Genomic DNA, 56,832 nt, shown 5'->3' with positions numbered 1-56,832 from the left:
AGGCACGTCCCACATGCTGGGCATTCACGAAATCTGGCTCTTCGTCCTGTCGGGCGTGCTGCTCAACATCACGCCGGGGCCTGATACGGTCTATGTGATCGGCCGCAGCATGCAGATGGGCTGGCGAGGTGGCGCCGCGGCCGCCCTCGGCATCAGTTGCGGCTGCTTTTTCCATGTCGCGGGCGCGGCGATCGGCCTTTCGGCCCTGCTGATGGCCTCATCGACCGCGTTCTCGATCCTGAAGCTGGTCGGAGCGGCCTATCTCGTCGTGACCGGGCTTCAGATGCTGTGGTCGCGCCCGGTGCTGGCCTCAGCCATCGACGAGCCGGCACGGAGCTCGCTGCGGCGGGTCTTCCTCCAGGGCGTCTTTACCAACGCGCTCAATCCCAAAGTGGCGCTGTTCTTCCTGGCCTTCCTGCCGCAATTCGTCGCAGCCGACTCGGCACACAAGCCGCTCGCCTTCCTGACGCTTGGCCTGATCTTCATCTGCACGGGAACGCTGTGGTGCCTGGTGCTGGCGGCGTTCGCGGCAAAGGCTGCCCACCGATTGCGGACCTCCGAGGGCGCGATCGCCTGGGTCAACCGCGCGCTCGGGGGTCTCTTCGTCTATCTCGGCATCCGCGTCGCCATGCTGGAGACGCGGTAACTTCTCTTACGCGAATTCCTTCAGCAGCGCGCTGCCGGCCAGATAGAGGCCGAGCAGGACCATCGCGATCAGGAACCAGCGGCGAAACGCTTCGGCCGGCATCCGCGCCCGCACCCTTTGGCCGATGAACATGCCGGCAAACGCGCAGGCCATGCCCACGGCGCCCGGCACCGCATTGGCCGGCGTCAGCAATCCACCCGCGGTGAGGTTGAAGGCGAGCGCCAGTGTCGCTGTCGTGAAGAACACGCCGAGCGCCTGCACCAGTTCGTCCTTCTCCATGCCGATCGCCTGCATGAACGGCATCGAGGGAATCACCTGCACGCCGGTCGAGGCCGAGATCACGCCCGTGATCACACCGACCACGCCGCCGACCCATTTCTCGTTCTGCGGCGCGACCCGGAACTGGAATTTGTTCAGGCCGATGATTGCGTAGAGGACCAGGAGTACGCCGAGCACGATGGTGCCGTAGCGCGCATGCGGGCCGGTGAGCGCGCCGGCATTGAGCCAGCACCCGATCACGGTGCCGATCATCAGCGGCCACAGCCGCCTCAGGATGTCGCGCAAATGTGGCCCGACAAAAGTCTGCCAGATGTTGGTGACGATCGCGGGCACGATCACGATGGCGATCGCGCGGCTGGGCGCCATGCTCACCGCGAGCAGGCCCATGGACACTGTCGGCAGGCCGAGCCCGACCACGCCCTTGACGAATCCGGCGATCAGGAAGACGGCGGCGATCAGAATGAGAAGCGGGTCCATCATATCCGCACATTGACCGAAGCCGCGCGCCGGCACAATCTGCAGGTTCCGGAGACAGCCTTCGCTCAAAACGAAGGCTGAGGAGAACCCGCCATGCGTTTCGACCTTGTCGACCTCCAGCTGTTCATCGCGGTCGCCGACCAGCGCAGCATCACCCGTGGCGCCGAGCGCTCGCATCTGGCGCTGGCCTCGGCCAGCGCGCGCATCAAGGGGCTCGAGGACGCCCTCGGCGTCGCGCTGCTCAAGCGCGGGCGCCGCGGGGTCGAGTTGACCGCGGCCGGCGAGAGCCTGCTCGATCATGCCAGGGTCGTCATCCACCAGATCGACGCCATGCGCGGCGATCTCGCCGGCTTTGCCAGCGGCGTGCGCGCCAGCGTGCACTTCCTTGCCAACACCTCCGGGCTCTCGGAGCATCTGCCGAAGGCGCTGGCCGGCTTCCTGCGCGAGCATCGCGACGTCGCCATCGACATAGAAGAGCGTGAGAGCACCGACATCGCGGCCGCGATCACCGCGGGTGCGGCCGATCTCGGCTTCGCCGCCGAGCACGCGCTGCCCGACCATATCGAGCGCTTCGTCTTCAGCGAGGACCGCTTGACGCTGGTGACTTCCAAACGTGGCCCGTTCGCCGGCCGCCGCCAGATCGATTTTCACGAGGCGGGGGCTTGCGAGTTCGTCGGCCTGACCAGCGCCACCGCGCTTCAGGTGCATATTTCGAAGCATGCGGCGCGGCTCGGCATGCGCCCGCATTTCCGCGCGCGCCTGCGCGATTTCGATGCGATCTGCCAGATGGTCGCCGCCGATGTCGGCGTCGCGCTGGTGCCCGAAGCCGCCGCCCGCCGCTGCGCCAAACTGATGCCGCTCGCCATGGTCCGCCTGCGCGACGCCTTCGCCAACCGCAGGCTCGTGATCTGCGCGCGCAGCTTCAAGACATTGTCACGGCCGGCGAAGATGCTGGTGGAGCATTTGCGGGCAGAGGCGGTGTGAGGAGGATGTGATCTGCTTCCACGCCGGCACTCGGCTCCCTCTCCCGCAAGCGGGAGAGGTGTAGAACCACCTACTTCGCCGTCTCCACGCCGGCGTCCTTGATCACCTTCGCCCATTTCTTCGTCTCGTCCGCGATGAAACTGCGAAAATGCTCCGGCTCATCGCCAACAAGCGTCGCGCCTTGCGCGGCGAGCTTTTCCTTCACCGCGGGATCCGCCATCGCCTTGGTGGCGAGGCCATGCAGCGCCGCAACGATCTCCTTCGGCGTGCCCTTCGGCGCGACCATGCCGTACCAGTTCTCGATACGCAAATCCGCAAAGCCCGCTTCCGCGGTGGTCGGCACGTCAGGCGCCGTCGGGGCGCGCTCGGCCGAGCCGACCGCGATCGGCCGCAGGGCGCCGGCCTTGACCTGCGGCAGCAGCACGGGGAGATCCAGGAACGTCATCTGCACTTGCTGGCCCAGCAGATCGTTCACGGCCGGCGCCGCGCCGCGATAGGGCACGTGCACGATGTCGATCCTGGCCGTCAGCTTGAACAATTCACCGGCGAGATGCGGCAGGCTGCCGGGGCCGGAGGACGCGAAGTTGAGCTTTCCCGGCTGCGCCTTGGCGAGCGCGATCAATTCGCCGATGTCTTTCGCGGGCAAATTAGTGGCGACCACCAACATTTCCGGCACGGTTGCGACCAGCGTCACCGGCGTGAGGTCGTTGAGCGTATCGTAGGCGACCCTCTCCATGCTCGGGCTGATCGCCAGCGCGCCGGCGCTGGAGATCGCGATGGTGTAGCCATCAGGCGCAGCCTTGGCGACGGCGTCGGTGCCGAGCACGCCGCCCTGGCCGCCGCGATTGTCGATCAGCACCGGCTGTCCCGACAGCTCCGACATGCGCTGGCCGATCACCCGCGCGATGATGTCGTTGGGACCGCCGGCCGGGAACGGCACGATCAGCTTGATCGGCTTGGCCGGGAAATTCTGGGCGGAGGCGAGCGTCGGAAACAGGAACAGGGCGGCGATGACGAGCTTGCGCCAGTTCTTCATTCAGACTTCCTCTGTCGCTTATCCGTTGAGCAGTTTCAGTGCTTCTTCGTGAACGCGCTCGTCGCCGGCCGCGATAATGCGGCCGCCGCCCTGCGCCGGCTTGCCTTCCCAGGTGGTGACGACGCCGCCGGCGCCGGTCACGATCGGGATCAGGGCTGCGATGTCGTAAGGCTTCAGCTCGGTCTCGACCACGAGATCGACGTGACCCGCCGCCAGCATGCAATAGGAGTAGCAGTCGCCGCCATAGCGCGACAGCCGCGCGCCCTTCTCGATGCGGCCGAAGATGGCGCGGTCGCGCTCGTTCATCAGCAGCGGGCTGGTGGTGTAGGTCGTCGCCTCCGACAGCGAAGCACAGCGGCGGACCTGGAGCCGGCGCTCGCCGGAGGGGCCTTTATAACGGGCGGAGCCGCTGTCGCCGGAAAAGCGTTCGCCGATGAAGGGCTGGTGCATCATGCCGTACACCGGCGTGCCCTTGTGCAGGAGCGCGATCAGCGTGCCCCAGATCGGAAACCCGCCGATGAAGGATTTGGTGCCGTCGATGGGGTCGAGCACCCAGACATAGTCCGAATCCTCGCGCTCGTTGCCGAATTCCTCGCCCACGATGCCGTGCTGGGGAAAATTGGCCTTGATCAGACGCCGCATCACCGCCTCCGCGGCGCGGTCGGCCTCGGTCACGGGGTCGAACTCCTTGGTCCTGCTCTTGTCCTCGATCGACAGCGAGGTGCGGAAGAACGGCAGGATGGTTTCGCCGGAGGCGGTGGCGAGCCGTCCGATGAAGGCGGAGAAATCGATCACCGTCACGGCGTGTCCTCAGAAACGAAAGTCGGGTGAAGCTCACTCCTGCCTAGCTCAAATCGGAAGGATCGTGCAGCGCTGTCTTGCTTTGCACCCTGGTATTTTGGATGCAGGAGGTGTCGCCTCATCAAAGTCATTCGCTGGCCAAACATCGACCATTGAGTTGAAACCTTAGTTCCAAATCTGCCTCGTTCGTATGCAAATGACTATCAACCCATTGAATTTCCTTATCAAAGGAACTGAATCTGGGTTTCTCTGGAAGCAACCGAGCTATGTCCTCATTGCATGGGAAACGGCTCAAAAGCCCTTGCACTTTGTGCGTCGCGGCCGCATATTGTTGCGGTGCGGTAGCGCTCTGCGTTACCGCTGCCCTCCTTGGGCGTTTCCTCCCTAGACTTGGGCCGCTTCTTCATAAGAAGCGGCCCTTTTTTCTTTCAGCCTTTTTTCTTTCAGCCTTTATTCTTTCAGGCATTTTTCTTCAGCCTTTTGCTGTCAGCCTTTTGCTTTCAGCCTTTTGCTTTCAGCCTTGGCTTTCATTTCAATGCGCGCGGCGAAACGCGTTCGCGCTGATCGCACACGACACATCGTTCGGGAAAATATCGCGCCTATTCCGCCGCGGCCTGGAACGGGCCGAGATCGCCGAACGGGACCGTCGTCGCCAGCACGTCCGCGAGCACGCCGAAGTCGGACGCCACTCGCGCGAAACGCGGACTGCGCTCGCGCCGCCGCTCGTCCATGTAGATCGCGCGGTTGAGCTCGAGCTGCACGGCGTGCAGGCCACTGGCCGGGTTGCCGTAATGCTCGGTGATGAAGCCGCCGGCATAGGGCTTGTTACGGCCGATCGAATAGCCGAGCCCGGTCATGGTCTCCTCGACCCGATCGGGCAATAGCGGCGTGCAGCTCGTGCCGTAGCGGTCGCCGATCACGATGTCCGGTCGGCGAGGCTCGTCGCGGGAGACGCCGACCGAGGGCATCGAGTGGCAATCCACCAGCACCACGGTGCCGAACATCTGGTGCACCTTGTTGATCAGCCGGCGCAGCGCGCGATGGTAGGGCTTGTACAGCGTCTCGATCCGCCCCAGCGCGTCATCGACCAGGATGCGGTCGCGATAGATCTCCTGGCCATCGCCGACCACGCGCGGAATGGTACCGAGCCCGCCGGCGACCCGCATCGAGCGGGTATTGGCAAAGCTCGGCAGGCGCCCGGTGAACATCCGGGGATCGAGCTCATAGGGCTCGCGATTGACGTCGACATAGGAGCGAGGAAAGTTGACCCGCACTGTCGGAAAGCCGCGCTCGCTGAGATGGCCGATCAGCTCGTCCATGAAGGAATCTTCGGAACGCCGCAGCGTCGGCAGGTCGATCCTGGAGGCGCTGAGAAATTCGTCCGGATAGGTCGAGCCGGAATGGGGCGAGTTGAAGATGACCGGCGCGCGCCATTGCGCGGGCTCAATGATCTCGAAGGCTGGCGACTTGTCGCCGTCAAACCGGGTCATCTTCTCAGGCTTCGTCCCTTGGTGTCAGGCTTCGCCCCTTGGCGCCGCACGATCCGGCAAGCCCGGCACGGGCTCAACGCATTGATTCGGCCGATCGAGCGGCTCTTATGTGTCGTTATTGTCTGGAATCGCAACCATCCTGCCAAGCGAAAAGATGTGATCTGCGCTGGAACATGTCTTAACCCTGCGGGCAGCGAGGTGGGGACCGGCAGGTGCGGCTCGATTGCTTCGAACTGCGTTCAGGTTCACAAGGGGCCGGCAAGCACAGCCGGCTCAGGGTAAAGATTTTCACCCCAAATTTACCCTCCGTCGGGCTTAGTGGCCTTTGCTGATATCCTCTGGGGATTCGACATTTCCGCCATGCCAAAGATCCTGCTCGCCGAAGACGACAACGACATGCGCCGTTTCCTGGTCAAGGCGCTGGAAAACGCCGGTTTTCAGGTTTCATCCCACGACAACGGCATGGCCGCCTATCAGCGGCTGCGGGAAGAGCCGTTCGAGATGCTGCTCACCGACATCGTGATGCCCGAGATGGACGGTATCGAGCTCGCCCGCCGGGCTTCGGAACTCGATCCCGACATCAAGATCATGTTCATCACCGGCTTCGCCGCCGTCGCCCTGAACTCGGATTCGGACGCCCCCAAGAACGCCAAGGTGCTGTCCAAGCCCGTGCATCTGCGCGAATTGGTCAGCGAAGTGAACAAGATGCTGGCAGCCTGAATCGGCCTCCTTCCGTCCTTGCACCGGCTCCCCTGAGCCGTTATAGGGTCCCGACCCGATCTAGACGACATCTAGGGCGCGTAGCTCAGCGGGAGAGCACTACCTTGACATGGTAGGGGTCACAGGTTCGATCCCTGTCGCGCCCACCATCCTTCGCTCGCGAAGCGAGAGAAGGATGCCACGCCGGAGCCCAAAGGGCGCAGGCGGGCCTGCATCCGCGAGCTGCGGCTGGGCAAGCCATCTCCTTCGCTCGCGATAGCCGAGAGAAGGATGCCAAGCCGAAGCCAAACGGGCGCATGCGGTTTTTTGCCGCCGCGAGCCACGGCTCGGCAAGCCACGATCTTACCTCGCAACAGCGGCATGCTACGGTCGTACCACAGACGCGGGGCTGCCCATGAGCATATCCGTCATCGAACAGGCGAAGATCCAGGCGCAGGTGCTCGTGCCTCTGGTCAAGGCATTGCAGGCCGAGCTCGGCGAGGCGCGTGCGAATGCGCTGGTGCGCAAGGCACTCGGCGATCTCTATCGCGGCTTCGGCGAGAAATTCTGGAAGGCCAAGAACAATGCCAAGAACAATGCCAAGCACGAGACCGATCTCGGCAACGCCGTATCGTCGGCGTTCAGGACCTATGCCCGCGACGACGCGCTTGCCTATGACGTCATCGCGCAGACCGAGGACGTCTTCGCGTTCGACGTGACGCGGTGCGCCTATGCCGAGTTCTACAAGGCGCTCGGCGAGCCCGAGCTCGGCTTTCTCCTGGTCTGCACTGCCGATTTTGCGACTGCGGAAGGTTTCGGCCCCGACGTCACGCTGGAGCGGACGCAGACCATCATGCAAGGGGCCGATCATTGCGATTTCCGCTACCGGCGCGATCCGGCCGAATCACGGTGAAAGGACAAGGGGCCATGCGAGCGAGCTGTCTTGCCGTGCCGGCACTGGCGCTGATTGCGTCGCGCGCAGACGCCGCGATGATCGACTGGCAGGCCGAGCTCCAGCGCTGCCGTGCGTTGCGCCAAAACGTGGCGCCCTTGCTTCAAGCCGGTGAGGGGATATTGCTGTCGGACGCTCCAGCGCCCGGGTCCGCCGCTGCATCTGGATCCAGCGCCGCGCTGTGAGGAAGAATATCCCCGGCGCGGAGGCGTGGTAGCCTCGCGGCCACATCCTCCATCGCGACGCTCGCAAAGACGATGATGAAGCAGCTGCCCGCGGCGGTGGGCATCGTCAATTCACGAGGTACTTCCTCACCGCGTCCTCATTCCACGCGATCCCGTTGCCGGGTTCCTCGCTCGGCAGCGCAAAGCCGTCCTTGATCGCAAGCCGCGTCGCCAGCACCGCGTCGGCCCAGTCGACATATTCGAGCCAATGCGCGGTCGGCGTCACGCAAAGCAAATGCGCGCTGACTTCCGAGAACAGATGCGTCGACATCTCGATGCCGGCGGCATGCGCCAGCGCCGCGGCGCGCAGCCACCCGCTGACGCCGCCGATGCGCTGCACGTCGGCCATCACGTAGTCGCAGGCTTCCGCCGACAGCGCGGATTGCATCGCGAACGCGCTGTCGAAATTCTCGCCGATCTGGACCGGGGTACGCAGCGCATCCGCGATCCGGGCGCAGCCGTCGTAGTCATCGTGGCGGATCGGCTCCTCGATCCAGGTCAGGCCCTCGTCGTCGAGCATTTCGCCGCGGCGGATGGCCTCGCTCACCGTCAGCGCCTGGTTGTAGTCGCACATCAGCGTCACGTCGTCGCCGACGGCCTTGCGCACCGCGCGCACCACCTTGAGGTCTTCCCGCGCATCGGGGCGGCCAACGCGGATCTTTGCGGCCTGAAAGCCCTCGGCCAGCAGCTTGCGGGCTTCCTCCACCGCGGCACCCGCCGGCATGATGCCGAGCCCCTTCGAATTGTAGGCCCTGACCGGTTTCGGCGCCCCGCCGAGCAGCCGCGCCAGCGGCAGGCCTCTGCCGCGTGCGAGCGCATCCCATGCCGCCATGTCGATGCCGGATTGCGCCAGCCGCTGCAGCCCGGCGAGCCCCAGCAGCGTGAAGCGCTGGGTCAGCTTGCGCTCGATCTCGAACGGCAGCAGCTCGTCGCCGGCTAGCATCTCCGACATCTCCGTGACCATTGCCGTGAGTGGCTTCAAGGCCGAGGGCGTGATCGAGAACAGATAGGCGTGCCCCGTTGCGCCCTGATCGGTCTCGCAGTCGATCAGCACCAGCGGCGCCTTTGCGACAGCCCCGGTCGAGGTTTTAAGCGGCAGGTTCATCGGCACGATCACGGGGCGCGCATTGAAGCGCTTGATACGGATGGTCTCGGTCATATGGAGGATCTCCCGGCGGAGTGAATGCAGCTTAATGCCGATCTTAAACATTCGTCACGAAACGAAAAGGCGCTTGCCACGACCGCCATAAACTGGCGTTGCGCCTGCCGCGCCGCGCCCTCCGTGTGGCACCGCAAGCATCTTGGCGAACTTGGGCTCGCACTCGGCGGGTTTGGTTTGGCAATCGTCTAGTGAAAGATGGATCGATCTGTGAAAGACCACGTTTGGGATAGCCGACTTTAATTTGGCTGGTGGCTAAAATTGACCAGCGGGAGCAGACCTCGCAGATCCATGATGGTCCCATCACCGCCCCCATTGGCATCCATCGGTGACTGAGAGCATCGAGCTCCCGCCGGATACAGGCGAGCCTCATGACCATTCAGCGACCACCCTGTCCCAAATGCCAGACAACGACGGTGCTGGCGCACATCACGCCCGGCCCCGCCGGTTCTGACATTCGGACCTTCGAATGTCCCGCTTGCGATTTCATCCATCAGATCGCGGTCGAGTTGGTTGACCCGATGAAATCAGCCGATGCTTTGGCTTGGTTGCAGGGCGAATTGCGGGCGCCTGCGTAGGACGCGCGCTTTAGAGGCGCAGGCCGCTGCTACGGTTCAGCCCATGCGTTCACGACGTGCAGCTTGGCCACGGGTGAAGCGGGCGGCATTGCCTTCTCAAAGTCCGCGAGGATGCTGGCGCCGAGCTCCGAGGCGGGGATCGGCCGGCCGAAGAAGAAGCCCTGGACCTGATCACCGTCGGCTGCGTCGAGAAAAGCTGCCTGGCTGGCGGTTTCGACGCCTTCGACCGTCACTCGCATGCGCAACTCCCGCCCGAGCGCGATGATCGCTTTCACGACTGTCCCGACCTGACAATGCGAGCCATCGAGGCCTTGCATGAAGCTTCGATCGATCTTGATCTTGTCGAACGGAAAGCGCCACAAATAGCTGAAGCTCGAATAGCCAGCCCCGAAGTCATCCATCACGATGGCCACGCCCATCGCCTTGAGCGTCAGGAGCTGCGTCATGATCGTTTCGGTGTTGCCGAGCAGCAGGCTTTCGGTGATCTCCAATTCGAGCCGGTGCGGCGCGAGTCCCGCCTCTTTCAGTGCGGCCGCAACGATGTCGCTGATGGTGCCCGCCACGAACTGCTGGGGTGACAGGTTCACTGCAATGGTCAGGTGCTCCGGCCAGGTCGCGGCGGTGCGGCATGCCTCCCGCAACACCCATTCCCCGATTTTGTCGATAAGCCGCAAGTCCTCGGCGACCGGGATGAAGGCCAATGGCGGAATCAGGGTTCCGTCCGCCGCGGGCATCCGGATCAGCGCTTCGAAGCCGGCAAGGCGGCGCTGAGATATTTCGAAGAGCGGCTGGTAATGCAATTCGAAGCGATCATTCAATACCGCCTCGCGAATCGTCCTCTCGAGCCCAATGCGCGCTTGGAGCTCAGTATCCATCTCTGGCACGAAAAACCGGATACAGTTGCGGCCGGCCGCCTTGGCCGCGTAGAGCGCGAGGTCGGCGCTCTTGAGCAACCGGTCCGGGGTGATGTCCTCCTCCATCGCCAGCGCCACGCCGATGCTAACGGTTGCGAGGATCTCGTGCTGCTTGAATGTCACCGAAGCACTTGAGGCGGCGGCAAGATGGCGCGCAAACGACTCGGCCTGAGCTTTGCCGGCGATGCCGCTCTGCACGACGACGAATTCGTCGCCGCCGAGCCGGGCCACCACGTCGTCGATCCGGACCGCAGCGCGCAGACGCTCCGCGAGGGACTTGAGCAGAAAGTCGCCGCCGTCATGACCAAGCGTGTCGTTGATCTCCTTGAAGCGATCGACGTCGATGAAGTGCACGGCAAGGCTGCCGCCCCGCATCGGCAAGTGAGCGAGGGCTTCCTCCAGTTTTTCGATCAGATGGGGGCGATTGGCCAGCCCGGTCAACGCGTCATGGTGGGCGAGGAAGCGGATGCGTCGATCAGCCTGTTTCACCTTTGTTTCGCGATACCACGCGACTGCGGGAATGGAGAAGGCGAGACCCGACAGCAGGCAAAGGAATGCGGCCGCGGTCAGGAACGTATTGTGAAAATTCCTGCGTTGCTCCGTTTCATCCACGTAGGCCGCAACGACCGCAATGTGACGACCGCCGGCCTGGACCGGGACATAGGCGCGCGCGAAAAATGCGGGTCGGTCGACCGAATTACCCTCCCTGACATCGACGATTGGTCGGCCGTCAGCGACTGATCGCGCCGCATCGGCGCTGTATTCGGACAAATCGACGAGCGCGATCTTTTCGCGGCTCGACACGAGCTGCGAATAACCATTGCGGTTGAATATCTCGTAGTGAAAGACCTCACCGGAATTTCGCGCCGACAGGAAGAACGCTATGCTGGCGGCGGACGGCTGCTCGCCGCCGGCGATCTGCTCGAGATCGGTGACACTGGCCGCAAGGAACAGCGCCCAGCTGCGAGCGGTCGATGTCGCATCTTGACGGAGAAGATGATCGGTCGTGATCTTCAGGGTCATCCCGGCGCCCAGCAACAGAATGGCAAGCGCAGCGACGATGGTGACGATGTTTCGCTGAGGCCAGATGCTGGCGGATGATGGCATCCGCGGCTACCGGGTCGATCGCATTTTTGTGAGCTCGGCCCGGACCGCTTTCAGCAGCTCGGTATTGTGCTCACTTTTCGAAGCCCAATCATCGGCAATGGCCGCGAACACGGCATTGGCCGTCTCCAGGTCCGACGGCGAGGGTATGATCACGTGACGCTTGGGATCGGACGTTAGCTCCCCCATAATGCTGCTTTCCACAGCTTCGTAGGTATCCATGAAACGTCCGGCAGACCACGCACCACTGTATTTGAGGATGATCGCCTGCGCCGATTTCGGTAGCCGGTCGAATGTTTTCCGGTTCATTAAAACCATCAGCGGCGCGCCGCTGATGCCAAGAAGGTAATGATAGGTCGCAACGCGTTTGATGCCATAATCGACCAATGGAGATGGTGGCACGAGGGCACCATCGATGCTGCCGTTGCCGATAGCTTCGGAGATCTTGGTGACCTGCAGAAACACGGGCCGGGCTCCGAGCTTTTCGAGCGCTGCGGCTTCGCCGGGATTGTTGACGCGAAGTCTCTTGTCCTTCAGATCATTCAGCGACGTGATCGGGACATTGCTGTGGATCGTCTCGGGCTCGGTGACGTAAGCGCCGATCACGATGTAGGCATCGAATCCTCGCAGCGCGTTGGCGGCCATCAGCCGGGTGAACACTGCGACAGACTCCCGCATGTTCGCATACAGGCCGGGCATTTCGATGATCGCATTGTCTGCGAAGCGGTTGCGCGTCAGTCCCGTCACGACATAGGCAATGTCGGCCGTACCATCGAGTACGAGCTGGGGCTGCTCGGCCGGATCCTTGCCAAGCGCGCCGCTGAAATAGGTTTCGATTTCGACCAGTCCTCTTGCCTCGGCGTTGACGGCGTCGACGAATGGCTTGACCGCGGCGAGATAACTCGTCGAGCGGTCGGAGCTGGGGAAGGCCAATTTGAGTTTGACCGGTTCGGCGGCGGACGCCGAAGTCAACACAAGAGCGATCACGGCGCATCGTGCCAGCAACTTCAGCATCGATTTTCCGATCGTGGCGGCAGCGCGTCACACAATTGTGCCAGACGCCGATTTCCCTGGTCTCTAACCTATAGATAGAAATGCTTAAGATAACTCTCCTAAATAGCACAAGGCGGTGCGGGCGGCGACCAAATCGGCGCATCGTGGTTTGAGGCGTGCTAACGCCAGCGAGACAATTGTCTGAGAGACGGCAATGCGGCTTGGGTCACTCACGCCCAAATCGGACGTCTCGAAGGATGGGCCACAACGAAACCGCCGACCGGGTTCTTCTTCATATGCGATTACCCTGCCCTTGCGGGAAGGCCGGGGAGGCAGCAGCCCAGCAAGAGGTGGACGTTATCGGCGCTCTGCCCGCTACACGCCGTTACGGCAGTCCGCGCGCCTCGAGCTGATGCACCAGCAGCAGCGTCGGCTCGGCGAGGCTGTCGCCGGACCCGTCGAGGCCGAAGGCGCTCGCGATGCTGTCGCGGCTGCGCAGCAGCGTGGCGCGCGGACAATGGCCGGCGCCGCAAAGCGTCTTCTTCAGGGTCTCGCCTTGTGCCGTGATGCCAGCGGAATCGTCCGCGGCCCAGGCCAGCACGATCGGGACGTCGACATTGAGGATGCCGGGGAAGACCGAGCGGTTGTTGTATTGCTTGGCGTCGCTGCCGAGATAGGCCTTTTCGCTGTCACTGGCGTCCTTGCCCGCGCGGTAGATCCCGGACACCAGCACGACCGCCGCGACATCGGCGCCGTCGGTCTGGAGCTCGGGATGGGCCAGCAGCGTGGCGACATGGAAAGCGCCGGCGCCGTAGCCGACCGCGACGATCTCGCGGGCATCGCCGTTGAACAGGTCGATATTGCCGTGGACCCAGGACAGCGCCGCCGCCACGTCGGTTGCGCCGGCCGGCCAGGTCGCCGAGGGCGCCAGCCGGTAGTTGACGCGCACGCCGATCATGTCGTTACGCGCGGCAAAGCACATCGCCTGGTCCTGGATCTGGCGCGACAGCTCCGGCGCGGCGCGGTCGCCGGTGAAGGTGTCGCCGGCCACGAACAGCAGCACCGGCCGCGGCGTACCCGCCTTGGTCGTGCTGGTGGCGACATCGAGCACATTGGCTTCGCTCTCGCCATAACGCAGGCCGCGCGAGAAGGTGACCTGCTCGCACAGCCGCGCGGTGCCGCCCGCGGTGGTGTCATTGTCGGTGAGGCCGACCCGGACAAGATCGGACGGCGGCGCCGGCAACATCGGCAATGGACCGTGGGCGGAGGCTGCCGTTACGCCCAGAACGAGACAAAATGCGAGGAAATTCTTCATGTCGGTGTCGGCCCTGCGTGCCCGATATGGCCTCGCGCGTTTGGCCTGTCTTTTCAATTCGCCTTACTATTAGTTGGTTGGTCTGAGGCGATTTCACGGCAGCCGTGATTCTGTCCCGGCTCTTCCTCCGCGCGTGCCTCAATTCCCCGGCTGGAATGTGCAATCCGCTCCGCTGCCGTCCTTCCGGCGGATGGCATTGGGGTCGATCGTGCAGCTCAGGTTGGTCAGGCTCTCGAAAATTGAACCCGCGGCGCCGTCGGACGGAATGCCGGCCAGTGCTTCGGTGGCAAAGACCTCGTTCGCCGTGGAGCCGTTCACCGTCCTGGTCTTCTTACCGAACGTGACCTCGCAGTTCCGCACGGTGATGTCGACATTGCCGGTGCGGCAGACGATTCTGTCGGCGGTCACCACGATCGGCTTCTTGTAGGGAATGTCGCTGTTGGCGGCAAACAGCATCGCCATTGCCTTCTTCTCGGCGCCGGACAGGACCGGCGACAGCGGCGCGATCACCCCCGCGAGCGCCAGCGCCGTCGAGCCCGAAACTTTTGCGGGCGTCGCGCCGGAAGCGGCGGCGACATGATGGACGCTGGCGAGGAGGAGAGCGCAGGTGAGAATCGATCGGCCGGCTTTCATCCTTGCCTCCCTGGACCTGCAACCTCGGCGTCCGGGATGCATGGAACCAATCTAGCACGCAACGGGAATTGGAAGGCAAGTTCGCAAACCGCGCGGCTGTTGCCCGCGTGGCCATTTGTCCCGGTGAGTCAAGCTGTTGCGCGGGTGAGCCAGCCTCGAGCCGGCAACGGCTTTCTACTGTGCATGGGGTTGTTTTCGCGCTTTTTTGTTTTGGCCGGCCCGTCAGGCCTGCTTCATCGTCCGGAAGGTGATGGAATAGCGGCGCGCCTCGACCGGCGGAATGCTGTGCTCCCATTGCGAGCGCGCCTCGCCGCCCATCATGTAAAGCGAGCGCGGCTGGGCTTCGAGCGTGTGGCGCTCCCATTTATCGCCGCTACGGCGGCGGAAGCGGAATTTGCACGACGAGCCAAGCGACAGGCCGAGAATTTTGTCGAAGTGCGGCTTGTCGCGATGCCAGCCGATGCCGACACCGGCGTCGTATTCGGTGCAGAGCACCTGCCGCACGCTGCCGCCGACCAGGCCCGCCCAAGCTTCGACCCGATGCGCGAGGGGCAGCACCCAGTCCGGGATCGGCTCGGCCTCGGCCAGCCGCTGCAGCGAGTAGTCATAGCGATAGCCAAAGGACGCCACCCGGCGGTTGCCTTCGAAGGCCCCGAACTGGAAGCGCTGGAGCGGCAATGCTGCGATGCGGCCGATCAGGTCCCCCTCGGCGGCGGCTTCGACGAAATCATCGATGTAGCGAAGGCCAGCGGGCCCTGCTTGCGGTCCAGCGAACAAACCAAGCTGCGTCATTCCTCGCACTTCCGTGATGGAACCTAATGGCGGCTGATGCGACTTACATATGACGCGGAGAGAAACGTGCGAGGCTGTCATGGCACATAAGCATACCGCCGATCGGGCAGAGATCATGCGGGCGACCGGTCATCCTGAGCTGGAATACGCCGCCGGCTGGACCATCGCCGGTCTTGTCACCATCGGCACCATCGTCGCCGCCTGGGTGTTCGCGATCTAGCCTACTGGAAACTGGAGCTCGAATGCCGCGCCCTGATGGGTCGGCGTCAGCCTGATCGGGCCGCCATGGCTCGCCACCACCGCGCGTGATCGTGGTCAGCCCTTCGCGAACTGACGGTAGTCAGGCTCGCGATGAAACCAGAACTCGTAGCCGGTGATAGCCTTCTGCATGGCGACATCGTGGATGGGTTGGTTGAGCGGGACGACGGGGACGTCGCGCATGCAGAGCGCGATGAAATCCTTCACCGCCTTTCCGTATTCAGCTGGATCCGCAGTGAACCGCGCCTTGTCGATCAGGGCGTCCATCTCCTTGTTCTGGTAGGAGGAGATGTTGAAAATCGAATTGTTGCCGTGGAAATTCCAGTAGAAGTAATATTCGGGATAGTCGAGCCAGCCGCTGAAGCGGTTGAGCGCGAGCGGGAGCTCCTTCTTGTTCAGCGTCGTGCGCCAGTTCGCGCCCGGGATCTTTTCGATCGACGCCTTGATACCGACCTTGGCGAGGCTCTCCTGGATCAGGATCGCGGTCGGCTCGCCGACCGTCGCAGTGCCGGTGTCGAGCGACAAGGTCGTATCGAGGCCGGACTCGAAGCCCGCCTCCTTCATCAATGCCTTGGCTTTGTCGAGATCGGTGACGTAGGGAAAGGGCTGCGGCCACACTGGCTTCGAGACCTCAGCGGCGCCGCCATACATGGGCACGGCGCGTCCGAAGAACGCGCTGTTCTGGATCTGCTCATAGGGCATCGCCCAGGCGACGGCCTGGCGCAGCTTCATGTTATCGAACGGCGGCTTTGCCGTGTTCAGCGCGACGTACCAGAGCGCGTTCGGGATCGGCACGCCTGAGACCTTGACCTTGCCCTCCCGAATGATCTGCTCGAAATCACGCGGCGCAAAGCCGCTGGAGATATCCGCATCGCCCCGCTCCAGCATGGCGCGGCGGGTGCCGGCGGAGGGAACGTCGCGTGCAATGACGCGCCTGACCTTCGGCAGCGGTCCGCTCTTCCAGTCATCGAAGCGCGCCAGCACGGTCTCGCTGCCGGGTTTCCAGCTCTCGATTTTGTAGGCGCCGCCGCCGGCCTCGTTGTTCCTGAGCCAAGTCAGCGCCCACGGGTCTTCCGGCGTCGCGTTCTTCTTCGCAAGCTCGGAGTTGATGATGAAGGGGACGACCACCGCGACGTTGAACAGCAGCATCTTGTCCTTGCGCACATAGTCGATGCGGAAGGTGTGGTCGTCGACCACGACGAACTGCTCGGGCTTTTCCAGCGATCCCGCCGACATCTGGAAGGTCGGAAAGCCGCCGACCTTCACGGCGCGGTCGAATGACCATTTGACGTCCTTTGCGGTGACGGGTGTGCCGTCGTGAAATTTTGCGTCCTTGCGCAGCTTGAAAGTGCAGGACATGCCGTCGGCGGCGACCTCAAAACTCTCGGCGAGTTCAGGGGTGAGCTTCTCGCGATCATAGGATAGCGTTCCGTCGGGGAGCGTCTTGGAGGCGTAGCTCAGCAGGCGGTCGTAGCAATTCCAGGACAGCCCGTTCACGGTCTGGTTGGAGCCGACGCCGTGCATGTCGAGCGAGTTCGGGCCCAGCTCCTGCACCATCAGCAGGGTCTCGCTGCGCCCCTGCGCAGAGGCGAAGCGCGGCGCAACGGCCGTCATTCCGGCGAGACCGAGGCCGCCGAGCACGCTGCGGCGGCTCATTTCGAAGGATGATGCGCTCATGGGTGCCTCACTCTTGAGAGATTTGCACCATTAAGAGGCAAGGCGCATGCCATCGGCCGCGCTTCACGGCGTCGCATTCTGCGCGGCTCTCAGTCCTAAGGCGTCACCGCGCCGCGGCTCACGGCGCGCGGGGCGGTCAGCTCTTTCCAGGTGGAGTTGGCGACATGCACCGGCGAGTACGCCGGGCGCTCGACATAATGGCCGTCGCCGGCCTCGGCGCGCAGATCGCCGTCCCTCCAGACGACGCGGCCGCGCGACAGCGTCGCCGCCGGTCCGCCGGTGCAGGAAAAGCCTTCGAACACGTTGTAATCGATCCGGCTCATCTGCCGCTTCGCGCTGATGGTCTTGCTCGCCTTGGGATCCCACACCACGACATCTGCATCCGAGCCGACGGCGACCGCGCCCTTGCGCGGATAGATGTTGAGGATGCGGGCGATGTTCGCAGAGGTCACGGCGACGAATTCCTCCTTCGTCAGCCGCCCCGTAGCGACGCCGGCGGTCCATAGCAGCGCAAGGCGATCTTCGAGGCCGCCGGTGCCGTTCGGGATCTTTCTGAAATCGCCGCGCCCGAACCGCTTCTGCTCGGTGGTGAAGGCGCAGTGGTCGGTCGCGACCACCTGGAGCGAGCCGGATTGCAGGCCGGCCCAAAGACTATCCTGATGCGACCTGTCACGGAACGGCGGCGACATCACGCGTTGCGCGGAATGATCCCAGTCCTTGTTCTGGTATTCACCGGCGTCGAGCAGCAAGTGCTGGATCAGCGGCTCGCCATAGACACGCTTTCCCGCCGCACGTGCGCGCGCGATCGCCTCATGTGCTTCGCGGCAGCTCGTGTGCACGATGTAGACCGGTGTCCCGGTCATGTCGGCGATCATGATGGCGCGGTTGGTGGCTTCGCCCTCGACGTCCGGCGGCCGTGAGTAAGCGTGTCCCTCGGGCCCGGTGATGCCGCGCGCGATCAGCGCCTCCTGCATCAGGGCGACGACGTCGCCGTTCTCCGCATGCACCACCGGCATGGCGCCGAGATGGGCGCAGCGGGCGAACGAGTTGTAGAGCTCGTCGTCGTTCACCATCAGCGCGCCCTTGTAGGCCATGAAGTGCTTGAAGGTGTTGATGCCGTAGGTTTTGACCACGGTCTCCATCTCGTCATGGATCTGCTTCGACCACGACGTTACCGCCATGTGGAAGCCGTAGTCGGAGGCCGCCTTCTCGGATTTGTGCCGCCACTCCTGGTAGGCCGCGAGCATCGACTGGCCGGGATCGGGCAGGCAGAAATCCACCACCATGGTGGTGCCGCCGGCCAGCGCGGCCTTGGTTCCCGATTCGAAATCGTCGGCGGTGACGGTGCCCATGAACGGCATTTCGAGATGGGTGTGCGGGTCGATGCCGCCCGGGATGACGTAAGCGCCGCCGGCGTCGATGATCTCGCTGCCGGTGGGCGCATCGAGCGATGCTCCGACCGCGACGACCGTCTCGCCGTCGATCAGCACGTCCGCGCGGCGTGAATGATCATGATTGACGACGGTGCCGCCGCGGATGAGGAGGGGCATGGGAGGCTCCGAAAGAGAGAAGTGGACCTCGCGAAGCTAAGCGCGCTGCATGCGATGCGACAGGCGAAATTTTAGTCAGACGCCGCCGACAGTTTAGCGGTGCTCTCTCGGGCTTTACACCGCCCGCGCGATCAGCCCGTCAATCATCGCGCGCACCAGGACCGTGATTTCCTTCCGTAGCGCCGGCAGCGGCACGGCGACCAGCTTCTGCTCCAGTCCCAGCGCCACCATGCCATGCACCGCCGAGAACAGGCTGCGCGCGGTGATGCCGAGCTCTTCCCGACTGCGTTTTGGAAACAGCGCGGCCAGCGGCTGGTAGATGTGGCGAAACAATTGCATCTGGTCCTCGATGGACCACTCGGGCAGAGTCTTGTCAGCTTCCATGCGGTGCTCGAACAGCGCGCGCCACAGTTCGAGATTTTCCGCGGCGAAATCGCAATAGGCGATGGCGATGCGGACCAGCGTCTCCTGCGGCGACAGGTCGCCCGCGCTTTGCGCTGCGCTCAGCGCCTCGTCGAGCCGATGCAAAGTGCGCGAGCCGACGCGCAGGATCAGCTCATCCAGATCAGTGACGAGATTGTAGACCGCGCCATTGGCGCAGCCGATCTCGCGGGCGAGATCGCGGGTTTTCAGGCCGGCCAATCCGCGGCTGGCGACCATCCGCTCCGCCGCAAGGATCAGGTCGATCCGCAGTTTCTCTCGACGTTCCAAGGCCTTGGACATTACCAACCAAAAATTTTGAGCGTTGCTCAAATTTTCCTTGAACGATGTTCAAGGTTCCTGCTACAAACCATCTGTGAGCGACGCTCATAACAGGGAGTCAGCAATGTTCAAGACCGTAGTGACACTTTTCCGCGGCAGCGTGGCGGCCGCGGGCGAAGAACTGGAAGACCGGACGGCCCTTCTGATCCTCGATCAACAGATGCGCGATGCGGCAGCTGCCCTCGAGCGCGGCAAGCGGACGCTGGCCCTGGCGATCGCGCAGGACCTGCAGGAAGGTCGGAAGCTCGAGGCGACCGTCGCCCGCATCGCCGATCTCGAGACTCGCGCGGTTGCGGCGCTCGACGGCGGCCGCGATGATCTCGCTAAGGATGCCGCCGAAGCCATCGCAGGCCTGGAGGCTGATCGTGATGCGGCGCTGACGGCACGCGCACTATTCGCAAGCGAGATCGCCCGGCTCAAGCGGCATGTCGCAAGCGCGCAGGCCCGCATCACCGAGCTCGACCGCGGCCGCCGCGTCGCCCGCGCCTCGGAAGCGGTGCGCTCGCTTCGCCGCAGCGGCATCGAGGCAGCACGCCCTTACGAATCCACGCTGCCGGAGGCGGAGAGCACCTTGAGGCGTCTTCGTGAGCGGCAGATGGAAGCCCAGGCCGCTGACGATGCGCTGGTCGAGCTCGACGCGGCCACCGGTCCGCTCGCCACCGCCGAGAAACTCGCCGAGCAGGGTTTCGGGCCCCGGCTCAAGACCACCGCGGACGACGTGCTGGCGCGGTTGAAGTCCAAGCGTATGCCGACTGCCTGATTCCAAACCCCATCATCATTCGAACCAACAGGAGACCATCATGAACCAGAATGGCCAGCCCCACAGCGGCGCCTGGGTGACCTTCACTTACGCGTCCTTCGCAGCCTCCGCCTTCCTCATCGCCATCGGCATCTTCTTCCTGCCGATCGACCTCTGGATGAAGGGTTATCTCACCATGGGCATCGTCATGCTGATCCAGACCTGCATCACCCTGACCAAGACGGTCCGCGATAATCACGAGAGCAGCCGGATGGTGAACCGCATCGAGGATGCCAAGGCGGAGCGTCTGCTGATGGAAGTCTCCAAGGCAGCCTGAGTGAGCGCATAGGAGAACAAAGCAGAGAATGACGCGGAGCGGCGGATGCAGGATCATCCGCTGTTCCCTTCCTTCTGTTCATTTGCCGGAACGCTGCAACATATCGCGCCTGCGAAATGCAACCGAGCCATGACGGATCGCGCGGGCGTGCGCCCTTGCGGAGCAGCGGCAGCCGGAGCACTCTGCGCAGGCGGCGCACAAAGAACGCCGCCAATAATAAGATGTGCTTACAATATCTCGGCGAGGAAGCTCATGGCGGTGACGCGGATCGACTGCGACATCCACCCGGCGGTTGGTGGCACGCGCACGACGCTGCTGCCCTATCTTAGCGATCACTGGAAAGAGCAGGTGGTGAGTCGCGCCATCGACGGGCTCGATCTCACCTCCTATCCGCCGGGGATGCCGCTTACCGGCCGCGCCGACTGGCGTCCGGCGAATGGCGCCAAGCCCGGCTCCGACCTTGCCATGGCGCAGAAGGGCGCGTTCGAGCAACTCGGTGCCAGTCACGCGATCCTCAACGTCCTGTATGGGGCGCAGGCTGTATTCGACCCCTACATGGCGGCCGATTTCTGCAAGGCTATCAACGACTGGATTGCTACTGAATGGCTGTCGCGCGATCCGCGCCTGCGTGCCTCGATCGTGGTGCCGATGCAGGACCCGGATCTGGCGGTCGAGGAAATCGAGCGCCGCGCCGGCGACAACCGCTTCGTCTCGATCCTCGTGCTGGCGCAGGGCGAGACGCTGCTGGGACGGCGGCATTTCTGGCCGGTCTATCGGCTCGCCGAGAAATACAAGCTGCCGCTCGCGATCCATGCCGGCACGCAATACCGGCAGGCGCCGAGCTCGGCCGGCTGGCCGTCGCACCGCTACGAATATTACTTCGTCGAGGCACAGGCGTTTCAGGCGCAGATCTTGAGCCTGATCTATGAGGGTGTGTTCGGCAAGTTTCCGGACCTGAAGGTCGTGCTGATGGAGTCAGGCGTGAGCTGGTTGCCGGCTTTCATGTGGCGCGCCAACAAGACGTGGCGCGGGGTACGCGTCGAGGTGCCCTGGGTCGAGCGCGAGCCGGCTGCGATCATCCGCGACAATTTTCGCGTCACCATGCAGCCGTTCGATGCGCCGGGTGACGCCAGAAGCGCCGAGGAGATCATCGACCAGATCGGCTCTGACAAGATGTTCCTGTTCGCGTCCGACTATCCGCATTGGCAGTTCGACGGCGACGATCCGATCCCGCCGAACCTACCGAACAGCATCATCTCGAAGATGTGCGTCGACAACCCGCTGGAGACGTTTCCGCGGTTGTCGCTCGCCAATTGATCCGGAGGTTTCGCATGAGTGACGTCATCGACCGCCCGCTGCGAGAAGACGAAAAGCCCGCCGCGACCCGGCTGCGCATCGTCGATTGCGACGTCCATCCGAGCCTGCATTCGTCCGACGATCTCAAGGAATTTCTGCCAAAACGCTGGCAACAGCATCTGAAGGAATACGGCAGCCATTTGCGCACACCCTACCTTTTCACCACGCCCTATCCGCGCTCCTCGCCGTTGATCGCGCGCCGCGATGCCTGGCCGCCGACGGGTGGGCCGCCCGGCTCGGATCTCGCCTTCATGCAGAAGCAGCACCTCGATCCGCTCGATGTCGAGTTCGGGATCTTGCAGGTGCTCGATCTCTTCATCTTCTCGCAGCAGAACCTGGAATTCGGCGCCGCGATCCAGCGTGCCATCAACGACTGGCAACTGGCATTCTGGTCGCATCGCGACCCGCGCCTGAAGGCCTCGATCCTGGTCGGCCAGGATGGCGTTGATCTCGCCATCGCCGAGATCGAACGCTGCGCGAAAATCGGCGAATACATTCAGATCAACGTCTCGCCGCGTGCCAACGAGCCGCTCGGCCGCCGCCGCTATTGGCCGATCTACGAGCGTGCCCAAGAACTAGGTCTGCCGCTCGGCATCCACGTCGGCGGCTATGGCGGGCATGCGCCGACCGGTGGCGGCTGGCCGTCCTATTATGTCGAGGAGCACCAGTCTAACGCGCACACCATTGCGGCGCAGCTTGCCAGCCTCGTCATCGAGGGCGTGCCGGAGCGCTTTCCAAAATTGAAGTTCGTCTTCATCGAGGGCGGCTTCGGCTGGATCCCGTCCGCGGTGTGGCGGATGGACCAGCATTTTGAGCGCTTCCGCAGCGAGGTGCCGCATCTCAAGCGCAAGCCGTCGGAATATGTGCGCGAGCATTTCTGGTTCACGACGCAACCGATCGACGAGCCTGACGAAGCCCGGCACCTGCGCTCGCTGATCGAATGGGTCGGCATCGATCGTCTCTTGTTCTCGTCGGATTATCCGCACTGGGATTTCGACGATCCGCGCTTCGCCTTCAAGACACCGCTGACCGAAGCCGAGCGCAAAAAGATCTTCAGCACCAATGCACGCGCGGTCTACAAGTTCTGAGAGGGGTCTGAACGGTATGGCCCGTCACATCGTCGCGTCCACCTCGGAGATCCCACCCGGCGGCAACAAGGTCGTCGATGTCGCCGGCCGCGACATCGTCGTGTTCCACGTCAACGGCGAGTTCTTCGCGTTGCTGAACCGTTGCCCGCACGAGGGTGCGCCGCTGGAGAAAGCGGCCTGTGTGGCGCGGCTGACCTCTCCCGAGCCCGGCATCTATCAGCGCTCGCGCGTCGGCGAGATGCTGCGCTGCCCCTGGCACGGCTGGGAGTTCGACATGCGCAACGGCCAGTCCTGGTTCGACCCGAAGCGCATCAAGATAAGGTCATATCCCGTCGCGGTGGAGCGCGGCGAGGAACTCCAGAAAGGCCCGTATGTCGCCGAGACGTTTCCCGTGCACGTCGAGGACAGCTATGTGATCGTCGAGGTCTGAACCGGCATTGCCAATTGTGATTCCGACACAAGTGCGATATGGCTCTCGCGCTTTCAGAGGCGGAGACGAGCTTTGTCGAAACAATCCCTGCGTGAGGAGGCCGAGCGCCTGATCCGCGAATCCATGGAAAAGAAGACGATCGTCGTCAAGCAGGGCGAAACCCGCATCGAGGCTGTCTGCGGCAAATGCGGCGCCCCGAACCGGGTGCAGGCGCCAAAGGGACAGAGCCGCGTCAAGTTCGCCTGCAAAAATTGCGGGCATCAGCAAGAAACGCTGTAGGCCGCCTTCACCTCTCCCCGTAAGGATGAGGCGAGGAAGTGAGAGCGAGGCGCAAGCCTACTTCCCCTTCACAAACTTCGCGAATGCATCCGCATGGTCCGGATGCCAGCGTGACAGCGGCGGTCGGTTCTCCACGATGTCACCGGCAGCCCACAGCATGCGCTTCTCGTCGAGTGCGCGCGGGACGTCGTTGTCCGGGCACAGGATGTAGAAATCGCCGGCCTCCAGCCGCGCCAGCATGAAATCCACGGTCTGCTCAGCCGTCCAGGCGCCCGCTGGTTTCTCCGTGCGGCCCTTCGCGGTAAGGCCCGTAAAGACGAAGCCGGGAATCAGCAGATGCGCGGTGATGCGGCAATCCCTGGTGTTGCGCAGTTCGTGCTGGAGCGCTTCCGTGAATGCCTTCACGCCGGCCTTGGAGACGTTGTAAGCGGGGTCGCCGGCGGGGTGGTGATGCCCTGCTTCGAGCCGGTGTTGATGATGAGGCCGGCCCTGCCGCGCGCGATCATGCTGGGCGCGAAGATGCGCGAGCCGTTGATGATGCCCCACATGTTGACAGCGATGATGCGCTGCCAATTGTCGGGTTCGCCGAACAGCGTGCTGCCCGGCTGGATACCCGCATTGTTCATGAGGATGTCGGTGCCGCCGAAGCGCTCGCGCACGGCGCGCTCCAGTTCCGCTACGCTCTCGACCTTGCTGACATCAACCGCGAAGCTCATCACATGTGTGGCGGACGTGACGGATGAGAGCCTTGCTGCGGCTTCCGCCAGCCGCGCCTGATCCACGTCGGCGATGCACACCTTCATGCCGGCGCGCGCGAAGGCCGCGGCGGCGGCAAATCCGATGCCGGACGCGCCGCCGGTGATCACGGCAACATTGTCTTTAACGATGGTGGGGTGCTGCATGGATCGTCTCCGGGAGGGGTGCAGTCGAGCTATAACATGGCACTCGCGCGACCCTGCACAAGTCGGCATGGGAGGTCTTCGTTCCGCGCCGACTTTACGCCTCTCCTTTACGCCTCTCCGGCATCGCAGTATTCTATCGACCTGACGATCCGCGCAGATCGAACCAATCATCCATTTGACAGGGAGTGCAGCCATGGCTGTGTCGCAGGCTATTCCGATCACGCGCCATCCGTTCGCGAACGGGTCCTACAAGCAGATGCTGATCGACGGGAAGTGGGTCGATGCTGCCTCCGGCAAGCGCTTCGAGACCCACAACCCCGCGATCGGCGAGCTGCTCGCAACCGTTGCCGAGGGGGACAAGGAAGACATCGACCGCGCAGTCGCTGCCGCCCGCCGCGCCTTCGAAGGGCCGTGGAGCAAGGTCAAGCCGTTCGAGCGGCAGAACCTGCTGCTCAAGCTCGCCGACCTCGTCGAGAAGAATTTCGACGAATTGTCGCAGCTCGACACGCTCGACATGGGCGCGCCGCTCAGCCGCACCCGCGCCTATCGCCTACGCGCCGTCGGCATGCTGCGCTATTATGCCGGCCAGACCACCGCGATCCACGGCGAGACGATCGAGAACTCGCTGCCCGGCGAGATCTTCTCCTACACGCTGAAGGAACCGATCGGCGTCGTCGGCGCCATCATTCCCTGGAATGGTCCGCTGACTGCGACGATCTGGAAGATCGGTCCGGCGATCGCGACGGGTTGCACCGTGGTGCTCAAGCCGGCCGAAGAAGCGCCGCTGACCTCGCTGCGCATCGCCGAGCTCGCGCTGGAAGCGGGCGTGCCGCCCGGCGTCATTAACGTGGTGCCCGGCTATGGCGAGACCGCGGGCGCCGCGCTTGCCTCGCACCACGACGTCGACAAGGTTGCCTTCACCGGCTCGCATGTCACGGGCCAGTCGATCATCCGTGCCTCGGCCGGCAACCTCAAGCGTGTCTCGCTCGAGCTCGGCGGCAAGTCGCCGGACATCGTGTTCGCGGATGCCGATCTCGATGCTGCCGTGCCGGGCGCCGCGATGGCGGTGTTCGCCAATTCGGGGCAGATCTGCAGCGCCGGCACGCGGCTGTTCGTCGAGCAGTCGATCTACGAGGAATTCGTCGGCCGCGTCGCCGAGTTCGGCAAGAAGCTGCAGGTCGGCAATGGTCTCGATCCCAACACCCAGATCGGACCGCTGGTGTCCGAGCAGCAGCTCGAGCGCGTCACCAGCTATCTCGACATCGGCCAGAAGGAAGGCGCCAAGGCGCTCGCCGGCGGTGGCCGCGTCACGGAAGGCGCGCTGTCAAAGGGCTTCTTCGTCTCGCCGACGGTGTTCGCGGGCGTCCAGGACGACATGCGCATCGCGCAGGAGGAGATCTTTGGTCCGGTCATTTCGGCGATCGCGTTCAAGGACATGGACGAACTGGTCAAGCGCGCCAACGCCACCACGTTCGGTCTGGGCTCGGGCCTGTGGACGCGCGACGTCAGCAAGGCGCATGCGGTTGCAAAGAGTCTGCGTGCCGGTTCGGTGTGGGTGAATTGCTACCAGGCGATGGACCCGGCCGTGCCCTTCGGCGGCTACAAGATGAGTGGCTACGGCCGCGAATCCGGCAAGCAGCACGTCGAGGAATATCTCAACGTGAAGGCGGTGTGGATCAAGACGGCCTAGCACTGCTCTTGCCCGCGTTCCGCGGCAGGGAATATCTGCTTTTGCAGGGGTGGCGCCTTTTTCGGTAGCCGCCCCTCGCTATATGATACGCATCCTTCCTTAGCCATTCGGGGCCCCCATGAAATTCGAGGCGCTGTTTCAACCGTTGCAGGTCGGTCCGTACAAGCTCGCGCATCGCGTCGCGATGGCGCCGTTGACGCGCATGCGGGCCGAGCGCGAGAGCTTTTCGCCGCGGCCGCTCAACGCCGAATATTACGGTCAGCGCGCCACCGAAGGCGGCCTGATCATCGCCGAGGCCTCGCCCGTGCTCTCGCACGGCCGCGGCAATCCGGCGACGCCCGGCATCTATTCGGAGACGCAGATCGCGGGCTGGCGCAAGGTGGTCGATGCCGTGCATGCCAGGGGCGGGATCATCTTTCTCCAGCTCTGGCATGTCGGTCGCGTCTCGCATTCCTCCTTCCACGGCGGTGAGCTGCCGGTCTCCGCCTCGGCGATCCCGATCAGGGCCGAAGGCATCAAGGCAATGACCGCCGACGGCAATATCTCCGACTATGAGACGCCGCGCGCGCTGGAGACCGAAGAGGTCAAGGGCATCGTCGAGGCCTTCAGGCAGGGCGCGAAGAACGCGCTGGCTGCCGGCTTCGACGGCGTCGAGATCCACGGCGCCAACGGCTATCTGCTCGAGCAATTCCTGCAATCACGCAGCAACCAGCGCACCGATCGATATGGCGGTTCGATCGAGAAGCGCGCGCGGCTTCTGCTCGAAGTGACGCAGGCCGCGATCGACGTCTGGGGCGCGGGCCGGGTCGGCGTGCGGCTGTCGCCCCACGGCATCGCCAACGATTCCGGCGAGCCCGATCCGATGCCGCTCTACACGCATGTGGTGAAGGCGCTCGACAAGTTCGGTCTTGCCTATCTGCATTTCATCGAGCCGCGCTCCAGCGGCTCGGGGCGCGCCGAAGTCAATTGGCAGAACGTGCCGTCGGCAATGCTGCTGTTCCGCCCGCTCTACAGCGGCGTGCTGATGACCGCGGGCGGGTTTGCGGGCGAGACGGCGAACGCCGCGATCGCGGAGGGGCACGCCGACATCATCGCCTTCGGCCGCATCTTCATCTCCAACCCCGATCTACCCCGCCGCCTGCAGCACGATTACCCTCTCACGCCGTATAACCGTGCGACGTTCTACGGCGGCGAGGAGAGGGGGTATACGGACTATCCGATGTATGACGAGCTGACGCCGGCCTAAGCTTTTCCGTCGCCCATTTCCGTCATTGCGAGCGAAGCGAAGCAACCCAGAATCTTTTTCCGCAGAGACAGTCTGGGTTGCTTCGCTGCGCTCGCAATGACGATGTGGTCCCGGGCTTGCCCCAAGCCCGCTCGCCGTGCGCGGCCGACACCCGCAAGGCGTCGGGCAAAACACCCGGTCAAGCCCTCCGCGCAAAAATATTTCACTTTTCCGAATTTCGGATTTGTGGCATACAGCGCTCATCCTGGCCCTGCCAAAGGGGCGTTCGCGATCGTCACGACTGCGGGCCGGGTGGCGGTGGACGCGGCAGCGTCGGCGCGGGCGGCGTGACGACAGGGCGGGCAACCGTGAGTCCTCACGCGACGCGGTACGACACGGCGCTGGAGAGCGGGCCTGTCGGTCATCAGGGGTGAGCACACGCAAGCCCTTGACGATTGGGGTGGGACTGTCCGCGGACGGAGAAGTCGTGTGGTCCTGACGCCCGGGGTCTGTGCGTCAAGCGTCGCGGTGATGTGGCGGCCCGACCGGGCACGCGCATCAGTCATCGGCGGGGCGACGGGGGCAATAGTGCATCGCTCCCCGAGGAGAGCACGAAGGACACCGTTAAAACCATCCGCGCAGGGAAGGCCGGGCGATCGGCCACCCATCGGTCCACCCCGTGTGCACTCTTGTGGCGCACGGACCAACGGGTGCCGCCCGCGCCCGGCCTTCCCTGCGCCCTTGGCTTCAGAGAGCGCGAACCAAACCGTAAAGCTCGGGCGAAACCCGCCGCGAGAACGCGAAGGCGTGTCTGCGATCTGGACGGCCCATTGAAACAGCGATGCAGTTGCCCCAATCTCGTCATTGCGAGCGCCGTGACGCAATCCAGGATATTTCCGCAGGGACGGTCTGGATGGCTTCGCTGCGCTCGCAATGACGAGGGAGAGAGTCCCATGGCCAAAGCCGCAGCCGCCGCAGGAATTGCCACCGGCCAATGCCTGTGCGGCAAGGTCACCTTCGAGATCGACGTCCCGGCACGCTGGGCCTGGCACGATCACTCCGCCGCCAGCCGCCGCGCCCACGGTGCTGCCTATGCGACCTACGTCGGGAGCTGGAAGAAGCGGTTTCGCATCACCGCAGGCAAGACGGCGCTGACCCGCTACGAGGACAAGGCAACGAAGACCGCGCGCAGCTTCTGCGCGCATTGCGGCACGCCGATCACGTACGAGCGCCCGCGCGGGCCGCACATGGTCAACATTCCCCGCGCGCTGTTCAAGGAACGCACCGGCCGCCAGCCACTCTATCACATCGCGATCGAAGAGCTGCAGGAATGGGCCTATACCGGCGAGCCGCTGGTGCCGCTGAAAGGCTTTCCCGGTGTGGTCTGGCAGCGCTCGAAAAAGAAGAAGCGTGCCGGTGGCGAGGACCCGTTCGAGCTGGGGCGAGAGGAGATGTGAAGCGCGCCCGCGCAACGCAGCCATGACCGCGCTTCCTTGCGCGCCTCCTCCGATTTCGGCCATCATGCGGCTCACCTCGCGGCAACGCCTGCGAGGCCTGGAGGAAATATGAAGAACAAGATCACCGGCCGCTCCGCCTTTCTCGCGCTGCTCAAGGACGAGGGCATCACGCACCTGTTCGGCAATCCCGGCACCACCGAGTTGCCGATCATGCATGCGTTGAAGGATCACCCCGACCTCACCTATGTGATGGCGATGCAGGAGAGCCTGGTGGTGGCGATCGCGGATGGCTATAGCCGCGCCTCCGGAAAGCTTGTCGCCTGCAACGTCCATGTCGCGCCCGGCCTCGGCAACGCGATGGGCTCGCTGTACAACGCCCAGTTCACGGGCACGCCGATGATCCTCACCGCGGGCCAGCAGGAGCAGGGCCACGGCCTGATGGAGCCGGTGCTCTATGGCCCGCTGGTGCGCATGGCCGAGCCGCTGGTGAAATGGGCGGTCGAGGTAACGCGGCTCGAGGATCTGCCGCGCATCGTGCGCCGCGCCGCAAAAGTCGCGACCACGCCGCCGACCGGGCCGGTGTTCATTTCGTTGCCCGGCGACATCCTCAACAGCGAAGCCGGGATCGATCTCGGCCGTTCCACCCGCATCGACGCCCGCACGAAACCGTCCGATGAGGCGCTGAAGGCCTTTGCCGCGCGTCTGCTGAAGGCCGAGCGCCCAGTGATCGTTACCATGGACGAGGTCGTCAAGAGCGACGCACTTACGGAAGCCGCCGAGCTCGCCGAGCTACTGGGCGCGGCTGCCTACCAATCCTCGACGCCCTACGGCTCGCACTTCCTGTCGGAGAGCCCGAGCTTCGTCGGCACGCTGGCGCGCGTGCAGAAGGTGGCACGCGATACGCTGGCACCCCACGATCTGCTGATCGCGCTCGGCGGCGATCCCCTGCGGATGTCGGTCTATAGCGAGATCGACGCGCTGCCCGATGGTCTCGGCATCGTGCAGATCGGCCTGGTCGATTGGGAGATCGCCAAGAACTATGGTGCCGAGATCGCGCTGAAGGCGGACTTGAAAGAAACGCTGCGCGCGCTGATCCCGGTGTTGAAGGAGATGGGTGGCGCTGCCCTGGCGCAACGTGCGCAGCAACGTCTTGCCGAATTCGCGCCGAAGAACTGGACCGCGCGGCGCACCGCACTGGTCGAGCAGATCGGCAAGGCCGCAGACCGCAGCCCCATCGATCCGGACTGGCTAGTGCTGCAAATGGTCCAGGCCATGCCCGAAAATGCGATCCTGGTCGACGAAGGCCTCACCTCCAGCCGCCAGATCACGGCGTTGCGTGCGCACCGCGACCGCTTCGGCTATCACGGCCTTGCCTCCGGCGGCATTGGCTGGGGCCTGCCGGCCTCCGTGGGCGCCAGCATCGCCAATCCCGATCGCCCCGTGATCTGCTTCTCCGGCGACGGCAGCGCGATGTACTCGATCCAGTCGCTGTGGACGGCGGCGCATCACAAGCTGCCGCTCAACGTGGTCATCGCCAATAACGGCGGTTACCGCATCATCAAGCAGCGTCTGCTCGCCTTCCATGGCGACGACAATTACGTCGGCATGGATTTTGTCGATCCGCCCGTGGATTTCGCAGGGATCGCGAAGGCGCTGGGCTGCGAGGCGATCAAGGTCAGCGATCCCCGCGAGCTGAAGACGACACTGCCGTCGGCGTTCAACCGTCCGGGGACGAAGCTGATCGAGGTGATGGTGGACGGGAAGGTGTAGGCGCATCAACCGCCGTCATTGCGAGGAGCGAAGTGACGAAGCAATCCAGGCTGTTTTTCGCGGAGGGATTCTGGATTGCTTCGCTGCGCTCGCAATGACGAGAACAAGGCGGCGGGCTTACCCCTTCCTCCCCACCCTGAACCCGGCTGCCGGATGCGGCGCACCTAGCCGCGCACGCCCGTCACCGAACAGCTTTTCCCGCAGCGTGCCCTGCGCGTACTCCGCCTTGTATCGCCCACGCCGCGTCAGCTCCGGCACCAGCATGTCGGCGATGTCCTCGAAATCGCCGGGTGAGATCGCGAAGGCGACGTTGAGGCCGTCGACATCGGTCGCCTCGAACCACGCCTCGATCTTGTCCGCGACTATCTCCGGCGTGCCGACCACGACGGGACCGGCACCGCCGACGCCGACATGCTCGATGACGTCGCGCACGGTCCAGACGCGGTCGGGGTCGGCGCGGGTGACGTTATCGAGTGCGCTGCGGCCGGCATCGTTCTGGACATGACGCACCTGCTGGTCGAGCTCGTAGCCGGAGAAGTCGATGCCGGTCCATCCCGACATCAGCGCCAGCGCGCCTTCGGCGCTGATGTGGCGGCGATAGTCGGCATATTTTTCGTTCGCCTCGGCCTCCGTCCGCCCGAGGATGATCGTCATCATCGAGAACATCAGGATTTCCGCCGGATTGCGGCCGAACGCGGCGGCCTCCCGACGGATCGCTGACACGCGCGGCGCGATCACCTTGGCCGACGGCCCCGACATGAACACGCATTCGGCGTGCTGTGCCGCGAACTGCCGTCCGCGCGGCGAGGTGCCGGCCTGGTACAGCACGGGCGTCCGCTGCGGCGACGGCTCGCTCAGGTGGATGGTGTTGTTGATGCGGTAATTCGCGCCCTCGTGGTTGACGCGATGAACTTTTGAAGGATCGGTGAAGATGCCGCGCTTGCGGTCGCGCAGCACGGCGTCATCTTCCCAGCTCCCCTCCCAGAGCTTGTAGACGACCTCCATATATTCGTCCGCGATCTCGTAGCGGTCGTCGTGCCCGACCTGCTTGTCCTTGCCGGCGCCGCGCGCAGCGCTGTCGAGATAGCCGGTGACGACGTTCCAGCCGATCCGTCCCTCGGTGAGATGATCGAGCGTCGACATCCGCCGCGCGAACGGATAGGGCGGCTCGAACGAGAGATTGCTGGTAACGCCGAAGCCGAGATTCTTCGTCACCGCCGCCATTGCCGACAGCAGCAGCAGCGGATCGTTCGAGGGCGACTGGGCTGCATTGCGCAAGGCTGCGTCAGGACTGTTGCCGTAGACGTCGTAGACGCCGAGCACGTCGGCCAGGAACAGCCCGTCGAAACGGCCGCGCTCCAGCGTCTTGGCAAGATCGATCCAGTAGGGCAGGCGGTTATAGTCGGCCGTGCGGTCGCGCGGATGGGTCCACAGGCCCGGTGATTGGTGCGCGACGCAATTCATCGCAAATGCGTTGAGCCTGATCTGCTTGGCCATGCTGGTCCCCTGGCGCCCTGTACCCGGCGCTCTTCGAATGATAAATGTGCGCCCAATTTGGCGAAGTTCTTGCATATATCGCGACCTTGGCAAGGCCAAAATCAGCGGCGCTGTCGCACTTGGCAAGCCAATCTCAAGAGAGCAAGAACGAAATCCCAAGACTATCGATGTCCCCGCCACTTTCGGAGGCCTGCCCGTCTCGGGTATGCTCCTTCGTCTCGCAACGTCAAAAAGAAAATAATGACCAGAGCCGATGCCATCGACCGCGCCCGTGACGATTTCAAATCCGGCGCTTTCCTCGCCGAACTCAACCGCCGCGTCGCCTACCGGACCGAGAGCCAGAACCCGAACCGGAGCGTCGAGCTGCGCGCCTATCTGGAACAGGAGATGGTGCCCGCTTTCGTCGCGCTGGATTTCGAAAGCCGCATGGTCGAATCTCCCAGCGGCAAGGCGCCGTTCCTGCTCGCCGAACACCACGAGAGCGAGACGGCGCCGACGGTGCTGATCTACGGCCATGGCGACGTCGTCGACGGCATGGAGGGTGAGTGGCGCGAGGGCCGCGATCCCTGGCGCACCACCGTTGCGGGCGCGCGCCTCTACGGCCGCGGCACCGCCGACAACAAGGGCCAGCACAGCATCAACATGGCGGCTCTGCGCGCGGTGCGCGAGGCCCGCGGCGGCAAGCTCGGCTTCAACGCCAAATTCATCGTCGAGATGGGCGAGGAGATCGGCTCGCCTGATCTCGGCAAGGTCTGCGATCTCAATCGCGACGCGCTCAAGGCCGATCTGTTCATGGCCTCGGACGGGCCACGCCTGTCCGCCGACCGGCCGACGCTGTTCCTCGGCTGCCGCGGCGGCATCCGCATTCATCTCGATGTGAACTTGCGCGACGGCGGCCATCACTCCGGCAATTGGGGCGGCGTGCTCGCCAACCCCGCAACAGTTCTGGTCAACGCGATCTCGACGCTGGTCGACGGCCACGGCCGCCTTCAGCTGGATGCGCTGAAGCCGCCCCGGCTCACCAACCAGATCCGCAGTTATCTTGCCGACGTGCAGGTGGCGCCGACCGAGGACGAGCCGGCGCTCGCGGAGAACTGGGGCGAGGAGGGTCTTTCGGCGGCCGAGCGGCTCTATGCCTGGAACACGCTCGAAGTGCTGGCGATGTCGTCGGGCAATATCGAGAAGCCGGCCAACGCCATTCCTGGCCACGCCAATGCTGTGCTGCAACTGCGTTTCGTGGTCGGCACCAAGATCGATGGCCTGATCGAGGCGATCCGCGCGCATCTGGCGCAGAAGGGCTTTCCGATGGTCGAGGTGCGGGCGGCGCAGAGCTTTGCCGCCTCGCGCACGGATTTCGACAGCCCCTGGATCAAATGGGCGGCGGATTCGGTGCGCCAGACCACCGGCAAGGTGCCGGCGGTGCTGCCCAATTTCGGCGGCTCGTTGCCCAACGACGTGTTCTCCGAGATCCTGGGCCTGCCGACGATCTGGGTGCCGCACTCCTATCCCGGCTGCTCCCAGCATGCGCCCAATGAGCACATCCTGCTGCCATTGACCGAAGAGGCCTTGACGGTGATGGCCGGGCTGTTCTGGGATCTCGGGGAATTGCCAGGACCACTAGACGAGCCGGCTACCAAGCCTGCTTAACCTGAGCCGTTAACCTGAGCCGCGATCCAGTCGAAAGTCACATTCTATTCCGGCTTGTTTTGTGCTTGCATCCCGCCGGCATCATCCTGAAAGGGGACTAAAAGTGAAACATTTCCGTAGCATCGGCCTCGCGCTCGCCGCGACCTTCGCTGTCAGCCAGGCTGGGGCCCAGGAGCTGACCGGTACGCTGAAGAACATCAAGGACACTGGCGCCATCACGCTGGGCTTCCGCGACTCCTCGATCCCGTTCTCCTATCTCGACGACAACCAGAAGCCCATCGGCTACGCGATGGACATCTGCTACAAGGTCGTCGACGCCGTGAAGAAGGAGCTCAAGCTCGACAAGCTCGAGGTCAAGCTCAATCCGGTAACCTCGGCGACCCGGATCCCGCTGATGGCGAACGGCACCATCGACCTCGAATGCGGCTCGACCACCAACAATGCCGAGCGCCAGAAACAGGTTGCCTTCACCAACACCCATTATTTGACCGCCAGCCGCTACGTTTTCAAGAAGTCGAGCGGCCTGAAGGCGATTGACGACCTCAAGGGAAAATCGGTGGTCTCGACCTCCGGCACCACCAACATCAAGCAGCTCACCGAAGCCAACGTTGCAAAAAGCCTCGGCGCCAACATCATCCCGGCCAAGGACCACGCCGAAGCCTTCCTCATGGTCGAGACCGACCGCGCCGTGGCCTTCGTGATGGACGACATCCTTCTGGCGAGCCTCGTTGCCGGCTCGAAGTCGCCCGACGACTACGTCATCTCCAAGGACGCGTTCTCCAAGCCCGAGCCCTACGGGATCATGCTGCGCAAGGACGACGCGGCGTTCAAGAAGGTGGTCGATGCGGCGACCGCCGCGCTCTACACCTCCGGCGAAGGCGAAAAGATCTACGCCAAGTGGTTCACCCAGAAGATTCCGCCGAAGGGTCTGAACCTCAACACTCCGATCTCGGCCGAACTGAAGAACGAGTTTGCCAAGCCGACCGACTCGCCAAACCCGGACGACTACAAGTAAGATAGAAGCTCGATCCCTCCGGATCGGGACCATGTCCGGCCATTCTTGGAATGAGAGTGGCCGGACATTTGCATAGGCGTTTGCAGCATCTGTAATTGGCGCGTTCGCGTGGGGGACTCGTGAACTACCACTGGAACTGGGGAATTTTCTTCGAACCCAACCCGATGGGGACCGGCACCTATCTCGACATGCTGTTGTCGGGCCTGGTGCTGACCCTCAAGACGGGCGCGCTCGCCTGGATCATCGCGCTGATCACCGGCTCGATGGTCGGCGTGATGCGCACGCTTCCGTCGAAGCGCGCGAACTGGTTCGGCTTTGCCTATGTCGAATTCTTCCGCAACATGCCGCTGCTGGTGCAGCTGTTCCTGTGGTTTTTCGTGCTGCCGGAAATATTGCCAAGGTCCGCGGGATTGTGGCTGAAACAACTGCCGAACGCGCCGTTCTGGACGGCCGCGATCGGCATCGGGTTCTTCATGTCGGCGCGCGTTGCCGTGCAGTTGCAGGCCGGCATCGGATCGCTCCCGCGCGGGCAGAAGATGGCGGCGACCGCGCTCGGCCTGACGACCTTGCAGGCTTATCGCTACATCTTGCTGCCGATGGCGTTCCGCATCATCCTGCCGCCGCTGACGTCCGAGTTTCTCAACACCATCAAGAACACGGCTGTGGCCATCACCATCGGCTTGCTTGAGCTGACTGGACAGGCGCGCTCGATGCAGGAATTTTCGTTCCAGGTGTTCGAGGCCTTCACCGCAGCGACCCTTCTCTATCTCCTCGTCAACGCCGTCGTCGTGACCGCAATGCGCTTCCTCGAGCGCTACGTCGCGATCCCCGGCTACATCACGGGGAAATAGCACCATGTTCTCCAACCTCGATTTCGATGTCATCCGCCGCGCGCTGCCCTATCTGTTCTACGAGGGCATGACGTTCACGGTGACGTTGACGGCGCTTTCCGCACTCGGCGGCCTGATCTTCGGCACGGCGATCGCGCTGATGCGGCTCTCGGGCTTCAAGATCCTGGGTCGCATCGCCGGCGTTTACGTCGACTTCATGCGCTCGCTGCCGCTGGTGCTGGTGATCTTCTGGTTCTACTTCCTGGTGCCCTATATCGGGCAGTGGGTGACCGGCGCGTCGCGCCCGATCAGCGTCGGCGCGTTCGCGTCCTCGCTCATCACCTTCATCATGTTCGAGGCAGCGTATTTTTCCGAGATCATGCGTGCCGGCATCCAGTCGATCTCGCGCGGCCAGCCGGCCGCGGCCAACGCGCTCGGCCTGACCTACGCCCAGACCATGCGCTATGTCGTGCTGCCGCAGGCCTTCCGTAACATGCTGCCGGTCCTGATCACGCAGACCATCGTGCTGTTCCAGGACACCTCGCTGGTCTACGTGCTGTCGATCACCGATTTCCTCGGTGCGGCGAGCAAGGTCGCGCAGCGCGACGGCCGTCTGGTCGAAATGTATCTCTTCGCAGCAATCGTCTATTTCACAATCTCCTGTGTCGCGTCCTTCGGCGTTCGCCGCCTCCAGGCGCGCATCGCCATCATTCGATAGAGTCTGTCATGATCGAGATCAGCCACGTCGACAAATGGTACAGCCCGACCTTCCAGGTGCTGACCGACTGCACCACCAGCGTCACCAAGGGCGAGGTGGTCGTGGTTTGCGGTCCGTCAGGATCAGGCAAGTCGACGCTGATCAAGTGCGTCAACGCGCTGGAGCCGTTCCAGAAAGGCGACATCAGCGTCGATGGGACCAAGGTCAACGATCCCAAGACCAATCTGCCGAAGCTGCGCTCGCGCGTCGGCATGGTGTTTCAGCACTTCGAGCTGTTTCCGCATCTGAAGATCATCGACAACCTCTGCCTCGCGCAGCAGAAGGTGCTCGACCGATCGCGCGACAAGGCGGTCGCGAAAGGCATGCAGCTGCTGGAGCGCGTTGGCCTGAAGGAACAGGCGCAGAAGTTTCCCGCGCAGCTGTCCGGCGGCCAGCAGCAACGCGTGGCGATCGCTCGCGCGCTGGCGATGGACCCCATTGTCATGCTGTTCGACGAACCGACCTCGGCGCTCGACCCGGAAATGGTGAGCGAAGTGCTCGACGTGATGGTGGACCTCGCCCATGAGGGCATGACCATGATGGTCGTCACCCACGAGATGGGCTTTGCCCGCAAGGTCGCCAACCGCGTGATCTTCATGGATCGCGGCGAGATCGTCGAGGACGCCCCGAAGGACGATTTCTTCGGCAAGCCCCGCAGCGACCGCGCGCAGAAGTTCTTGTCGAAGATCCTGTCGCATTAATTCTGGGTCCATTGGACGGCAGTACATGAGCTTAAATGGGTTCTATGATGCGCGATTGCGCATCATAGCTCGCCGCTTCGCGCCGCCCCGGAATGACGGTTGAGGGTTTCAGGGCGTCGCCAAATCCCGTATAACCGCGCCAATTCCCTCGTCCCGCCAGGAGACCTGCCTTGGACTCGATCGCCTTTGTCAACGGCTCATTCGTCCCGCTCTCGGACGCCAAAATCTCGGTCCTCGATCGCGGTTTCCTGTTCGCCGACGGCATCTATGAGGTCTCGGCCGTGCTCGACGGCAAGCTGATCGATAATGCCTCGCATCTGACGCGGCTGGAGCGCTCTGTCGGCGAGATCAAGCTGAAGCTGCCCGAGACGGTCGAGCGCATCACCGAGATCCAGAAGGAGCTGATCGCGCGCAACAAGGTCGAGAACGGCCTCGTCTATCTCCAGGTCACGCGTGGCGCCGACAAGGGCCGCGACTTCGCCTTCCCCAAGGGCGACGTCAAGTCGAGCCTGGTGATGTTCACGTCGGAGAAGGACATCATTGGCGCGTCGTCGGCCAAGACCGGCATCAACGTGATCACCGTGCCTGACATCCGCTGGGAGCGGCGCGACATCAAGAGCGTTGCACTGCTCGCGCAAGTGCTGGCCAAACAGGCCGCGGCCGAGGCCGGTGCGGGCGAAGCCTGGATGCTGGAGGACGGCTACGTCACCGAGGGCGGTTCGTCCTCGGCGTTCATCCTGACCCAGGACGACGTGATTGTAACTCGGAAGAACTCCAACGCGATCCTGCCGGGCTGCACGCGCAAGGCGGTGGTGGCGCTGGCGGAAGAGCGCCAGCTCCGCGTCGAGGAGCGTTCGTTCACAGTCGCCGAGGCGCTCGCCGCCAAGGAAGCCTTTGCCACCTCGGCGTCGCTGTTCGTCCAGCCGGTGGTTGCGATCGACGGCAAGAAGGTCGGCGATGGCAAGCCCGGCCCGATGGCGACGCGGCTGCGCGAGATCTACGTGGAGTTCGCCAAGGCGACGGCGATTTAAGCCACACACTCGGTGTCATCGCCCGCGAAGGCGAGCGATCCAGTACGCCGCGACTCCAGTGATCGAACCGAGACGCCGCGGCGTACTGGATGCCCCGCCTTCGCGGGGCACGACAGTTGAGAATGCCTCACGCCACCGACGCCTTCACCTTCACCGGGTGAACCGCACGGAACGCGATCGCGATCCTGTTCCAGGCATTGATGGCGCCGATCAGCATGGTCAGGTTCACCGTCTCCGTATCGGAGAATTGCGCGCGGACCTGCTCGTAGACGTCATCAGGCGCGTACGTCTCGGCGATCAGCGTCACTGATTCGGTCCAGGCCAGCGCGGCGCGCTCGCGGTCGGTGTAGAGCGGGGATTCGCGCCAGGCGTTGAGCAGATAGATGCGCTGCTCGGTCTCGCCGCGCTTGCGGGCGTCCTCGGTGTGCATGTTGATGCAGAAGGCACAGCCGTTGATCTGCGACGCGCGGATCTTGACGAGCTCGATCAGCGATTTCTCCAGTCCCGTCGACTGGATCTGCTCTTCCAGCGACATCAGCGCCTTCATCGTGTCGGGTGCGGCCTGGTAGAAATTCATGCGGGGTTTCATGGTCGTTCTCCTTTCTTGCTGGGTTGGAGTTAGTGGGCGCCGCCGGCCGAGGCATGGCCGGCCTTCTTCAGGAAGAGGGTAGCGATCAGCGCGACGATCAGTGCCACGCCGAGCAGATAGAAAGTGTCGCTGAAGGCGAGGATATAGGCCTGCTTCTGCACGATATGGCCGATCGCAACGTAGGCGCGATGCGATGCGTCCGCACGGTCGAGGATGCCGTGATTGACGAAGTATTGGGTGAGCTGTTCCAGCCGCGTCCGCGTCGCCTGCTCGAACAGCGAGACTGACTGCATCAGCACGTTGGAGTGGTACTGCTCGCGCTTGGTCAGCAGGGTCTGCAACAGCGCGATGCCGACGGCGCCGCCGAGATTGCGCATCATGTTGAACAGGCCGGAGGCCGAGCCTGCGTTCTCCGGTTCGATGCCCGACGTCGCCACCGCCGACAGCGGCGCCATCACCAGTGCCTGGCCGATCGCACGAACCACATTGGGCCAGAGCAATTGATCGGCGGCATAGTTGCCGGTCATGTAAATGTTCATGAAGTTGGAGGCCGCGAACAGGACGAAGCCGACGCCGATGACGAGCCGCGCATCGAACTTCTGCATCAGGCGTGGCACCAGCGGGATCAGCAGCAGCTGCGGCAGGCCGGTCCAGGCCAGCACCATGCCGATCTGTTCGGCATTGTAGCCCTGGATCCGGGCCAGATATTGCGGCAGGATGAACACCGAGCCGTAGAGCGCGATTCCCAGCAGGAAGTTCGCGAGCATGCCGAAGCCGAAATTGCGGCGAACCAGCAGACGCAGGTTCAGGAGCGGCTTCTTCACCGTGAGCTCGATGATCAGGAAGGTGGCCAGCGCAACGGCCGCGATGACGGACAGCTTGACAATGAATGGCGACCCGAACCAGTCGTCCTTGTTGCCTTCCTCCAGCACGGTCTGCAGCGCCGACAGTCCGATCGCCATGGTCATGATGCCAGCCCAGTCGCCGTCGCGCAGCAACGCAAGCTTCATCGGCTTTGCATCGAGCGCGTACCAGAGCATGCCTACCATGATCCCGCCCGGGACAACGTTGACGTAGAAGATGTACTGCCAGCCAAAGTTCTCGGTGAGATAGCCGCCGATGGTTGGGCCGATCGCGGGTGCGAACGTCGCAGACAGCGCGAACAGCGCAAGGCCGACTGGCTGCTTTCCCCGCGGCAGCAATGTGATGATGAGCGTGAACGCCATCGGAATAAGCACGCCGCCGGTAAAACCCTGCACCGCCCGCAGCACGATCATCCGTGGCAGGTCCTGCGCCAACGCACAGGCGGCCGACAGGACCAGGAACAGGACCGCGTTGGTGAGGAGATAGATGCGGATCGAGAACACCTGCGCCAGCCAGCCCGAGAGCGGGATCACCACGATTTCCGCGATCAGATAGGACGTTGAGATCCAGCCGCCGTCGTCGATGCCGGCGCCGATCGCGCCCTGGATGTCGGCGAGCGAGGCATTGACGATCTGGATGTTCAGCACCGCCATGAAGGCGCCGAGCGTTGCGCCGATCACGGCAATCCAGGTCTTGGTGGAAACCGCCGGCGTGTCGGATGCGGCGGGAGCAGGAACGCTGGTTACGGAAGCGGCGTTCAGGGCCGGTTGGAGCGTGCTCATGAAAGGCCTCGTCTCGGATATGGAGACAGCATGCATCAGGCGGATGGTTTCGATAATCGAGGAAGCGCGGGAAGGATCGTCCGGCAGGACTTAATAATGCTGCCGAAGCTGGCCTTTAGCCGCCGTTGCGCCGCGTCGCATTGTCGGCGAGGCGCTTGGCAGCCTCGCGCTCGGCCATGACGGCCTGTTTGGTGTCGACGGTCGGCGCCGCGGACATGCCGGGGCGCAGCAGTCCGGTCAGGCTGTGGTCGTCGAGCACGATCTTCACCGGCACGCGCTGCACGATCTTGGTGAAATTGCCGGTGGCGTTGTCGGGCGGCAGCAGTGCGAATTCAAGACCGCTCGCCGGCGACAGGCTGTCGACATGGCCGCGCAGGGTCTGGTTGCGGAAACTGTCGATGTGCAGCTCGACCGGTTGACCGGCGCGGACATGGGTCAGCTGCGTCTCCTTGAAATTCGCCACCACATAGACCGCATCGAGCGGCACCACCGCCATCAATTGCGTGCCGGCCTGGACGAACTGTCCCACGCGCAGTGAGCGGGCGCCGACCGTGCCGTCGACCGGCGCGGTAATCTCGGTGTAGGAGAGATTCAGCGTCGCCTGCTCCGCGACCGCGCGCGCGTGTTCGAGCTGGGCTGTGGCCTGCGCCCGCTGGGTGGTGAGAACGTCGATCTTGCGTTGCGCGGCCACGAGGCCCGACCTGGCATGTTGCAGCTGCGCGTTGCTGGCGCGCAATGCAGCGTCAGTCTGTTGCGCGCGTTGAATCGTGCCGGAGCCCGACTTCATCAAATCGTCGTAGCGGGCGCGCTCCTCCTGCGCGAATTTCAGATTCGCGTCCGCAGCGCTGACATCGGCCTTGCTCTGCTCGATGATCGGCTGCTGGAGTTCGAGCTGAGCGTCGAGGTTGCGCACCGACGCTTCCGCCCCAGCGACATCGGCACGGGCCTGATCGAGCGCCGCCTTGAAATCGCGGTCGTCGATCTTCGCCAGCAGCTGCCCGGCTTTGACCTTTTCGTTGTCGCTGACCAGCACTTTGGCGATGTAGCCCGAGACCTTTGGCGCGATGATCGTGGAGTCGGCCTTCACATAGGCGTCGTCGGTTGTCTCGAGGTAGCGGCCGTTGACCCAGTAGTCGTGTCCCCAATAGACAATCGTCGCCGTGCCCGCGAGGAGCGCGAGCACCAACGCCGCGCGCCGGACCATATTCCGGGCCGGGCCACGCGCCGGCGCCGTAGGAAAATCGTGAGATATTTCAGTTGCTTCGCGGAAATTTTCGGTGCGGGGCAGTTGGGACATGGCAGTCTCCTATCGGCTGGCCGAGACTATCGGCCTTCCTCATTCGATCGATAATCGGCGAAATGCCGGAAGGATTATCCGTTGAGAGCGGATAGTCCGGGAATCTCGGCCAAGCCCGGGTGGTCTATCGAACCAGAGGTGCACCTGCCCCAGAGCGATTGCCACGTCTGTCGAGAGATTGCGCCTAATGCATGCGTGAGATGATCTGATGGATAATCCGAGGGAATTCCTTGCGATTATCGATCAGGGACGGATAATCAGTCGGCATGGACCGATTGACCAGCCTCGAAGTCTTCAGCCGGGTGGCCGAGACCGGCGGCTTTTCTGCAGCAGCCCGCAAGCTCAACATGTCGACCACCATGGTGAGCAATCACGTTCAGGCGCTGGAAGACCGGCTCGGGGTGAGGCTGCTTCAACGCACCACGCGCAAGGTCAACCTCACCGAGATCGGCAAGGCCTATTACGACCGCTGCATCCAGATCCTCGCCGATATCGAACAGGCCGACGATATCGCGAGTGAATTGCAGTCGGTACCCCGCGGCACGCTACGGATCCACGTCGCCACGCATATGGTGCCGTTCGTCGCGCCCGTGGTGGCGAAACTCCTGTCGACCTATCCAGAGCTCAAGATCGATCTGCGCATGGGCGAAGCGGAGGTCGACCTCATCGAAGAAGGCTATGACGTTGCCCTGCGCATGACCGCGCCGCCGGATTCGAGCCTGATCGTCCGCAGCCTCGCCACCTGGCGCCACGTGCTATGCTGCTCGCACGACTATCTCGAAAGGCATGGTCGCGTGCAGAAGCTTGATCAGCTCACCGCGCACAATTGCGCCCGTCACTTGAATTATCCGTTCGGCGACGATTGGCGCTTCTTCGACCGCAAGGGCGCGCCGGCATCGGTGCGGATCTCGGGCAGCTTCATCACCAACAGCGGTGAGGCCTTGCGAAAAGTGGCGCTGGAAGGCGCTGCCGTTTGCCTGATGGCCGGGTTTCTTATTCGGGACGATCTCGAGGCCGGGCACCTCGTTCGCCTCTTGCCGGAATATCGTCCCGTCGAGATGTCGATGAACGCGGTGTATCCGCACCGGCATCATCTGTCGGCGAAGGTCAGGACCTTTATCGACATGCTCGTGCATCACAGCGCCGAGCAGCAGAAGCTGATCAATCCCTATTCATGAACGGGGCGGCGCCGGCAACCGCCCGAACACTTTTTCAACCGCCATCCCGACGCCAAGCAGGCGGCGATCGCTGCCGGCGGGACCATCCAGCTCCAGTCCGATCGGCAGTTTGCTGACCGCGCCGAGCGCAATCGGGATCTGGATTCCGGGAATTCCGGCATTGCTGCCGGGATCGGTGTTCTGGATGAACAGGCCGAAATTTTCGAGGCTGCTGGCGTCGGGATTGGAAGCAATCGCCACGCGCGGCGTGGTCGGGAAGGCAATGGCGTCGAGCCGGTTGTCCGCAAAGGTCCTGCCGTAGAGTGCCTGCAGGGCGGGACGCGCTGACTTGATGGCAGCGTCATAGATCGGCCCGGCATCGACCAGGGTATTGTCGGGACCGGGCAATTTGCGCGGGATCACGAGGCCGTCATAGGTGCCCTTGACATCGGGGCTTGCGATCTCCCGCGCCAGTGCGTCCATGGTGATGCCGGTGCCGGTGTGCGCGAGATAGGCCACCATGTCGTCATAGGCTTCGTACAGCGCGACGGGAAAGCCGACCTGGCCGTTGAGCTCGGCGAGCCCAGGCATCTCGATCTCCACCACCGCGACGCCCTGCGCCTTCAGTTTCGCGATCGCCGCCTGGAAGGCCGCGTCGGTGTCGGTATCGAGATTGATCAGCATCGATCTCACGATGCCGATTCGTATCTGCTTCAGATCAACTGGCTGAACCTCGTCGCCACCTGCGATGACGCGGTCAAGCAGTTCGACATCCGCCATGGTCGCGGCCATCGGGCCGGCGGTGTCGCGGGTGTGCGAGATCGGCGCGATGCCAGCTTGCGGATAGCGTCCGATGGTCGGGCGCAATGAGGCACACCCATTCAGCGCTGCCGGGACCCTGACCGATCCGCCAGTGTCGGTGCCGAGCCCGCCCGCGACGATCCGCGCACCGATCGCGGCGCCCGTTCCGGAGGAGGAGCCGCCGGCGATCAGGGCGCCGTCGTAGGCGTTGCGCACGCCGAACTCCGCGCCGGTCTTGAACGCGGTGTTGTAGCCGGAGATGCCGAAGGCGAGCTCGTGCATGCTGGTCTTGCCGATAATGACCGCGCCCGCCGCGCGCAATCTTGCGACCACCGACGCGTCGGCCTTCGGAACGTAATGCTTCAGCGCTGGCGTTCCTGCGCTACAGGGAAGCCCGGCAACCTCGATATTATCCTTGATCACGATAGGAACGCCGCCGAGCAGCCTGTCTTTGTTGTCGTTCGCGTCGAATGCGGCCGCAGCCTCCAGGGCGCCGGCCTCGTCCAGGGTGACGAAAGCATTCAGATCGGCGTTGGCCTTGGCGCGGGCAAGAGCTTCGGTCGTGAGCGCGGTGCTCGTGGTCTTTCCGGCGCGGAGGTCGGCTGCGGCCTGGGTCAGGGTTAACTGATCGAAATCCATGATGCGTCACCCGATTGCGGGAGCGCCATCAGGGCGCCCCTCGGCTCCAGAGGCTGAAGCCTCATCGGCGGCCCGTCAAACCGTAGGCGTGCATCTTTGCAGGTGACGGCGCGTCGAGCTCGGCTAACAGCCGTTCGACCTCGGCCTTCACCTTCCCGATCGCGGCGTCCTTGACCGGCCCGTAGCCGCGGATATCCATCGGCGCTTTGGCGATGGCGACGAGACGGGACAGGTGCGCCGCGTCGAGCCTGCCGAGCAGCCGTTCGATGACGCCACCGTACCAGGTAATCAGCCGCTGCTCGGCGCGCCGTTCCGCGGTGTAGCCGAACGGGTCGAACGGCGTCCCGCGCAATCCCTTCATCCGCGCCAGCATGGTAAGCGGCATCTGGATCCACTGCCCGAAGGCGCGCTTGCGCGGACGGCCGCGGGCGTCGCGTCTTGACGGCAGGAAGGACGGGGCGAGGTGATATTGGATGCTGAAGTCGCCTTCGAATTCGCCTTTCAATTCGTCCAGGAACCCACCCTGCATGTGCAGCCGCGCCACCTCGTACTCGTCCTTGTAGGCCATCAGCTTGAACAGGGTGCGCGCGACCGCCTCGGTCAACGCCTCGCTATTCAAATTGGCTTCGGCATTGCGAACGTTTGCAACGCGTGCTCGATAGCGCGCTGCATAGGCATCGTTCTGATAGGCACTGAGGAAATCGGCGCGGCGGTCGATCAGCTGATCGATCGTCTCGACCTGGGGCGCTTCGTTCGCGTTCGGCAAGAAGTCCGGATCGGCGGCTGCAATCCGGCCCCAGGCGAAAGCCTGCTTGTTGCTATCGACCGCGACACCGTTGAGCTCGATCGCGCGCAACAGCGCCGACAGCGAGACCGGTAACAGCCCGCACTGCCAGGCAAAGCCCAGCATGACGATGTTGGCATAGACGGCGTCGCCGAGCAGGCGTTCGGCCAGCGCGTCGGCGTTGATGGTGCGGAGATTGTTATCGCCGATCACTTGGCCGATCGCGCGCAGGCGGGCGGGTGAGGCGAGATCGGCGTCGCGGAAACGGACGACGTCGCCGGTCGGCATCTCCGCGGTGTTGACGGCGGCGCGCGTGCCTTTCCGATAGGTGCCCGACGCCTTCGGCGAGGAGCTGACGACGAGGTCGCAGCCGATCAGCGCATCGGCCGCGCCTTGGTCGATACGCACCTGATGCAGCGCCTCGGGACCTGACGCCAGGCGGAGGTAGCTCAGCACGGGCCCAAACTTCTGCGCAAAGCCGGTAAAATCCAGCACCGAGACGCCGCGGCACTCCAGATGCGCGGCCATGCCGATCAGCGCGCCGACCGTGATTACGCCGGTGCCGCCGACGCCGGTGACGAGCAGATCATATGGACGGTCGAGCGTTGCGGGCGCGGGGAGGGGAAGCGTGGCCGCGTGGCCGACCGCGTCGATCCGGCTCGCGCCCTTCTTCCGGCGCGTAGCGCCCTCAACGGTGACGAAGCTCGGGCAGAACCCGTTGAGGCAGGAAAAGTCCTTGTTGCAGGACGAGAGATTAATCTGCCGCTTCCTGCCGAACAACGTCTCCTTGGGCTCGACGCTGAGACAGTTGGATTCGACAGAGCAGTCGCCGCAGCCCTCGCAGACGAGATCGTTGATATAGGCAAAGCGTTTGGGGTCGGCCATCTGTCCACGCTTGCGGCGACGTCGTTTTTCTGTCGCGCAGGTCTGCTGATAGATCAGCACCGAGACGCCGGAGATTTCCCGCAGCTCGCGCTGCACGCTATCCATCTCTTCGCGCGGATGGATGGACACGCCGACCGGCAGGTCGCCTGGCGAAAATTGCGCTGGATCGTCCGACACCAGCGCGATGCGCGCAACGCCCTCGGCGCGGACGCTGTGCGCGATGGCGTGGACGCTGATCGGGCCGTCGACCGGTTGGCCGCCGGTCATCGCAACGGCATCGTTGAACAGGATCTTGTAGGTTATGTTGGTTTTGGCCGCGATCGCCTGCCGGATCGCCATCGAGCCCGAATGATAATAGGTGCCTTCGCCGAGATTCTGGAAAATGTGCTTGTTGCCAGTGAAGCGTGACGAGGCCGCCCAGTTCACGCCTTCGCCGCCCATCTGGATCAGTGACGAAGTCTCGCGGTCCATCCAGCTCGCCATGAAATGACAGCCGATGCCCGCCAGCGCCTTCGATCCCTCCGGCACTTTCGTCGATGTGTTGTGCGGGCATCCCGAGCAGAAATAGGGCGTGCGTGTCGCGCCCGCGACGTTGATCGTCCGTTCGGCCTCCGGCAGCAGCGCGGCTGCGCGCGCGGCGAGATTGAGACCTGGAAACATCGGATCGAGCCGTCGCGCCAGCACGGACGCCAGCGCGCGCGGTGACAATTCGCCGATCCAGGAGATCAGCCGCGCCCCTCGCTCGTCATGCTTTCCAACCATGCGCTCGGGCTTTGTGCCGGGGTAGTCGTAGAAATATTCCTTGAACTGGCTCTCGATGATGCCGCGCTTCTCCTCGACCACGAGGATCTCGCGCTTGCCCTTCACGAATGCCATCGCGTCATGCAGCGCCAGCGGCCAGACCATGCCGACCTTGTAGACGTCGATGCCGATGCTGCGGCAGGCCGCTTCGTCGAGACCCATCAGCCGCAGCGCTTCCATCAAATCGAGATGCGCCTTGCCTGTCGTGACGATGCCGTAGGTGGCGCCCGGGATGTCGTAGATGTGACGATCGATCGGATTGGCCTTTGCGAAGGCGTAGACCGCGTGTTTCTTCGCCTCCAGCCGCTCCTCGATCTGCGGCCCCGGCAGATCCGGCCAGCGATAGTGCAGGCCGCCTGGCGGCGGCGTGAAGTCAGGCGCGCGGAAGGCGCGCCGTGGGCGTAGCGCGACGGACGCCCCGGATTCCACGATCTCCGAGATCGCCTTGAAGCCGACCCACATGCCGGAGAAGCGGCTCAGAGCGTAGCCATATTCGCCGAACTCGAGATACTCGCCGACGGTTGCGGGGTGGAGCGTCGGCATGAACCAGCTCATGAAAGCGACATCGGACTGATGCGGCATCGAGGACGAGACGCAGCCATGGTCGTCGCCGGCGACCACCAGAACGCCGCCATGCGGTGAGGAGCCGTAGGCGTTGCCGTGTTTCAGCGCATCGCCTGAGCGGTCGACGCCGGGGCCCTTGCCATACCAGAGCCCGAACACGCCATCGACCTCGCGGTCGGCTTGCGTCTCGACCTGTTGCGAGCCGAGCACCGCAGTCGCGGCAAGATCTTCGTTCACTGCGGGGAGGAATTCGATGCGGTCGCGCTTCAGCCGCTCCTGGGTGCGCCACAGTTCGAGATCGATGCCGCCGAGCGGCGAGCCGCGATATCCTGAGATGAAGCCGGCCGTGTTCAGCCCCGCGGCGCGGTCGCGCCTGATCTGGTCGAGCGCGATGCGGACGATGGCCTGCGTGCCCGTGAGGAAGACGCGGCCCTCCTCGCGATCGTAGCGGTCGGAAAGCTCATAGGCGTCGAGTGACGAAATGGCGTCCATGCGGGCCTCCCGCGGCATCCTGCCGGATGGGAGAAGGGTAGGCCTGGGCGGCTGGTAGGTCTTACCAATTTTTCCTAACAGCGCACTTATTCTGGTAGAATTATCCGATATAGCCTGCAAGAAGGTGGAGTAATCCCTTTCAGTGGTTTCCATGATCGAAGACCAGGACGCGCGGATTCTCGCCTACCTTCAGAAGGACGGCCGCGCCACCAACCAGCAGCTCGCCGACGCGGTCGGCATGTCGACCTCGGCATGCTGGCGCCGGGTGCGCGCGCTCGAGGAGAGTGGCGTTATCCAGGGCTATGCGGCCCTGGTCGCGCGCGAGCAGGCCGGCTTTGCGATGTCCGCGATCCTCCACGTCTCACTGGAACGGCACGACGCAAAATTCGTCGACGAGTTCGTCGCGCGGGTGACCACGCGGCGTGAGGTGCTGGAGTGCTTTGCGACCACGGGCGATGCCGATTACCATTTGCGTGTCGTTGTGCAGGACATGGCGGCCTACAACAGATTTCTCGACGAGTTCATGTTCCGCATTCCCGGCATTCGCTATGTGAGAAGCAATGTGGTGTTGAAGGAGATCAAGACGGTCGTGGCACTGCCGTTTTGAGGAAGTCTCGTAGGGTGGGCAAAGCGAAGCGTGCCCACCACTTCTTTTGCGGTCGCGGAAAGCTGGTGGGCACGGCGCAAGCGCGCCTTTGCCCACCCTACGACATCTCTGTTACCGCCGCTCCCGCACGAACCTGTTTCGCAGCGTTCCGATGCCGGTGATGTCGATCTCCACGACATCGCCATGCGCAATGTCGGGCGAGGCGCCGTCCGTTCCCATCCAGATCACGTCGCCGGGCCACAACGTAAAGTATTTGGTCAGCTCCACCAGGAATGCGACCACGCCAAAGATCATGTCGTTGGTCTGGAAGCGGTTGGTCTCCCTGCCGTTGACCCGGACGACGGTTTCCATTTTCGCGAGGTTGGCCTCGGTCTCGATCCACGGGCCCATCGGCTTGAACGTGTCGGCGTTCTTCGATCGCCACAGGCTGCGGTCGGCCTTCTGCCAGCTCCGCTCGCTGACGTCGTTGCCGATGGTGTAGCCGAACACGCAATCCATCGCATTCTGTTTGGTCAGATGCTTGACCTTCTTGCCGATGACGACGACGAGCTCGCCTTCATAGTGGATCTTGTCCGTCGCAAACGACGGGATCACGACCTCCTCGTCATGGGCGATCAGCGCATTCTGGGCGCGATAGCCGATCTCGGGTCTGTCCGGCACGGCCGGCACCTCGCCGCGCTTGTCGGCGGCCTCTTTCAGATGCTTCAGATAGTTCAGGCCGACGCAGTAGAAGGTGCGCGGAATCAGCGGCAGTTCGATCTTGACCTGCGACAGCGGATGCGCGTGCGAGGTGCGTTGCCATTCGCCGAAGGGATCGCCAGCAACCGCGATCACCTGGTCACCCTCGACGATTCCCCAGGACGTCTTGTGCGAGGCGGTGAATTTCAGCCAGCGCATGCCGTGTCTCCGTCGTTATTCCGCGGCATCGCGCGGCTGCACTTTCCAGGCGCCGGCAGCCGGCCGTTTGAGCCCGAGATTTTCCCGCAGCGTCTTGCCGCGATACTCCTTCTGGAACAATCCGCGCCGCTGCAATTCCGGTACGATATGTTGCACGAAATCGGCATAAGAGCCCGGCACATAGGTCGCGGCGATGATAAAGCCATCGCAGCCGCGCTCGACGAACATCTCTTCGAGTTTGTCCGCGATTTCCTTGGGGCCGCCTACCATCGCATCCTGGACCTGACCGCGGCCGGAGAAGGTGACGAAGTCGCGCGCGCTCGGATTGCTCTTTCCAGAGTTCTTGAGCACGCCGTCGCGGATGCCCAGAATGCCCTGCATGCTCTTCAGCTCTTCCGTCGTCAGCGGCTCGTCGAGATCCTTGGAGGCGAAATCGTAGTTGAGCGCTTCGGCCAGCAGCGACAGCGCGTCGATCTGCAGCGGCAGCTTGTTGATCAGCGCCATCTTGTCTTCGGCCTCGGCTTTGGTCGCGGCGCAGACCGGTGTCGTCAGGTTGCAGAGGAACATCGCCTCCGGATCCCGGCCGGCTTTCGCGGCCTCGTTACGCACGGACGCATAGCCGTCCTTGGCGGCGGCGAGGTTGCGCGCGGCGGTAAAGATCACCTCGCCCCACCGACCGGCAAAGCGCTGGCCGCGGCCGGACGCGCCGGCCTGGATGATCACGGGATGGCCCTGGTCAGAGCGCGGCACGGTGAAGGGACCGCGGGACTTGAATGCCGGTCCCCTGTGATCGAGCCGCTTCACCTTGGCCGGATCGGCAAAGCGACCGCTCGTCTTGTCCATAATCAGCGCGCCATCCTCCCAGGTGTCCCAATGGCCGAGCACGACCTCCACGAATTCGTCGGCGCGGTCGTAGCGGGCATCGTGCTCGGGATGGGAATCCCGGCCCATGTTGAAGGCCTCGCCGTCATTGAGCGAGGTCACGACGTTCCAGCCGGCGCGTCCGCCCGACATCAAATCGAGGGTTGCGAAGCGCCGGGCGATGTCGAAAGGTTCGAAATAAGTCGTCGAGCCGGTCGCCCCCAACCCGAGCCTCTCTGTAACCATGCCCATCGTGGTCAGGACGATCAGCGGGTCCATCTTCACGCATCGGATGCCGTATTCGACGGTGTGGGCGTGATCGTTGCCATAGCGGTCCGGCATCGCCAGCCGGTCGTCGAAGAAGGCCATGTGGAATTTGCCGGCTTCGAGGATCCTTGCGATCTCCTGATAATAATCCGCCGACGTCGAATCGTCGCGCGAGTCCGGATGTCGCCACGAACTCGGTAAATTCGTGCAGTTCTGCGCCTGGAGGAAGCCGACCAGTACCATCTGCCGCGTCATGCTGCTGTTCTCCGAATTGCGTCAGGCCAGATCGAGGACCGTATCGAGCCGATACTCGCGCGCAAGCGCGCGCAGTTTTTCCCAGGTCGCATCCTCGATCTCGATGCCGTCACGCAGGCGCTGCTGCTCGCGCACGCTCTCGATCTCACCGGGGTAGTAGACACCCTTGCTGCCCTCGGAGGGCGGGGTCGATTTGAGATAGTGCGCGAACTCGGCGACCTCGCGCTTGAACTCCTGCAGCGGGCGAAACGCGGCGACGTTGAACACGGCCATGAAGCAGCCGTCATTGTGCCGGCCTGTGGGCTCGACGCCGAAGCCGAGGCCGGTGAGCAGGCCGCACAGCACCTCGACCATGGCGGCGAGGCCGCTGCCCTTATAGCCCTCGGTTCCGCCGAGCGGCAGCAGGGCGCCGCCCTTGCGGTATTGGGTCGGATCCGTGGTGTGCCGTCCCTCGGCATCGATGATCCATCCGTTGGGAATCTGCTCGCCGCGGGCGACCGCGAGCTGGATCTTGCCGGCCGCCACCGCCGAGGTCGCCATGTCCAGGTAGAACGGCGCATCGAGGTCGGACGGCACCGCGATCGAGATCGGATTGGTGCCGAGCCGTGCCTCCTTGCCGCCGAACGGCGCCACGTGCTTCGGCGAGCGGCCGGAATCCGCCGTTGCGATCCCGATCATGCCTTCGCGCATCGCCATCAGCGGATAGGCGGCGAGGCGGCCGACATGGCTTTGCCGGAACACGGTGCAGGCGGCGACATTCGCCGTCTTCGCCTTCTCGATCGTCAGCGCCATGGCCTTGGCGTTGACGTGGAAGCCAAAACCCCACTGGCCGTCGATCACGGTCGTGGTCGGCGATTCCCGGACGATGCTCCATTTGGCGCCGGGCACGATGTGGCCGGCCTTGATGCGCTCGACATAGCTGGGAACGGCGATCACGCCGTGGGAATCGTGGCCGGCGAGATTGGCGTTGACGCAGCCGCTTGCGACCGCCTCGGCCTCTTCCCCGGAAGCTCCGGCGGCACGAAGCAGCGCGGCGCTGATGCGCGTGAGGCGGTCGGCCTGGACCATCGGCATGGCGTTTCCCCGGCATGGTGCCCTTAACAGGCTGCTTGTTGCGAGCCATCGTCTCAAAGCGCGGCTGCGATATCAATCTCCCGTAAACCAACACAGGGCTGCAAATTCGTAGCAAGAAGGTGCCCTTGGGCGAAGATTCGTCCCGCGCGGCGGCATTTTCGACAGTTTGGCGCGGGTCTTTCGCAGCTCGTTCACTTTGATCGGCGGTTTGCAGCGCGCAATAACGACCACTTAGGCGATCGCCGGTCATAACGTCAGCCGGGAAAAAAGGCAGAAATGCCCGGGAGCTGAGATCGTGCCGACGACACTCGCGCGCACCTTTGCGGCGTTGAGCGCCATCAACGAAGCGATCCTCTATGCGAAATCGCCGGACGAGCTGTACCAGAAGGTATGCGACGCCGGCTTTTCGAGCGGAGACTTTATGGCGGTCGCCGTGTTCCTCGTGGAGCCGGACGGCCGGCGGCTCCGCTTTGCCGCTGGTTGCGGCGACGACGTGGCGCGGCTGAGCGCGATTGAGATCACCACGGAAGCCGGCACGCCGGAAGGCCTGGGCGTCGGGGGCGAGGCGTTCCGCAGCCAGAAGCTCTGCATCAGCAACGATTTCCTGAACGATCCGCGTTCGCTGGCCTGGCGCGACGGCGCCGTGGCCGCGGGCGTCGGCGCAGCCGCGGCGCTACCCCTGATCTGCATCGGGCGCAGTATCGGGGTGCTGTATGTTACGCGGTCGGGGGCCGGCTCGCTCGATGAGGCGATGGTCTCGTTGTTCGAGCGGATGTCAGCCAACATCTCTCATGCGCTGGACAGCTTCGCGACCGAGAGAGCCCGCCTCGATGGCGAGCGTGCAGTGCGGCGGCTCAACCGAATGTTCGGTGCGCTCAGTGCGACGAACGAAGCCATCCTCCACGCCAACACTGAGCTGGACTTGTACCAGCGAGTCTGCGACGCCGCTGTGTATAGCGGCAAATCGCTTGCTACTTTCGTTCTGCTGCGGGAGGCGAATTCGCAATGGCTGACGCCGGTGGCCGCGACCGGACAAAATCTGGATTTGATCAGACAGTCGCGCTACTCGATCGATCCGGAGAGTCCCTACGGCAAGGGCATCTCCGGCGAGGCATTCCGGACGCAGAAGGCCATCGTCGAGGACGACCTCGCCAGTCGTACCAAGGGGACGACCTGGGAGCAGGCCAACGTCAATGCCGGCGCGGTCGCCTGCGTCGCCGCTCCGTTGATCAAGCGTGGCACCAGTGTCGGTGTGCTGTTCTTCTTCGTAAGCAAATCCTGGGCGAAAGACGAAGGCATCGTCGCACTGTTGCTGCGAATGACCGAGAACGTATGCTTTGCGCTCGAGAACTTTGACCGCGACAAGGAGAAGGCCCGGATCGCCCTCGAGGAGGATCGGCTGGCGCGCATGTATGCGGCGCTTAGCGCGACGAACGAAGCCATTCTGCGGGCAAAGTCGCGCAGCGAACTGTTGGATCTGGTTTGCGAAGCCACAGTGCAGGGCGCGAAGTTCGCCTCCACCTCCATTGCGTTGCTCGACCGCGACGCGGGACTGCTCCGCGTTGTCGCGTCGTTTGGACCGAACGCGGACGAGGTGCGATCCTTCACACTGTCGGTCAGTGACGAGGTTGCGGAGGGACGGGGGCTGACCGGCACTGCGTTCCGGACGCGGCAACCCTGCATCAGCAACGACGTGCTGGCAGACACCCGCCTCAAGCCGTGGCACGCCAGCGCGCGTCGCAATGGCATTGCGTCGTCAACCGCGCTGCCGCTGTTCAACGGCGACAGGGTCGAAGGCGTATTCCTGTTCAATTCGCCCGAGTGCGGCACTTTCACGGACGAGTTCGTCGAGCTGTTGCGCAAGCTCCAGGCCAACGTCGCCTTCGCGTTGGAGAATTTCGACCGCGCCGACGAGAAGGCGAGGGCCGACAAGCAGCGTAACAGGTTGAGCGGCATGTTCGAGGCGCTGAGCGCCACGAACGAGGCCATCATGCGCGCCAAGACGCGCGAGGAGCTGTTCGAAGGGGCGTGCCAGGCCGCCGTGCTCGGCGGTGTCTTTGCGTCGGCGACCATCGGAATCATGGACGACAAACATGAGCTCGTTCGCGTCGTCGCGGTCAAGGGACGGCTGCAGGAGCGAATGGTTGGACGTACCTGCGAGGTTTCTCCCGATCATCCCGAGGGACAGGGAATCATCGGCATGTCGTTGCGCACGCGGCGGCCCAGTGTGATCAACGACTATCTCCACGACCCCCGAGCGGCGCATTGGCATTCCAAGGCAACCGAAGATGGAACGCGAGCCGCTGCCAGCTTCCCGCTGCTGCGTGCGGGTCGGGAGCCGATCGGCATTCTGCTTTTCCTCGCGCCGGAAGAGAATACGTTCACGCCGGATATGGTCGAGCTGCTCGGACGCCTGGCTGAGAACGTGTCGTTCGCACTCGACAATTTCGATCGCGCCGAGGAAAAGGCCCGCGCCGAGGCGCAACAAGAGCGCCTGGCTCGCATGTTCGCGGCGCTGAGCGCGACCAACGAGGCCATCATGCGGGCGAAATCGCGCGCCGAACTCTTTGACCTCGTCTGTCTCGCCGCATCGAACGGCGCCAAGTTCACCTCGACGACCATTGCGCTGGCGAGGGCCGACAGCGACTTGCTGGAGATCGTGGCGAGCGCCGGACCGTCGTCTGACACCACGCGCAATGTCCGCCTGTCAATCGACCCCGAGCGTCCCGAGGGGCGCGGAATGAGTGGCACGGCGTTCCGCACCCGCCAGCCCTGCATCAGCAACGACTATCTCAATGACGATCGCGTTCGCATCTTCCATGCCATCGTCCGCAACGACGGCGCGCGGTCGGGTGCGGCTTTTCCGCTCGTCGCGCACGATCAGGCCGTCGGCGTCATGATCTACATGTCGACCGAACCGGGCACTTTCACAGCCGAGTTCGTCGAGCTGTTGCAGCGCCTCGCCGACAACGTCTCCTTCGCGATGGAGAATTTCGATCGGGCCGACGAGAAAAGCGAGGCGGACGAGCGGATCGAGTACCTCGCTTCGCACGACAGCCTGACCGACCTGCCGAACCGCGAGACGTTCAACGGGCTGCTGCATGAGGCGATCGACGAAGCGCAGCGCCACGATCACCGCTTTGCGGTGCTGTTCATCGACCTGGACCGTTTCAAGGTCATCAACGATTCGCTGGGCCACGAGGCCGGCGACCTGCTCCTGCTCGAAGTGGCGAATCGGCTGCGTGGTGCGCTGCGCGCCAGCGACGTGGTGGCGCGGCTCGGCGGCGACGAGTTCGTGGTGATCCTCGATCAATGTGGCGAGATCGATGACGTCCAGCGCATCGCGACCGGGCTGCTGACGGCACTCGCCGAGCCCATGGAGCTGGCGGGTCACGAGTGCCACACCACGGCCTCGATCGGCGTCGCGATGTATCCGGCCAACGGCTCCGACGCGCAGACGCTGACCAAGAACGCCGACATGGCGATGTATCTCGCCAAGGAAGACGGCAAGAACGGCTACCGCTTCTTCTCCAAGGAAGTGAAGACGCAGTCGATCGAGCGGCTGTCGCTGGAGAGCGCGCTGCGCCGGGCGTTGGAGCGGGATCAGTTCTCTTTGAACTACCAGCCCAAGGTGGACATGGAGACCGGCCAGATCACCGGCGTGGAAGCCCTGCTGCGCTGGACGCACCCAGATCTGGGCAGCATCTCGCCGGCGCAGTTCATTCCGCTTGCGGAAGAGACCGGGCTGATCGTGCCGATCGGCCGTTGGGTGGTAAGGGAGGCCTGCGCGCAGGCTATGGCCTGGCAGCGCCGCGGCCTGTTGCCGGTGTCGATGGCGGTCAACCTGTCGCCGCGTCAGTTTGTCGACGAACATCTGTTGCAGGACGTCGACGAGGCGCTGGCCGCCAGCGGCATGTCACCGGTGCTGCTCCAGTTGGAGGTCACCGAGAGCATGATGATGCGCAACGTCGGGCGCGCGCTCAAGGTGCTCGACGCCATCCAGAGTCGCGGCATCCGCCTCGCCATCGACGATTTCGGCACCGGCTATTCGTCGATGTCGCTGATGAAGCATTTTCCGATCGACACCATCAAGATCGACCGCTCTTTCGTGCGGGACCTGCCGCAGGATTCGGAAGACCAGGCGATCGCGCAGGCAATCATCAGCATGGGCAAGGCGCTCGGCATGACCGTCGTCGCGGAAGGTGTCGAGAACGCCGAACAGGAGGCTTTCCTGCGCGCCCATGGCTGCGACGAAATGCAGGGCTTCCTGATCTCCAAGCCGGTGCCGGCGCGGCAGATGGCCGAGCTGCTGCGGCCCATGGAGCTGGCTGTTGCGCCGCCGCTCCAGCCGGAGTCAGATCCAGCCATAAACGAAGCGGTGGCGCTACGGTTGAAAAGCGCGATCGTCTGACGGCTGCGGGTGCAACTCGCGGACGTCGTCTTCCCTAATTTCCGCTTTGCGCGGAAAATCATCCGGCCAGGTCAGCGAGGTTTGCTGGGCGAACAGCTCAAGGAGAGCATGCGCACCGTCGGCGAAGCTTGAGCCGTCGCCGAGGCCGAGCTCACAACACCAGGCCTGCCGCATCGGCTCGTGCGCGTCGAACACTGCCATCGCCGGACCCCACCACCAGGCCGGCGCCGGCGATCGTTCGTCCTCCGGCACGGCGTGCCAGAGGGCGAGCTCGTGCATCACGCGCTCGAATTGCAGGCTTGCGGCCTGATGCATTCGTTCCGTGCTCCTTGGGTCGCGCCTGAAAGCAGGCCGATGCGCGGACTCGATCGTGGCCTTCGCTGTGAAAAGCTGGCTCGCGCTATTGGCTGAACCACAGGTGCCGCTTGTGTCGGCGGTCATACAAGAACATGTGGCGGCCGGGAAAGTTGCCGACGCCGACTGTGATACTCACTTTAGTCGCTTATGAGCCCGGCCCGCAAGGCGCAATACCGGTGCCTAACGCGACCTGAACGGATGCGCCTTCTGGTGCCAGGCCCAGGCGGTCCGGATCACGGTGGAGAGGTCGGAATGGCGCGGCACGAAATTCAGCACTTTCCGCGCTGCGGAGGGGTCGGCGACCAGATAAGTGGGATCGCCGGCGCGGCGCGGCTTGACGGTGTGCGGCACCTCGCGCCCGGTCTCCTGCCTGA

Annotated in this window: 48 protein-coding genes, 1 tRNA gene and 3 pseudogenes; 27 read left to right on the top strand and 25 right to left on the bottom strand. The window is 63.8% G+C overall.

Going from position 1 to position 56,832, the window contains the following annotated elements; genetic code table 11:
- Positions 1–13 precede the first annotated feature (13 nt).
- On the top strand, positions 14–646 hold the full coding sequence (locus IVA88_RS15285; protein ID WP_247498070.1) for a LysE family translocator: 633 nt from the start codon (positions 14–16) through the stop codon (positions 644–646).
- Positions 647–652: 6 nt separating this feature from the next.
- On the opposite strand, the gene IVA88_RS15280 is transcribed toward IVA88_RS15285, so the two are convergent.
- The gene (locus IVA88_RS15280) at positions 653–1,405 is read right to left on the bottom strand and encodes a sulfite exporter TauE/SafE family protein (protein ID WP_247498069.1); all 753 of its coding nucleotides are present in this window, start codon (positions 1,403–1,405) and stop codon (positions 653–655) included.
- 90 nt (positions 1,406–1,495) lie between these two features.
- Between IVA88_RS15280 and IVA88_RS15275 the strand changes: the two genes are divergently transcribed.
- A complete protein-coding gene (locus IVA88_RS15275) occupies positions 1,496–2,386 on the top strand; it encodes a LysR substrate-binding domain-containing protein (protein ID WP_247498068.1) in 891 nt (296 codons plus the stop codon).
- Between the two features lie 70 nt (positions 2,387–2,456).
- Here the strand turns inward: IVA88_RS15275 and IVA88_RS15270 are convergent, their stop codons facing one another.
- The 3 genes from IVA88_RS15270 to IVA88_RS15260 form a co-directional block, all read right to left on the bottom strand.
- Positions 2,457–3,422, bottom strand: a complete 966-nt coding sequence (locus IVA88_RS15270) for a tripartite tricarboxylate transporter substrate binding protein (RefSeq protein ID WP_247498067.1) — start codon at positions 3,420–3,422, stop codon at positions 2,457–2,459.
- An 18-nt stretch (positions 3,423–3,440) separates the two neighbouring features.
- Complete coding sequence (hisN, locus tag IVA88_RS15265; RefSeq protein WP_247498066.1) at positions 3,441–4,223, bottom strand: histidinol-phosphatase; 783 nt, start codon at positions 4,221–4,223, stop codon at positions 3,441–3,443.
- A 599-nt stretch (positions 4,224–4,822) separates the two neighbouring features.
- Complete coding sequence (locus IVA88_RS15260) at positions 4,823–5,713, bottom strand: N-formylglutamate amidohydrolase (RefSeq protein WP_247498065.1); 891 nt, start codon at positions 5,711–5,713, stop codon at positions 4,823–4,825.
- A 360-nt stretch (positions 5,714–6,073) separates the two neighbouring features.
- On the opposite strand from IVA88_RS15260, the gene IVA88_RS15255 reads away from it, so the two are divergent.
- The 4 genes and pseudogenes from IVA88_RS15255 (at position 6,074) to IVA88_RS15240 (ending at position 7,581) form a co-directional block, all read left to right on the top strand.
- Positions 6,074–6,433 carry a response regulator gene (locus IVA88_RS15255; protein ID WP_007597092.1) on the top strand — a complete coding sequence of 120 codons (360 nt, stop codon included), beginning with the start codon at positions 6,074–6,076 and terminating at the stop codon, positions 6,431–6,433.
- A gap of 74 nt (positions 6,434–6,507) precedes the next feature.
- Positions 6,508–6,582 (top strand) — tRNA-Val (locus IVA88_RS15250).
- 245 nt (positions 6,583–6,827) lie between these two features.
- Positions 6,828–7,325: an L-2-amino-thiazoline-4-carboxylic acid hydrolase gene (locus tag IVA88_RS15245; RefSeq protein ID WP_247498064.1), complete on the top strand. Its 498-nt coding sequence runs from the start codon at positions 6,828–6,830 to the stop codon at positions 7,323–7,325.
- A gap of 14 nt (positions 7,326–7,339) precedes the next feature.
- Positions 7,340–7,581 (top strand): annotated as a pseudogene (locus IVA88_RS15240) (hypothetical protein).
- 74 nt (positions 7,582–7,655) lie between these two features.
- Here the strand turns inward: IVA88_RS15240 and IVA88_RS15235 are convergent.
- Complete coding sequence (locus IVA88_RS15235) at positions 7,656–8,747, bottom strand: enolase C-terminal domain-like protein (RefSeq protein WP_247498063.1); 1,092 nt, start codon at positions 8,745–8,747, stop codon at positions 7,656–7,658.
- Between the two features lie 371 nt (positions 8,748–9,118).
- On the opposite strand from IVA88_RS15235, the gene IVA88_RS15230 reads away from it, so the two are divergent.
- Entirely contained in the window at positions 9,119–9,325 is a 207-nt protein-coding gene (locus IVA88_RS15230; protein ID WP_247498062.1) for a response regulator, read from the top strand.
- A gap of 29 nt (positions 9,326–9,354) precedes the next feature.
- On the opposite strand, the gene IVA88_RS15225 is transcribed toward IVA88_RS15230, so the two are convergent.
- The 5 genes from IVA88_RS15225 to IVA88_RS15205 all read right to left on the bottom strand — a co-directional run bounded on the left by IVA88_RS15225 (position 9,355) and on the right by IVA88_RS15205 (position 15,076).
- Positions 9,355–11,346 carry a bifunctional diguanylate cyclase/phosphodiesterase gene (locus IVA88_RS15225; RefSeq protein ID WP_247498061.1) on the bottom strand — a complete coding sequence of 664 codons (1,992 nt, stop codon included), beginning with the start codon at positions 11,344–11,346 and terminating at the stop codon, positions 9,355–9,357.
- Positions 11,347–11,352: 6 nt separating this feature from the next.
- Positions 11,353–12,357, bottom strand: coding sequence for a TRAP transporter substrate-binding protein DctP (dctP, locus tag IVA88_RS15220; RefSeq protein WP_247498060.1), 1,005 nt, complete (start codon positions 12,355–12,357; stop codon positions 11,353–11,355).
- 364 nt (positions 12,358–12,721) lie between these two features.
- A complete protein-coding gene (locus IVA88_RS15215; RefSeq protein ID WP_247498059.1) occupies positions 12,722–13,651 on the bottom strand; it encodes a carboxylesterase family protein in 930 nt (309 codons plus the stop codon).
- Between the two features lie 138 nt (positions 13,652–13,789).
- Positions 13,790–14,284: a hypothetical protein gene (locus IVA88_RS15210; RefSeq protein WP_247498058.1), complete on the bottom strand. Its 495-nt coding sequence runs from the start codon at positions 14,282–14,284 to the stop codon at positions 13,790–13,792.
- Between the two features lie 222 nt (positions 14,285–14,506).
- Positions 14,507–15,076 (bottom strand): alpha-ketoglutarate-dependent dioxygenase AlkB, encoded by a 570-nt coding sequence (locus tag IVA88_RS15205; protein ID WP_247498057.1) that lies wholly within the window; start codon positions 15,074–15,076, stop codon positions 14,507–14,509.
- Between the two features lie 79 nt (positions 15,077–15,155).
- Between IVA88_RS15205 and IVA88_RS15200 the strand changes: the two genes are divergently transcribed.
- A complete protein-coding gene (locus tag IVA88_RS15200; RefSeq protein ID WP_247498056.1) occupies positions 15,156–15,296 on the top strand; it encodes a hypothetical protein in 141 nt (46 codons plus the stop codon).
- A gap of 95 nt (positions 15,297–15,391) precedes the next feature.
- On the opposite strand, the gene IVA88_RS15195 is transcribed toward IVA88_RS15200, so the two are convergent.
- The 3 genes from IVA88_RS15195 to IVA88_RS15185 all read right to left on the bottom strand — a co-directional run bounded on the left by IVA88_RS15195 (position 15,392) and on the right by IVA88_RS15185 (position 19,284).
- The gene (locus tag IVA88_RS15195) at positions 15,392–17,011 is read right to left on the bottom strand and encodes an ABC transporter substrate-binding protein (RefSeq protein WP_247498055.1); all 1,620 of its coding nucleotides are present in this window, start codon (positions 17,009–17,011) and stop codon (positions 15,392–15,394) included.
- A 95-nt stretch (positions 17,012–17,106) separates the two neighbouring features.
- Positions 17,107–18,561: a dihydropyrimidinase gene (hydA, locus tag IVA88_RS15190; protein ID WP_247498054.1), complete on the bottom strand. Its 1,455-nt coding sequence runs from the start codon at positions 18,559–18,561 to the stop codon at positions 17,107–17,109.
- Between the two features lie 114 nt (positions 18,562–18,675).
- Complete coding sequence (locus IVA88_RS15185; RefSeq protein WP_247498053.1) at positions 18,676–19,284, bottom strand: TetR-like C-terminal domain-containing protein; 609 nt, start codon at positions 19,282–19,284, stop codon at positions 18,676–18,678.
- A gap of 103 nt (positions 19,285–19,387) precedes the next feature.
- On the opposite strand from IVA88_RS15185, the gene IVA88_RS15180 reads away from it, so the two are divergent.
- From IVA88_RS15180 to IVA88_RS15155, 6 genes are all read left to right on the top strand, one after another.
- Positions 19,388–20,083 (top strand): PspA/IM30 family protein, encoded by a 696-nt coding sequence (locus tag IVA88_RS15180; RefSeq protein WP_247498052.1) that lies wholly within the window; start codon positions 19,388–19,390, stop codon positions 20,081–20,083.
- A gap of 40 nt (positions 20,084–20,123) precedes the next feature.
- Positions 20,124–20,399 (top strand): YiaA/YiaB family inner membrane protein, encoded by a 276-nt coding sequence (locus IVA88_RS15175; RefSeq protein WP_027565500.1) that lies wholly within the window; start codon positions 20,124–20,126, stop codon positions 20,397–20,399.
- Between the two features lie 252 nt (positions 20,400–20,651).
- Complete coding sequence (locus tag IVA88_RS15170) at positions 20,652–21,716, top strand: amidohydrolase family protein (RefSeq protein WP_247498051.1); 1,065 nt, start codon at positions 20,652–20,654, stop codon at positions 21,714–21,716.
- Positions 21,717–21,730: 14 nt separating this feature from the next.
- Positions 21,731–22,843: an amidohydrolase family protein gene (locus IVA88_RS15165; RefSeq protein ID WP_247498050.1), complete on the top strand. Its 1,113-nt coding sequence runs from the start codon at positions 21,731–21,733 to the stop codon at positions 22,841–22,843.
- A gap of 16 nt (positions 22,844–22,859) precedes the next feature.
- Positions 22,860–23,273, top strand: coding sequence for a Rieske (2Fe-2S) protein (locus IVA88_RS15160; RefSeq protein WP_247498049.1), 414 nt, complete (start codon positions 22,860–22,862; stop codon positions 23,271–23,273).
- 72 nt (positions 23,274–23,345) lie between these two features.
- Positions 23,346–23,552, top strand: a complete 207-nt coding sequence (locus IVA88_RS15155) for a hypothetical protein (RefSeq protein ID WP_247498048.1) — start codon at positions 23,346–23,348, stop codon at positions 23,550–23,552.
- Between the two features lie 57 nt (positions 23,553–23,609).
- Here the strand turns inward: IVA88_RS15155 and IVA88_RS15150 are convergent.
- Positions 23,610–24,454, bottom strand: a pseudogene (locus IVA88_RS15150) (SDR family NAD(P)-dependent oxidoreductase).
- A gap of 193 nt (positions 24,455–24,647) precedes the next feature.
- On the opposite strand from IVA88_RS15150, the gene IVA88_RS15145 reads away from it, so the two are divergent.
- From IVA88_RS15145 to IVA88_RS15130, 4 genes are all read left to right on the top strand, one after another.
- Positions 24,648–26,144 (top strand): aldehyde dehydrogenase family protein, encoded by a 1,497-nt coding sequence (locus tag IVA88_RS15145; RefSeq protein WP_247498047.1) that lies wholly within the window; start codon positions 24,648–24,650, stop codon positions 26,142–26,144.
- Between the two features lie 118 nt (positions 26,145–26,262).
- Entirely contained in the window at positions 26,263–27,390 is a 1,128-nt protein-coding gene (locus tag IVA88_RS15140; RefSeq protein ID WP_247498046.1) for an alkene reductase, read from the top strand.
- A gap of 932 nt (positions 27,391–28,322) precedes the next feature.
- The gene (locus tag IVA88_RS15135) at positions 28,323–28,826 is read left to right on the top strand and encodes a GFA family protein (protein WP_247498045.1); all 504 of its coding nucleotides are present in this window, start codon (positions 28,323–28,325) and stop codon (positions 28,824–28,826) included.
- Between the two features lie 108 nt (positions 28,827–28,934).
- Positions 28,935–30,596, top strand: coding sequence for a thiamine pyrophosphate-binding protein (locus tag IVA88_RS15130; RefSeq protein WP_247498044.1), 1,662 nt, complete (start codon positions 28,935–28,937; stop codon positions 30,594–30,596).
- Positions 30,597–30,713: 117 nt separating this feature from the next.
- Here IVA88_RS15130 and IVA88_RS15125 read toward each other — a convergent pair whose 3' ends face one another.
- Positions 30,714–32,093 (bottom strand): LLM class flavin-dependent oxidoreductase, encoded by a 1,380-nt coding sequence (locus IVA88_RS15125; RefSeq protein WP_247498043.1) that lies wholly within the window; start codon positions 32,091–32,093, stop codon positions 30,714–30,716.
- 240 nt (positions 32,094–32,333) lie between these two features.
- Between IVA88_RS15125 and IVA88_RS15120 the strand changes: the two genes are divergently transcribed.
- From IVA88_RS15120 to IVA88_RS15095, 6 genes are all read left to right on the top strand, one after another.
- Positions 32,334–33,740 carry a M20 family metallopeptidase gene (locus tag IVA88_RS15120; protein ID WP_247498042.1) on the top strand — a complete coding sequence of 469 codons (1,407 nt, stop codon included), beginning with the start codon at positions 32,334–32,336 and terminating at the stop codon, positions 33,738–33,740.
- Between the two features lie 103 nt (positions 33,741–33,843).
- Positions 33,844–34,755, top strand: coding sequence for an amino acid ABC transporter substrate-binding protein (locus tag IVA88_RS15115; protein ID WP_247498041.1), 912 nt, complete (start codon positions 33,844–33,846; stop codon positions 34,753–34,755).
- Between the two features lie 119 nt (positions 34,756–34,874).
- Positions 34,875–35,606 (top strand): amino acid ABC transporter permease, encoded by a 732-nt coding sequence (locus IVA88_RS15110; RefSeq protein ID WP_247498040.1) that lies wholly within the window; start codon positions 34,875–34,877, stop codon positions 35,604–35,606.
- Positions 35,607–35,610: 4 nt separating this feature from the next.
- Entirely contained in the window at positions 35,611–36,303 is a 693-nt protein-coding gene (locus tag IVA88_RS15105) for an ABC transporter permease subunit (RefSeq protein ID WP_247498039.1), read from the top strand.
- An 8-nt stretch (positions 36,304–36,311) separates the two neighbouring features.
- Positions 36,312–37,043: an amino acid ABC transporter ATP-binding protein gene (locus IVA88_RS15100; RefSeq protein WP_247498038.1), complete on the top strand. Its 732-nt coding sequence runs from the start codon at positions 36,312–36,314 to the stop codon at positions 37,041–37,043.
- A 170-nt stretch (positions 37,044–37,213) separates the two neighbouring features.
- A complete protein-coding gene (locus IVA88_RS15095; RefSeq protein ID WP_247498037.1) occupies positions 37,214–38,074 on the top strand; it encodes a D-amino-acid transaminase in 861 nt (286 codons plus the stop codon).
- A gap of 127 nt (positions 38,075–38,201) precedes the next feature.
- Here IVA88_RS15095 and IVA88_RS15090 read toward each other — a convergent pair whose 3' ends face one another.
- The 3 genes from IVA88_RS15090 to IVA88_RS15080 form a co-directional block, all read right to left on the bottom strand.
- Positions 38,202–38,663 carry a carboxymuconolactone decarboxylase family protein gene (locus IVA88_RS15090; protein WP_247498036.1) on the bottom strand — a complete coding sequence of 154 codons (462 nt, stop codon included), beginning with the start codon at positions 38,661–38,663 and terminating at the stop codon, positions 38,202–38,204.
- Between the two features lie 29 nt (positions 38,664–38,692).
- On the bottom strand, positions 38,693–40,309 hold the full coding sequence (locus IVA88_RS15085; protein ID WP_247498035.1) for an MDR family MFS transporter: 1,617 nt from the start codon (positions 40,307–40,309) through the stop codon (positions 38,693–38,695).
- Positions 40,310–40,424: 115 nt separating this feature from the next.
- A complete protein-coding gene (locus tag IVA88_RS15080) occupies positions 40,425–41,606 on the bottom strand; it encodes an HlyD family secretion protein (RefSeq protein WP_247498034.1) in 1,182 nt (393 codons plus the stop codon).
- A gap of 266 nt (positions 41,607–41,872) precedes the next feature.
- On the opposite strand from IVA88_RS15080, the gene IVA88_RS15075 reads away from it, so the two are divergent.
- Positions 41,873–42,784, top strand: coding sequence for a LysR family transcriptional regulator (locus tag IVA88_RS15075; RefSeq protein ID WP_247498033.1), 912 nt, complete (start codon positions 41,873–41,875; stop codon positions 42,782–42,784).
- Here the strand turns inward: IVA88_RS15075 and iaaH are convergent.
- Positions 42,779–44,203, bottom strand: a complete 1,425-nt coding sequence (gene iaaH / locus IVA88_RS15070) for an indoleacetamide hydrolase (RefSeq protein WP_247498032.1) — start codon at positions 44,201–44,203, stop codon at positions 42,779–42,781. The genes IVA88_RS15075 and iaaH overlap by 6 nt on opposite strands.
- Before the next feature lie 61 nt (positions 44,204–44,264).
- Complete coding sequence (locus IVA88_RS15065; RefSeq protein ID WP_247498031.1) at positions 44,265–47,729, bottom strand: indolepyruvate ferredoxin oxidoreductase family protein; 3,465 nt, start codon at positions 47,727–47,729, stop codon at positions 44,265–44,267.
- 151 nt (positions 47,730–47,880) lie between these two features.
- On the opposite strand from IVA88_RS15065, the gene IVA88_RS15060 reads away from it, so the two are divergent.
- Entirely contained in the window at positions 47,881–48,336 is a 456-nt protein-coding gene (locus IVA88_RS15060; RefSeq protein ID WP_247498422.1) for an Lrp/AsnC family transcriptional regulator, read from the top strand.
- A gap of 111 nt (positions 48,337–48,447) precedes the next feature.
- Here IVA88_RS15060 and IVA88_RS15055 read toward each other — a convergent pair whose 3' ends face one another.
- The 3 genes from IVA88_RS15055 to IVA88_RS15045 are packed head-to-tail and all read right to left on the bottom strand — an operon-like array spanning position 48,448 to position 51,690.
- Positions 48,448–49,233, bottom strand: a complete 786-nt coding sequence (locus tag IVA88_RS15055; RefSeq protein WP_247498030.1) for a fumarylacetoacetate hydrolase family protein — start codon at positions 49,231–49,233, stop codon at positions 48,448–48,450.
- A 15-nt stretch (positions 49,234–49,248) separates the two neighbouring features.
- A complete protein-coding gene (locus IVA88_RS15050; protein ID WP_247498029.1) occupies positions 49,249–50,616 on the bottom strand; it encodes an LLM class flavin-dependent oxidoreductase in 1,368 nt (455 codons plus the stop codon).
- Positions 50,617–50,637: 21 nt separating this feature from the next.
- A complete protein-coding gene (locus IVA88_RS15045; RefSeq protein ID WP_247498028.1) occupies positions 50,638–51,690 on the bottom strand; it encodes an Ldh family oxidoreductase in 1,053 nt (350 codons plus the stop codon).
- A gap of 295 nt (positions 51,691–51,985) precedes the next feature.
- Here IVA88_RS15045 and IVA88_RS15040 point away from each other — a divergent pair, with 295 nt between their 5' ends.
- Entirely contained in the window at positions 51,986–56,101 is a 4,116-nt protein-coding gene (locus IVA88_RS15040) for a GAF domain-containing protein (RefSeq protein ID WP_247498027.1), read from the top strand.
- On the opposite strand, the gene IVA88_RS15035 is transcribed toward IVA88_RS15040, so the two are convergent.
- On the bottom strand, positions 56,075–56,416 hold the full coding sequence (locus IVA88_RS15035) for a hypothetical protein (protein ID WP_247498026.1): 342 nt from the start codon (positions 56,414–56,416) through the stop codon (positions 56,075–56,077). The two genes, IVA88_RS15040 and IVA88_RS15035, sit on opposite strands and share 27 nt — an antisense overlap.
- 222 nt (positions 56,417–56,638) lie before the next feature.
- A pseudogene (locus IVA88_RS15030) lies at positions 56,639–56,832 on the bottom strand (UDP-glucose 4-epimerase GalE); the annotation flags it as partial.

Origin of the sequence: Bradyrhizobium sp. 149, from assembly GCF_023073915.1 — a bacterium.
Lineage (GTDB): Bacteria > Pseudomonadota > Alphaproteobacteria > Rhizobiales > Xanthobacteraceae > Bradyrhizobium.
Note: the sequence above shows the minus strand (reverse complement) of the source record. Positions and strands in the feature narration are given on the sequence as shown.

What these genes read in the sequence shown, in the direction of transcription:
- IVA88_RS15285 (WP_247498070.1), top strand. Translation starts at nt 14, where the DNA reads ATGCTGGGCATTCACGAAATCTGGCTCTTCGTCCTGTCGGGCGTGCTG.
- IVA88_RS15280 (WP_247498069.1), bottom strand. Translation starts at nt 1,405, where the DNA reads ATGATGGACCCGCTTCTCATTCTGATCGCCGCCGTCTTCCTGATCGCC.
- IVA88_RS15275 (WP_247498068.1), top strand. Translation starts at nt 1,496, where the DNA reads ATGCGTTTCGACCTTGTCGACCTCCAGCTGTTCATCGCGGTCGCCGAC.
- IVA88_RS15270 (WP_247498067.1), bottom strand. Translation starts at nt 3,422, where the DNA reads ATGAAGAACTGGCGCAAGCTCGTCATCGCCGCCCTGTTCCTGTTTCCG.
- IVA88_RS15260 (WP_247498065.1), bottom strand. Translation starts at nt 5,713, where the DNA reads ATGACCCGGTTTGACGGCGACAAGTCGCCAGCCTTCGAGATCATTGAG.
- IVA88_RS15255 (WP_007597092.1), top strand. Translation starts at nt 6,074, where the DNA reads ATGCCAAAGATCCTGCTCGCCGAAGACGACAACGACATGCGCCGTTTC.
- IVA88_RS15245 (WP_247498064.1), top strand. Translation starts at nt 6,828, where the DNA reads ATGAGCATATCCGTCATCGAACAGGCGAAGATCCAGGCGCAGGTGCTC.
- IVA88_RS15235 (WP_247498063.1), bottom strand. Translation starts at nt 8,747, where the DNA reads ATGACCGAGACCATCCGTATCAAGCGCTTCAATGCGCGCCCCGTGATC.
- IVA88_RS15230 (WP_247498062.1), top strand. Translation starts at nt 9,119, where the DNA reads ATGACCATTCAGCGACCACCCTGTCCCAAATGCCAGACAACGACGGTG.
- IVA88_RS15225 (WP_247498061.1), bottom strand. Translation starts at nt 11,346, where the DNA reads ATGCCATCATCCGCCAGCATCTGGCCTCAGCGAAACATCGTCACCATC.
- dctP (WP_247498060.1), bottom strand. Translation starts at nt 12,357, where the DNA reads ATGCTGAAGTTGCTGGCACGATGCGCCGTGATCGCTCTTGTGTTGACT.
- IVA88_RS15215 (WP_247498059.1), bottom strand. Translation starts at nt 13,651, where the DNA reads ATGAAGAATTTCCTCGCATTTTGTCTCGTTCTGGGCGTAACGGCAGCC.
- IVA88_RS15210 (WP_247498058.1), bottom strand. Translation starts at nt 14,284, where the DNA reads ATGAAAGCCGGCCGATCGATTCTCACCTGCGCTCTCCTCCTCGCCAGC.
- IVA88_RS15205 (WP_247498057.1), bottom strand. Translation starts at nt 15,076, where the DNA reads ATGACGCAGCTTGGTTTGTTCGCTGGACCGCAAGCAGGGCCCGCTGGC.
- IVA88_RS15200 (WP_247498056.1), top strand. Translation starts at nt 15,156, where the DNA reads ATGGCACATAAGCATACCGCCGATCGGGCAGAGATCATGCGGGCGACC.
- IVA88_RS15195 (WP_247498055.1), bottom strand. Translation starts at nt 17,011, where the DNA reads ATGAGCGCATCATCCTTCGAAATGAGCCGCCGCAGCGTGCTCGGCGGC.
- hydA (WP_247498054.1), bottom strand. Translation starts at nt 18,561, where the DNA reads ATGCCCCTCCTCATCCGCGGCGGCACCGTCGTCAATCATGATCATTCA.
- IVA88_RS15185 (WP_247498053.1), bottom strand. Translation starts at nt 19,284, where the DNA reads ATGTCCAAGGCCTTGGAACGTCGAGAGAAACTGCGGATCGACCTGATC.
- IVA88_RS15180 (WP_247498052.1), top strand. Translation starts at nt 19,388, where the DNA reads ATGTTCAAGACCGTAGTGACACTTTTCCGCGGCAGCGTGGCGGCCGCG.
- IVA88_RS15175 (WP_027565500.1), top strand. Translation starts at nt 20,124, where the DNA reads ATGAACCAGAATGGCCAGCCCCACAGCGGCGCCTGGGTGACCTTCACT.
- IVA88_RS15170 (WP_247498051.1), top strand. Translation starts at nt 20,652, where the DNA reads ATGGCGGTGACGCGGATCGACTGCGACATCCACCCGGCGGTTGGTGGC.
- IVA88_RS15165 (WP_247498050.1), top strand. Translation starts at nt 21,731, where the DNA reads ATGAGTGACGTCATCGACCGCCCGCTGCGAGAAGACGAAAAGCCCGCC.
- IVA88_RS15160 (WP_247498049.1), top strand. Translation starts at nt 22,860, where the DNA reads ATGGCCCGTCACATCGTCGCGTCCACCTCGGAGATCCCACCCGGCGGC.
- IVA88_RS15145 (WP_247498047.1), top strand. Translation starts at nt 24,648, where the DNA reads ATGGCTGTGTCGCAGGCTATTCCGATCACGCGCCATCCGTTCGCGAAC.
- IVA88_RS15140 (WP_247498046.1), top strand. Translation starts at nt 26,263, where the DNA reads ATGAAATTCGAGGCGCTGTTTCAACCGTTGCAGGTCGGTCCGTACAAG.
- IVA88_RS15135 (WP_247498045.1), top strand. Translation starts at nt 28,323, where the DNA reads ATGGCCAAAGCCGCAGCCGCCGCAGGAATTGCCACCGGCCAATGCCTG.
- IVA88_RS15130 (WP_247498044.1), top strand. Translation starts at nt 28,935, where the DNA reads ATGAAGAACAAGATCACCGGCCGCTCCGCCTTTCTCGCGCTGCTCAAG.
- IVA88_RS15125 (WP_247498043.1), bottom strand. Translation starts at nt 32,093, where the DNA reads ATGGCCAAGCAGATCAGGCTCAACGCATTTGCGATGAATTGCGTCGCG.
- IVA88_RS15120 (WP_247498042.1), top strand. Translation starts at nt 32,334, where the DNA reads ATGACCAGAGCCGATGCCATCGACCGCGCCCGTGACGATTTCAAATCC.
- IVA88_RS15105 (WP_247498039.1), top strand. Translation starts at nt 35,611, where the DNA reads ATGTTCTCCAACCTCGATTTCGATGTCATCCGCCGCGCGCTGCCCTAT.
- IVA88_RS15100 (WP_247498038.1), top strand. Translation starts at nt 36,312, where the DNA reads ATGATCGAGATCAGCCACGTCGACAAATGGTACAGCCCGACCTTCCAG.
- IVA88_RS15090 (WP_247498036.1), bottom strand. Translation starts at nt 38,663, where the DNA reads ATGAAACCCCGCATGAATTTCTACCAGGCCGCACCCGACACGATGAAG.
- IVA88_RS15085 (WP_247498035.1), bottom strand. Translation starts at nt 40,309, where the DNA reads ATGAGCACGCTCCAACCGGCCCTGAACGCCGCTTCCGTAACCAGCGTT.
- IVA88_RS15080 (WP_247498034.1), bottom strand. Translation starts at nt 41,606, where the DNA reads ATGTCCCAACTGCCCCGCACCGAAAATTTCCGCGAAGCAACTGAAATA.
- IVA88_RS15075 (WP_247498033.1), top strand. Translation starts at nt 41,873, where the DNA reads ATGGACCGATTGACCAGCCTCGAAGTCTTCAGCCGGGTGGCCGAGACC.
- iaaH (WP_247498032.1), bottom strand. Translation starts at nt 44,203, where the DNA reads ATGGATTTCGATCAGTTAACCCTGACCCAGGCCGCAGCCGACCTCCGC.
- IVA88_RS15065 (WP_247498031.1), bottom strand. Translation starts at nt 47,729, where the DNA reads ATGGACGCCATTTCGTCACTCGACGCCTATGAGCTTTCCGACCGCTAC.
- IVA88_RS15060 (WP_247498422.1), top strand. Translation starts at nt 47,881, where the DNA reads ATGATCGAAGACCAGGACGCGCGGATTCTCGCCTACCTTCAGAAGGAC.
- IVA88_RS15055 (WP_247498030.1), bottom strand. Translation starts at nt 49,233, where the DNA reads ATGCGCTGGCTGAAATTCACCGCCTCGCACAAGACGTCCTGGGGAATC.
- IVA88_RS15050 (WP_247498029.1), bottom strand. Translation starts at nt 50,616, where the DNA reads ATGACGCGGCAGATGGTACTGGTCGGCTTCCTCCAGGCGCAGAACTGC.
- IVA88_RS15045 (WP_247498028.1), bottom strand. Translation starts at nt 51,690, where the DNA reads ATGCCGATGGTCCAGGCCGACCGCCTCACGCGCATCAGCGCCGCGCTG.
- IVA88_RS15035 (WP_247498026.1), bottom strand. Translation starts at nt 56,416, where the DNA reads ATGCATCAGGCCGCAAGCCTGCAATTCGAGCGCGTGATGCACGAGCTC.